Below are 54,278 nucleotides of genomic sequence, written 5' to 3' on the forward strand. Positions count from 1 at the left end.
AAGCTCATGCGGGCTTATTGTGGCTTCATTTTATCCCATATTCCCAAATTCTGCTTCATGATGATCACGCAAGACACAAACAGATTGATTAAATAAAACCCGCTTTTCCCGCATCGATGGCGATTTCACCCCTCACATCCGCTGTACCATAAGACGACGCCCCAAAGGCCACCCACATCCCAATGTCATCCCGGACAAGCAAAGCGCGATCCGGGATCCACTTCTCAATCGAGACTGGCCTCGCGACTTCATACAAAACGTTTTGACCTGACCACTTTACATACACGTCAACGCCAGACGAGCAGCACAGTGGATCCCAAATCAAGTTTGGGATGACAGATAATTTTAGGTTGCATTTTAAAGAGGAACCGCGAAAGTGGTTCCTTGTTATTGAGGGGATTTTTCGAGATGCAAAGAAAACAACTTCTTGTTATTACTGGGTTTATCATCGGACTTGTAGCTTCTTTTGCTTTAGGCAATCAAACCGCTAACGCTCGCGATACACAAAAACCTTTGATTTGGGGAACATCAGGTGCCAGTCACTACGTCGTAATCGACACAGAAACAGGATGCCACTACATGGCAAACCCTCAAAAAGGCGGCATTACACCTCGCTTAAAATCAGATGGATCGATTTATTGTGAGAGCGCTTCCAAAGAGCCGTCATAGTTCCCTTAAATAGCCGATCTTTGATCGATATATTTTGTCGGTGAGAAGCAAAAACACCCTATGATATACTGAGCACCAGCGAATACCTTCCACCAACGTCATCCCCGACGGCTTTGCCGTCTGGGGATCCATCACCCGAAATTGAAACGCGCAAACACGTCGAAATAATCGAGCTGGATACCCAGATGAGCAAACTCATCGGGCATGACAGTGTTTTGCTCCAAGCCGAACGCCTCATCATAAGACGAAGCCCCAAAGGCCACCCACTCAAAATGTCATCCCGGACAAGCATAGCGCGATCCGGGATCCACGTCTCAATCAAGACTGGCCTCGCGACTTCACACAAAAACGTTTTGGCGTGACCACTTTGCATGCACGTCAACGCCAGTCGAGCAGCACAGTGGATCCCAAATCCAGTTTGGGATGACAGATAACTTTAGGCTGTATTTCAAGTAGGAACCGTGAAAATGGTTCCTGTTTTTTATTTAATCAGGTTGCATTTTGAGCCTTGCCGGCGAGTAAACACTATTAAAAGTTCGTATAATAATTCAAGATCGAATTAAATAAAGTACAAACCTCCACCCACTTAATAGCTAGCTAAGGTACATAAATGACAGACTCATCTCGAAGATCATTTTTATTTGGCGGTGCAGCAATTGGTGCTGCAGCTTTTACACTGGGAGGAGTTGCAACCAGACAAGCATGGCATGATGCTCAAGCAGCATTTCAAGCGATAAATTTAAAATGCGGCAACTTTGACGCTTCAAACGTATCAGATATGTTTGTCAACTTCGGTAAAGCTAGCTCTATCGCTATGAGTGAGCACTACAATAGTTTTTACCCGGCTTTGCGGAGGTTCACTGACTCTCGTCACACCAAGTCAATGAACTCAGTAGTCAAATATATAAAGTCGTTCAATCAAACTCAACGAGGTATGAGATTTAGCCAAAAACCTCCAATAATTGAAGGCGACACGATATTCATCTCAAACGATGACATAAGAGAACTGCAAGCGAATATTCACCGTGTAGAAGCCATACCCTTCATTCTGTCTTGCAATAGACAAAATGAAATAAATATAGATGACCCCGAAGATACGCACGATAATATCATGAAAGGGCTTTCACACAATGATGCGGTGGTGCGCGAAATAGTTCTACAGAATCTGATCGCTAATACAGATGTTTCACCAACATCTAGACCAAATTCATTTTACCAAAACCCGGAAAACATAAAATTTGTCGAGAAATTACTTATTGCATGTGCCGACAATATCAACGCATCTCAAATATTTTTTCATGGAACTACCTACTTAAAGAATGTCCAGCTAATTTGCCACATCCACAAATATGAAAAAGTTGAAAAACAAATACAATCTTCACTAGAAAAAGTTGAAAAAATAGACTGCGGCAACCTTACGATAGCATCCAGAGGTCTCTCTAAAATTGATCTATCAAATTCGTTTAATACCTTGCCACAATCATTTGATGCCCTTTTAAAATGGGAGACTCTCAAAACTAAAGTGAATGACGATTATTTGGCTTGGGCTGCTCTGCAGCATATAAAAATATTGCAATTAGCTTTTGATGCATCTAACGAAAATTTACTCAAAGCATCGCAAAATCAGAAAGGAACAGAAGAACTGAAATGTTGGAAACTCCTTGGTTTTCTTAGATCTTTCAAAACCTATGAGGAGTTGATCGTTCCTAAATTTGATAGAGGTAAACTAGACCAAGTAAAGGAGGACAAAAGGTTCTATACATTCGCCAAGGATGAGCTTCCAGAGATATTGGAAAATCAAAGTGCATTCAATTCAGAACCGCATAGTCAAAGTCAAATTCAGGCCATAAAGCACCTTGGAAACTTTCACTACTCAACATATCAAGATATGATACCTCAAAATGCGAGAGTTGAGTTACATAATAGTTGCGAAGATTTTTTTCGTGGTGAATCTCGTTGGAATACTTTGGAAAAAAAAATATTGGGGACCGCTGTGAACGCTGGATACGCTTCTGGAATGATCGCTTCGGGTGATCGAGCAATGAAAGAAGTCTCAGGCTACAATAATTTAATGAACCCAGTCAAAGAACGTTTGTTACATCATTACACCAATTTAAAAAAATCTATACAAGATCAACCTTAAATTTGTCATCTCTCCTGCCTGTTGCGATGAAGAGCATCTTACGCCCGTTTAGCATGTGTTGGATAAATTTGCGCCAATCCCTCTTCTCCATTGCCCCGCGCCTTATCCAGCGCTAAACCCTCCCCATGACAGATATCTCAGATGCCCTTAGCCGCCTTGACGCGCTTGAAATGCGGATCGCCTATCAGGACGAGACGATTGAAGAGCTGAACACGACAGTGACCCAGCAATGGAAGCTGATTGAAAAGCTCAAGCGCGAGATAGAGCGCGTTGAAGAGAGCGTCGCCTCCAGCGCAGACACACCAGCAGCCCACAAGCCACCGCCCCATTATTAGCGCGCATTCATCCCTTTAGGGCCGCACCCAAAAGGCAAACACAGTCCCCACCGACGGATTTACCTCCCCTTGTGCGTATAACCTCCATAGAACAACAAAACGGAGGTTCTCATGTCTACCAAGCTAATTAAAACTATGGCCATCACGGGCGCGTTGAGCATGGCAATGGCAGTTCCCGCTCTGGCTGCTCCGGCGCATGTTCAAAAAACACCGACAAAAGTGGTGGTGCACCAAACACCTGCAAAACAAAAAGTCGTCAGGCATGTGCAAGTGACACACAACTCCCACGCAAAAAATACGCGCGTCAAGACAACTCACGCGCACAACGCACGCGGCAAGACTGTGTACGTCTCACAAGCGCACAATGCGCCCCGCTATGACTCCCGCCATGCGCCACAGCGTGTTGTCGTCACAAGAACAGTGGTGAGACATGATCCGCTTATCAATCACATTGTCAAAACGGCCACACGTGAAATCGTGCACGAAATCATTCGCCACTAATCATCTATCAGATTGCGTCTAGGGCGGGCTCATCCCCGCCCTTTTTGCTGCGCTGTTGAACATTTTTCTCATTGGGTTTAAATCTGAAGCCAGCTTAAAAAAATTGTCGGCGGATCGGAAAACCTCAATGGAGATAACAGACTTTAATTCATTGCTGGATGCTGGTCATTTCGAAGATGATAACGCTCCCACTTTCCCAAGCGGCAATGAACTCTCACAATTGCTAAGCCCGATGACGGGGCAAGAGTTTGCCAATTCCTATTTTGCCAAAAAATCCTTTAACACCAAGGGAAATGCTAATAAATTTGAGCATATTTTCAGCTGGGAAAAACTAAGTCACGCCCTCGCTAGAGGTGAGAATATCCAAGACCCGCGCTTTAATCTTATGGCCTCTTTTGCAGGCGGCGAAAAAGACGGCAGCCGCAAGCCCATGTTTCAGGTCTATATCAAGCAAGTGGGTGAGCTTTTAAATGCAGGTGCCACAATCTGCATCACCAATATCCATATGGCAGACCCAGCTTTGGCGCGGTGGGCACAGGCCATTCGCAGCCAGCTTAATTTCACAGGCACAGTCGGCGTCAATTGCTATATCTCCCCCGATGGTGCCGGCTTGCCCATGCATTATGACAAACGCATCGCCACCACTTTGCAAATCGCAGGAAAAAAGCGCTGGATATATTCCACCACACCCGCCCAAGCATGGCCCGATAATAATGCCGTCTTGAAAGATGGCCGCGTTGAACCCGCCAATATAGATACAGGCACCCCGCCCGATGGTTTGGAATTTGAAGAAGTCGAACTCAATCCAGGCGATTTGCTCTGTTTGCCAGCAGGTGCTTGGCATGCCGCCAAAGGCATTGGATTTTCATTGGCGCTGAATTTATATTTCGCGCCGCGTAATTTTTCCGATCAGCTCGCACCTCTATTTTTAGAGCATTTATCCCACGACGAAAACTGGCGCGGCGGCCCACCTGTCACGCTCGATAATATCACCGGCGAGACACCCGAAAATATCAAATCCTATCTGCGTGACCGCTTAGATGAATTCCATAAAAAAGCGCAAAACTTTATCGACCAAACCGACACCATCAACACAGCTTGGTTGGAGTCTCTAACCCAAAACCCATATACGGGATGGCAGCCAGATCCCGACATGCCATTGCGCCCACTCAGCCCTGAAAACAGATTTCGCGTTGTCGGCAAATCGCTCCGCTTTATCCAAACAGCTGACCAACTGGCCGTGCCTTGCGATAATGGAATTTTGAATTTCCCCCAAAACGCCGCGCCTATCCTAGAAAGAATGGCGTCCCATTCGGGAAGTTTTTCTGTTCCAGATGTGATATCATGGAATACAGCGCCCAATGCCCCCACGATTCCAGAGATTGGCGCACACCTCCAAACACTCTATAAAAACAGGGTGTTAGAAATCATATAGGCTGCTATCGCAACGCATAATTCGATACAATGCTTGGTGCAGCCCCTCTTTCATCAAGGCGCACTTATGCTCGCTCGACCAAATTTTAGACAACACGAAAATACAGTATATACGCAGCCCATATTTGAGAGTATATGGCGTTTTAATGCCTGTTTTTCCTTGCATGGAAATACCCCATTTACCCCTCCATTCACTCATCTCAAAGCACCCTCTCATGAGCAGCAATAGCATCCAAAAAGCCAATATCTCGCTTCGCAATTTTACAAGAGCCGACATTGCACAAGTCTATGCGCTCAACACAAAAATTTATGACGAACAATATTGTTTTTCCAAAGAGAACTTAGCTGCTCAGCTCAAAAACTTCCCCGAAGGACAATTTGTCGTCCTCGATGGCGATAAGATTATCGGCCATTGCGCAACATGTATCGTCAGCGAAGACTTAGCGCTCAAAGATCACACTTATGACGAAATAACTGGCGGCGGGTTTGGCTCGCGTCACAATCCAGAAGGTGAATTCCTTTATGGAATGGAGGTCACGGTCGACCCTGATTTTCGTGGTATGCGAATTGGACAGCGCCTCTATGATGCCCGCAAACAATTATGCACCCAACTTGGCCTAAAAGGTATCTGCTTTGGCGGCCGCATGCCCAATTATGCCAAGCGACGCAAACAAGCCAAAACCCCTGAAAAATACGTCGAAATGGTGCTTGATAAGCAGATTAAAGACAATGTCATTGGCTTTCAGATCAGAAACAATTTCAAATTCATCAAAGTCTTACGAAACTACTCCCCGCTAGATCTAGAATCAGGTGGAAATGCCTGTCTCATGCTCTGGGAAAACCCGCTTTATGATGAAACCCAACCCCGCACATCCCTATCGCCCAATTTGAACATTTCAAATGTGCGTGTGTGTTCCGTCCAATTCCAAATGCGCAAAGTCAATTCCTTTGAGGAATTCATGGGACAAGTGGAATATTTCGTCGATGTCGCCTCTGACTATCGCTCCGATTTCGTCTGCTTTCCAGAATTTCTGACCATGCCGCTGATTTCATTGAGCAAAGACCAGACATCCAGCAGCGAAAACATAGAATACCTCACCACACTCACCGACGCTTTTGTCGAAGCCATGAGCGAAATGGCGGTCTCCTATAATATCAATATAATCGGCGGCACCCATCCCACACGCGTGGAATCGGGCGAAATATATAATATGGCTTTTGTCTTCCTGCGTGATGGCTCAATCCACACACAGCCTAAAATCCATATCACCCCGTCCGAACAATATTGGTGCAATATTCATGGCGGCAACTCACTCGCCGCGATAGAAACAGACTGCGGCACAATCGGCGTCAACGTATGTTACGATTCTGAATTTCCAGAACTTGCCCGAAACCTCACAGATCAAGGCATCAATATTTTATTCGTGCCCTTCAGCACAGATGACCGCCAAGGCTATAATCGTGTGCGCTATTGTTCAGCAGCGCGCGCGATTGAAAACCAGATTTATGTCGTCATGGCCGGCACTGTCGGCAATATGCCCAATGTCAAAAATATGGACATCAACTATGCTGAGTCCTGTATTTTAACCCCGTGTGATTTCCCCTTTGCCCGTGATGGTATCGCCGCCACATCGGCCCCAAATACAGAAATGGTCGTGATGTCAGATCTCAACATCGAAACCCTGATCGCATCGCGCAAATCCGGCACAGTGCAAAACCTAAAAGACCGCCGCCTCGACCTCTACCAAATCAAATGGAAAAGATAACCGTAAAGTTTATTGCGCTCAACACAGCTGCGCAATACCAAAACGGGAGGCAATCACACAACTAAAAACGCATCCAACACGTTAAAATTGTGCAAAACTCCCCCAAAAAAATATTGCACCCCCCCCCTTTTGCAATCTAGTTAAAAGAGAACTTTATTATAGTTGGGGACTATAAGTATGGCTAAACAGACCAATAAATCCGCTAAATTAAAAAACTCTCTGAAGCTGTCGATTAAAGATATTTATATCGGTGAAATAGACTCCACCATCGAAATAGATACTGGAGGCAATGCTGCAATTAAGGACTTTCTAGGATCCTATTTCGTACGGAACGAAGAAGAAATAACTCAATTTCTAGATGGCAGAAAGAGCTTTGTTTACGGTCAAAAAGGTGTAGGAAAGACTGCATTTCTAAGATATATCGGTGAAAATTACTCGAGGTCTAAAGAGGAAAATAGACATTTCGACCTTTATAGGTTTTCTAAAGATTTTCCTGAAGCAATTTATGAAGATATAACGGAGTACGTCACAATAAAGAGGCAAAACAAAGAGGCTTTGCCCGACATCAACATCTTTCGAGACTTAAACTACGAGCCTTTGTGGACATACCTAATATTCAGAAAATTTTTAGAAAATGCTCTAAAAACCCCGGACATTGTTGAAAAAAATGATGCCTTTGAAAAATTCCAGTCTAAACTAAAAAAAATATCTGAGAATTCAATATTCTCTCGGTTCGCAAGGTTGGTTCCAAAAGTAACCAATATAAAAACTAAAATTTCAACGACCCCAAGTGCAGAAATGGAATTACACTTCACGGGTGGAACCGAAGACTTTTCAAAGTTTAATGAATTCGTTGAAGATATAAGCAACTCTTATAAGAAATTAACATTTTCAACAAAGAAATATTATCTCATGTTTGATGAAATAGATCCGCGTGTTGGTTCTGGAAAATCATTTGATTTGGATTGTATTCTTATCCGTGACCTCATCGTCGCGATTTACAACGTAAATCGTTTAGTGCCAGCTGAAACTCGAAATGTATTTTATTCCGCAGCTATCCGTTCAGAAGTTCTTAGGTCAGTGAACCGGTTGGGCAAGGAAATACATCACTTGTTAGAACAACTGGGAATTCACATGACTTGGGGTGAGTACGGAGCAAAAAACCTAGATCATCCTCTGATTAAAATGATTTGCAAAAAAATTGCATATTCTGAGACGAAACGTGGAATGACTAGTGATGACTACGATAGAGACTACCGATTAATTTGGAATAAATACTTCAAACAAACCAAATCAAAAGAACTTGCTCCAAAGGATTTATTACGGCTTACTTGGCTCAAGCCGAGAGACATCGTTAGACTTTTAAAATCTTGCCAAACGATCAATGGTGATAGTCGTGAATTTTCAATGAGCCTTATCGACCAATCCAAAACCGTATATGCCAACAAAAGTTGGAGTGAAATACAAGCCCAACTTGCTGCATCTGCCAGTCCAAGTATCATATCAGGCGTAGAGTCATTACTATCGGGCTTCTGGAGAGAATTCACATTTATAGAGCTTCATTCAAGACTGAAAGAGCAATCACAAACACATACCTCCGCTGAAACTATTTTAAAAAGTATGAAGATGGGAGACCTATTGGAGTTGTTATACTTCCATGGCGTGATTGGGTGTGTTCCAAAACCCAAAAACCATTTGTATTACTTTGAAGGTCATACATCCCTACCCAACCTAGCAAACATTTGTATTCATCCTGCACTATTTGATAAATTCAGTACAAAATCCCGTATTCCGAAGCAAAACACCGACAATACAAATCATGAATTGTTTTAGACAGCCTTTATATTTCTCTTCACTACACTCCTAAGAGTATCAGTGGAGTGCAAAGCGCCAGCGAATGCACTCCACAGCTATTCACACACCCCGCCTCTAAAACTCACAATGTCAAACATCTTCATCGCCCCAGCATGTCCATTTCATGCCTGTTGCGATGAAGAGCATCATATGTCTTGTCTTGTGCGTGTGGGATAAGTTTGCTGTGCGGCGCATCCAACAGCGAGAAGACACGCCCGATAAGCAGTTAAGCTGCGCCTGCCGCGACCTCTTCAACCTTATCAAATGTCTCAACCAGCTTATCATACCCACCAATATAGCGACCATCGAGCCAGATTTGCGGTGTCGTGATCGGGGTTTTGCCGCCAACATTTTGTTTGGCGCGCGTGATCATTTCATAAAGCGCTGCGGGATTTTCCACCACGTCATGATAGGTGTATTGAATGCCTTGGGCGTCCAAAAATTCCTTTGCCTTCGTGCAGTAGCCGCAGTTTTTCTTGCCGAAAACATGATTGCCTTCAATCGGATAGCGGTCCACATGATCCACCATCACAGCCGCTGCTAATGTACCGCGATTAATCGCAACGCCTTGGGAAATCACCTTGCCATTGAGCAAAACAGCTGGCGCATGCCGCGCCCCCTTTAAAATGGCTTCCGGCAAATGTGTCAGCCAATCTTTATATTCCACCTCAACATGCGTGCCGCTCAGCTCATCTTCTAGCGTTGTCTCGATGATATCCTTGGTCAATGTGCATTCACCACATGGAATATTGACCTTAAACGGCCCAAACGCACCGCCCCAGCGATAGACGAGCAGCTTTGAGGGCTGTTTGCTATATGTGGTTGGCATTTTAGCAAACTTGCTCATTTCAGTGCTCCATTTCGCATATTTTGCTTATCGTAAAATTCAATAAGCCTTACATAATAGGCACGCTCACAAGCATCAAATCAAGCACAATCACACCTTTGCGAGCATGCCCTTGCGGCAAGTCCGCAACGGATAAACCAAATCTGCTACATCCCTTTCAGGGTCTCAGAATGCAATTCTTCTTTTTCGGCTGCTGCTTTGCGTTCTGAATACCGACTGACAAGATAATCTTTATTATCACGGGTTAGCAATGTGAATTTCACCAACTCTTCAAGCACATCAACAATGCGCTCATAGAAAGAGGAATCCTTCATACGCCCTTCTTCGTCAAATTCAGTATAGGCCCGCGCCACAGAGGATTGATTAGGGATAACCAGCATCCGCATCCACCGTCCCAGCACACGCAATTGATTGACCGTGTTAAACGATTGAGACCCGCCTTCAACCTGCATCACAGCTAGTGTTTTGCCTTGTGTGGGCCGCACAGCGCCCATAGAAAGCGGTATCCAATCTATCTGTGTTTTCATCACGCCAGACATTGCACCATGACGTTCAGGCGAGCACCAAACCTGCCCTTCAGACCATTGGACAAGGTCGAGCAATTCTTTCACCTTGGGATGATTGGCGTCCGCGCCCTCATCATCCACAAGTGGCAGACCTTTAGGATTAAAAATCTTCGTTTCCGCACCAAAGCGCTCAAGCAATTGCGCACTTTCTTCCACCACGCGGCGACTGTAAGATTCTTTTCTCAATGCGCCATAAAGCAATAATATGCGTGGTTTATGTGTGGAAGGCTGTGCCACTTTCAGTTTTTCCAAACTCGGCACATCCACAACTTTTTCAACTAGGTTTTTCATTTTAATCCATCAAAGCATTATCCATATTGGTAACACATAATGCTTGGCGTTTAATGAAACCAGACCTTAGCCGCGATGATCCACATCAAAACACCAACGCCAAAATCAAGATAGCGCCAAGAAATTGGTTTGACGAAAAGCGGCGTCAATAAACGTGCGCCATATCCAAAAGAGAAAAAGAAGAAAAACGACGACATAATCGCACCAATCGTGAAAGATAATTTATCTTCAGATTGCGATGCCAATGATCCCATCAACATAACAGTTTCCAGATACACATGCGGGTTCAGCCATGTCAGAGCAATCGCCGTCAAAACAGTCGGCAAAAGCAAAGTCGGTGTCTTCTCTGACAAATCCATTCCATCAGAGCCCTGCCAGGCTGAGTGAAATTTCAAGCCGCCATACACAATTAAGAACCCAACTCCGACATATCGAAATATTTCCACAATATTTGGAGACTGTTTCACCAATAACCCGAAACCAACAGCACCGGCGATCAACAAAATAGCGTCAGAGATGGCACAGACAAGCACCACTGGAAGCACATGTTCACGGCGCATACCTTGACGCAGAATGAACGCATTTTGCGCGCCCAATCCAATAATCAAACTCAAACTTAAAGAAAACCCAGTCAGCATTGCACTCATAATCGGCACCTCCGAGGGTTTGACTAAGCGCGTTTTTCAAATTAATAAAACTCATAAATTTAATCTTAGATGAAAATAATTCAGGCATGATTTCCACCAAAGCCGCCCGCGCTGTTGCCGCTGTTATCCAGACTGGTAGCTTTGAAATTGCCGCGACCCAATTGGGCCTCACACCGTCCGCAGTCTCCCATCGCGTCAAGCTGTTAGAGGACCAACTTGGCACCATTCTCATCCGCCGAGCATCCCCCTGCACAGCCACACCTGCAGGCGAAAAAGTACATGTATATCTGCAGACTATCGCCCTTTTAGAGCGCGAACTCACCCGCGATCTTGGCATTCATTCCACCGATCGTGTCACCGTCCGCATCGCTGTAAATGCTGATAGTTTAGGCACATGGTTCATGTCTGCTTTGGCTCAAAATAGCGACGAATTTCTCTTTGATGTTATCATCGAAGATCAAGAAGTGACCAGCGAACTCCTCAAAAGCGGCGAAGTTGTCGGCGCGCTTGGTATGAAGGAACACACGATTGCCGGATGCGATGAGCTATACCTTGGGAATATGCCTTATGTGCCCTGCGCCAGCCCTGCATTCATTGCCAAGCATTTCTCTCAAGGCGTATCCAAATCCAGCCTGTTATCCGCGCCCAGTTTGCGGTTTTCTCCTCATGATCATTTGCAAGATAAATGGGTTGCGCAATATATCGAAAAGAATATCCGCCTCCCCATTCACAAACTTCCAAGCTTTAGCGTCTTCATTGATGGATGCCTAACCGGACTTGGCTGGGGCATGCTCCCCAAAGAAACAGTCGCCCCTTATCTTGCCGATAAACGTCTTGCCCTCCTGCGCGAGAACGCAGAATTGGATACACAGCTTGTATGGCGTTGGTTACGCTCGGCAAGCAAAGCCTTAGCACCGCTAAACCAGGCCATTCGTTCCAGCGCAAAACAAACTCTCAAACCAATTATTTAAGTAAAATCAAAGACTTCTAAAAAAGTTTATTTTCTGCGACGGATTCTCAGCGCCTCTCCCGTTTGACTTATATCAGGCACCCCAAGGAGGCTTTCATGTCTTTGAAGTCTATAAAATCACTCATTGTCGCAAGCGCGATCAGCATGGCATTCACGGCGCCCGCTATAGCAGACACTGCGATCAACATCGTGGTGAACACACCGACAGCTATGACTTCATCGCCAGTGAAAATAAAGAATTCACACCGCCACGTCGTCTCCCAAGGTCAACACACCCACGTGAAAAAAATGGTCATCATTCCGGCCCAAGCCATTATCGTAACCAAAGTTGTGCCGCAAAAACCGAGCATCAAAAAAGAGGTTATCCGCGATAACAAACCGGTCACTTACAGCCCCAAAGACTACACGCACTTAGCTGTTCATCGCCATTAGTGCATTCTAATTTCTAGCGGTTTTGTCCCCCATGGTTCCGCTAGAGACCCCCGCACCCAGATATTGCTTCCTCCCTATAAACCAATATCTGGGTTGCAAACTTTCCACGCAGTTTCAATTGCCCCATGTGAACTGTATGGATTTAAAAAAGCGGCATGCACTTAATAACCCCCGTTCAAGTGCATGCCGCTTATTTTTTCTTTAAAAACAATCTATTCCGGCAAGCGGACAGTCATTTCTATTTCAATCTGAAGCCCCACGCCCGCCAATGCCGACACACCCACACCCGTCAAGCTAGGCGCAGCCCCATCAAACCATCCCACCACTATTGGGAACGCTGCATCCAAACGCTCCGGCGTTAAATCCGTCATATATACGCGCACCATCGCCAAATCTTGCGTGCTTGCCCCAATAGCTTCCAGCGCCGTTTTCGCATTTGCACACACCAGCCGCGTCTGCTCCTCAAGGCTATCTGGCGGGGTGGCACCATCCGCGCGCCACGCCACTTGCCCAGAAATAAAAGCCAATCTTCCCGGCTCCACAGTTGTGATTTGAGAATACCCCATCTGCCCAGCATCAGGCATAGACGCAGGGTTCAAACGCTGAAGTGTTTGTGTCATCTTTTAAATTACCATATAGAGTTAAAGATCATCCGTAGTAATTTTCACTACATTTGTAGAGGTTTTATGTCAAGATCAAAGCCAGACCGCCGCCTGCTCATACTACAAACAGCAGTTAAACTATTGTCAGATAAAGGAATTATCGGCCTAACCCATCGCGCAATCGATACAGAAGCGAGCATCCCTCAAGGCTCGACAACCTATTATTACCCCAAGAAAAACGACCTCTTACGCGCCGCCGCAGAACACCTCGCACAAGAACTAGAGAAAGACTGCGACGCTCTACAAATCAGCTTTGCCGACCTTGCTGCACGCAATGGTATAGACGCCGCCATAGATCATGTCGCCAAACAATTAATCACTACAGTCGATGAAGCGCGGGACCTATTTTTAGCCCGCATAGAACTCACCCTAATCGCCTCCCGCGACCAAGAGCTGACAGACATCGCAACCCGCCTTTCAAAAGCAGGGCGTCGTCCCATAGAGTTTTTCGTTGGTTTAATCACCAATTCAACCGATACAGCCGCGATCAACACATGCGTCGGCCTACTAGATGGCATCACCCTCGCCTACACCACCGGCCACACAGGCACCACACCCACCACAGACCAAATCGTCAGCGTGATAAAGACGATTGTGACGTGATGAGTTGGGGTATTTTCTGTCTGACCTTAATTGCCAAATTTTCTGAACTTGAATGATTTTTAGCTATGCCAAAACACGAAGAAAAATCGTCAAAAACTTTAAATGAAGCAAAAAATTTGGTCATCGAACTTGAAAATGAACTGAAGCACACCAGAGCAAGCTGGAGCGTGTTCACGACAGGAAATGGACGGCATCGAAAATCACTTCACGAACTCATAAACTTAAACTACGAAGCATTCACCTTTAGTCACATTATTCGCTCTTCTGCCAGTATGACGGTGTTATCGCTTTGTCGTCTGACTGATAGAGAGGAAAACGAAAAGTCTGATTGCATATCGCTGTACGGCTTAAAGCGACTGATAAATCCAAAAGATAACACATCGATCTTTGTTGAAGCAGCACTTTCTAAAAGTTCAGGTAACTTAGAGCACGAACTCGAAACAACGAATAAAATTACAAACCAAATTAAAAACCTTCATTCCAGAACTACAAAAATGCTTAAATCAGCTCCTCTTGAAAGAATGAGAAAGCTGAGAAATCAAGCACTTGCTCATAGGTTGCATACCGACCATTCGCACCCCGTACGCCCTACTTTTGATGATATAGGTCTAGTTTTTAAAGAAGCTCACGACATTATAAAAGATGCGAGCCTACTCATAAATGATAAAGTATGGGACCCCAAAGATTTTATAGAAATTAACGAATTAAATGCCAACGATTTTTGGGACCGTTTCGAAGATGGCATGAAACTTAAGTACGCTAGTGAGAATCCAAAATCCCCTCAATAGCCTCCACAATGGCGCGCATTTTTGTGTCGTCTAGGCCGTCTGCTTGTGGGGGTGCAAAGCGGTGATTGTCATTGTCGTAATACCTGCCGGACATATTGCTAAATTCTTCGCTTAAGGCTGCGCGCACCAATATATCAGCCCCAATGCTAAGGTCATTCCCGGCAACGCCAAAGCCCTCTTTGACCATTTTACTTGCTAATAAAGACCCCGGATTTACCGCACTAAACACAACGCCGCTTGCCCCATAACGGGAAGCAAATTCACGCGTCCACATCGTAATCGCCAGCTTGCTCTGCGCATAGGCTGCCATATCATCCAGCTGCTCTTTGCCCTGCAATGCCGCAATACTTACAGGAGCTTGCGCTGCAGATGATAAATTCACCACGCGCCCATCTAAAGGTATTATTAGCAATAATCTTTGTGTCAGCAAATATGGCGCAATCGTATTGACCATAAAGCGCACATCAAACCCATCCTCTGTTCGCGTGTGAGCCGTTTTCAACACACCGGCATTATTGATCAGCACATCCAATTGCGCAAAGTCTGCTGCGATTTCATCGGCCATCCGGCGTACATCTGCCAGCCTAGAAAGATCCGCCACATAGCGCGAAATCTCACCGCCGCCATTCATGGCACGCAGCGTCTTTTCAACGGCATCCAGCTTATCAGGGCTGCGCCCATGCAGCACCACATTATGGCCCTGCTCCACGAGCAATTTTGCCGTTTCCAGACCAATCCCGTCAGTCGCACCAGTGATCAAAATTGTTTTGCTCATAATCATTATCTATCTCGCTGAAGGAACGAGTTTATCTTGTACTTCCATGACCAACTCCATAGAACGCAGCCTTGCCGCAGGATCATAAAAGGCGGAGGTAATAATAATCTCATCTGGATTTAACCTGTCCATAAATGGCTGCAATTCCTCGATGATTTGTTCTTTCGTGCCAACGGCTGTTGCAGCCAGCATGGTATCAATATGGTTTTGAACATGAGCTGGTAATTCAAGGTTTTCCACCGGCTTTGGAAACAGACCACGTTGGCCCGTCACCATGCGCGCAAATGCCTGCTGCAAGGATGAGAAATGGTAATTTGCCTCTTCCTGCGTATCAGCAGCAAACACATTGCAAGCAAACATGAAATGCGGTTTGTCCAAATATTTTGATGGGGTAAAAGCTTGCCTGTAAAAATCAGCCGCCTGCACCAATTGTTGAGGCGCAAAATGCGAAGCAAATGCATATGGCAAGCCCATCTCTGCCGCCATCTGCGCACCAAACATACTTGATCCTAAAATCCATATAGGCACATTTGTCCCCTCACCCGGAACAGCAACAATTTTAGCGCTTTCATCTCGCTGCCCTAAATATCCAATTAGCTCACTCACATCACCGGGAAAGTTATCACCTGCATGTTTATTGCGGCGCATAGCCCGCATCGTGTCTTGATCCCCACCCGGCGCTCTTCCTAGGCCAAGATCAATGCGATTGGGGTGCAGTGTCGCCAGCGTTCCAAATTGCTCAGCTACAGCTAAAGGCGAATGATTAGGTAGCATGATACCGCCAGCGCCAAGACGTATATTCTTGGTTTTGCTTGCAATATGAGAGATTAAAACAGCTGTCGCAGAGCTCGCAATACCTCGCATATTGTGATGCTCTGCATACCATATACGTTCATATCCCAATGCTTCAGCTTTTTGCGCCAGATCGACAGAATCGTTGAAAGTCTGGGCTGCATCTCCGCCCTCGACAATATGTGCAAGGTCCAGAATTGAAATCGGAATCATGAAGAAGCTCCAGGGTATTAATTAGCTATCGGCTTCATCTCTATGTCGTGCGTTTTTGTCCAAATCCAACCCTCACCCTTCAAATTAATGATTTGTGACTGTGCATGATGGAACATCTGCCCTCGCTTTTGCGTTCACTCTTGAGACCAACTAAACCAACAGGAAACACCCATGCTAGCACAATCCAAAGCACAGCAACGCGCCGCCGGAGCCGCACTATCCGCCAAACGGGGCAACACTAAAGTTGCCGACTTAGAAGGCGCTTCTAAAGACATGTATGAAAGTATGAGCGAAGACGAGTTAGAAGAAATCGCCAGCACATCACATGATGATTTGCCAGAAAAAGTCGACGACTAAACGCCCTTATTGTGTTTGGCCCAGCCCTGTTTCTGCATATAAATCTCTGCAAGCAGTTACGATGGTATCAACGTCATCATCGGTAGCAGATTCATTGAGATTCAACAGGCGGGTATACATCCCTCGACAACGTCTGTGGCACAATATCGTTGCTTTAGAATAAGGCGCAGCATTTTTACAGGCATTTGATTTTTCCTGCATCTCTTCCTTTAAGACATTAATCTTAGCCATATCCTCTAACGCAGACGGGCTGAAATCGACCAAGTCATAAAGATCATCACATGCATCTTGATAGCCTTGAATTTCTTGCTCGCTCCATTTTTCAGGGTGGCTCTTCAGCTGCATTGCACCTATTCTGCAATTTTGCGCACACACGCCAGAATAGCCCCGCCCCTGAACGGCATTTGTGCACTCCAAAGACTTCTGCTCTAAGTCTACAACAATCTGGCTCAAATCCCGCGTTTGTGCGAACGATGCATGCGACGCAAAACATGCGCCTAATACCAACAATAAAAACGCACTCATTTTTCCAAATTGATGTTTCATTTTCCGCCCCAACTTGCTCATGTGTATGATCATTTATCAGAAAATGCAGGCTACCACATTGCACGTCATTCTCTAGGCAAAATCCCACATAAAAATAATTGAGAAAAAACGCCTCACCCGCGACGGATTCCAAAATGCAGAACGTTAAACTCTCAGAAGCTGAGAAAACCCGGCTCATATTTGCAGGCATTTGTCCCCACCCACTTAAATGCCTGCATTGCCTCTTCTGGACAAAATAGTCCGGAAGAGGCCTCTAATTAGCTGGACACTCAGCTTTCATCTAGACACTGGTGAATTGCGGGGATACGATTTTTTAACCCTCCCACAAAGAATCATATCCCCGTAATGCCTCATTCCTATAAAGCCATTTCTAAACATATGGCGCGCTTCTTTCCCAATTGTCCAAGCTCTGACCGTGATGCAATAATTGCTCTTGTTCAGTCCGATCAGTATCGGGACATTGATCTAAAAACAGCAACTGCGATGTCTGCTCGCGTGCATGTTCGCAACACGCAGACAGATTTTGACAATCTAAAGCAGGTCGATGCAATGACCCGCAATGAAGCAATCCTGATTGTAAAAGAAGAAGTTGCCGACATCATTCAAAGCTGGAAAAAATAAAACATCTCTAGCGATAAATTGTCTCTAAAACACAATTACAGCTTCCCAAATATGCAAAAGAACTTACGCTTCCAAAATCCAATACTGTCTGACCAGAGGCATGAGTGGAATGTGGAAGCATAAAGATGAATAATAAAACCCCTGATGATCCTCTACCAGAACCCAGCTCACCTTTGTGGGTCGCTATCCGCCTAGCTATTATTTTAGCGCTGGCTCTAACAGTGAGTTTAATATTATTTCTTATATCTGAAGCGATTAGCAAGGACGGTGGCGGCGGTGCCATCAGCCTAAGTATACTCGTCGTTTTGCCATACGCCTTAGGCTCTGTCTTCTACCTGCTATCTGATTTACATGGTCAAAAGCCCAAACGCGCCACCATCATCCCTGTTGTTCTAGTGTTACTCATCCTCATCATGGGCGCGATAATTCTTCGTGAAGGAGTGATCTGTGTCGCCATGTTAGCACCGCTCTGGTGGCTATTTGCATGGTTTGGAGCGACGACCGTAAAAATATTGCACAACCGATATCGTAAACGCACCACACTGCACTCTAGCATTCTACTGGCGCTACCTTTTTTAATGCTGATCGTTGATGCTAATACAGTCTCACCAATCACCACAAGCAATGTCGAACGCTCGGTGTTGATCAATGCCACACCAAATGAAATCTGGCCTCACCTTCTTAAAATGGACGACATCCAGCAAAGTGAAGGTCGATGGAATGTCACTCAAAATATCCTGCAGGTTCACCGCCCACGTTCTGCCATCGTGATTGGAGAAGAAACCAATGCTATCAGATATGCCGCTTGGGGTGACGATATCACATTTGAAGAACACATACGCCAATGGCATGAAAACGAAGACCTGAGATGGGAATTTGTCTTCGCAAATGACTCTGTTCAAAAATACACAGACAGACACATATCGCCCGATGGTGCCCATCTCAAAATCCAAAATGGGGGCTATCGTTTAGAGCCAATTAACGCGCAACAAACACGGCTCTTTCTTGATACAAATTATCTTGTATCAACGCCCGTAAACACCTATGGAACGCTGTGGGGAGAGCTGATTCTTGGCGACATCCAGTCCAACATTCTCCACATCGTAAAAACGAGAGCAGAACACCATAAAGGCCGATAAGAATGTCACTTTCAAACATCGTTATAACCTCCAAAGATACACCGTTTAACGAAACAGAAAATGCATCAGAAAAACTAGAGGCAGCGCGCACATCAAGCCTCGTTCGCAATGTTCCTCAGTTAATTTTATTTGGTGGAAATTGGTGTCCTGATGCTCGGCTAATGTCAGCCACGCTAGAGCATGAAGACGTGCTAAACGTGATAGGAAACAAATTTGAAATCGTCCAAATTGACGTTGGAAAATACGAACGTAATCAAAGCCTGTATGCAGCACTTGGATTTGAAGAACTGGAAGGCCTACCAGCGATAATGGTTCTTTCTCCAAATGGTGAATTACTCAACAAAGCAGACGTGTTTGCTTGGCGCGATGCTCGCAATATTCCAACCGAACAATTTGTGTCTGCTATGTGCTCACTCGTAGATTAAAGTATCGACGTTTCCACCACCTGCAAGGCTGGTGCACCAAGGCGGTCATTCACCCTGAACCAGCCAGCAATAGAATATCTATCAGCATAAGCTGGAAGCACTTCATGCGGCACATCTTCAGAAAGAAACAAGACTAATGTTCCAGCTTCAGGCGGGATAACTGCCAAGGCAGCGGTATCTTCATTTTCACTATAGATAGCCAACTCACCGCCATGCGCCTCGACCCAATCGGAATTTAGGTAAAACACAGTCGATAGGACACGATTTTTAGCGCCTTTAAAAGCATCATAGTGGCGCGCATAAAATCCACCCTCTTCATAAACAGCATAATGCGCTTCATACGAAAAAAGCCCCAAAAATAAAGAGCTATTCAAGGCTTGTCGTACATTTTCCATGACTGAAAGATAGTCAGCCTGCACATCATCCTGCGAATTAAGCCAGTGAATTTTGTCTCTGCGAATGTCTGTATCAATTGTCAGGTCGGCAGCGCGACCAATTCCTGCTCGTTTCAATTTATCGGCAGCATGCAAACGGCAAGCTTGAACATAAAGCGCACGCGTCAATTCTGGAGGCACGACATCATAGGCTATCGCCCAGTTTTCATCGGCCAGTTGTGCTAGCCAATTCCAAGTCGGTAATACGAATTCTTGGGGAACTTCATTGTTTGGAGAGTATGGGTGCACAATTTTATGTCCAAATTGACGAGGCATTCCCCCTAGCACCAAAACCAAACAATAGCGAACATTCTCTTTGCAACTGTCACAAGATTTTCAAAAGTTTGTACATTGTCATTCAGCACTAAAGGCACCATGTTCAGCTTTGCTTTTAAGGAGGATTTACGATGCGAAATTTACTTATAACAATAACATCTACACTCACTTTTTTGACACCTTCGGCACTCGCAGAAGAAACCAAAGCGCCTGAAACCATCGTCCACACATCTGATCTTGGACATGGTATTTATGAATTGCGCACGGATAAAGCCGGAAACGTCGGTGTATCCATCGGTGAAGACGGTGTCTTCATGATCGACACCCAACTAGGCGAGCTTACCCCCCTCATTGATGCAGCCCAGCGCAAATTGTCAGGCAAAGATGTAGAACTCATCCTCAACACACATGTCCATTATGATCATATCGGTGGCAATGCCTATTTCGCCGACAAAGGAGCGCTCATTATGGCGCATCCCAATGTGCGCCCGGGAGCTGCAAACCCCGTCACATCTAAAATGACTGGAGGCACACCAGAAGCTTTACCCGATAGCGCACTGCCAACTATAAATGTGAACGCTGGTGACAGTGTGACAATGAATGGTGAAACAGCAAAATTTTATCACGCACCTAATGCACACACGAGCGGCGATATTTTTGTCTATTTTGAAGAAGCAAATATCCTTCACGCTGGCGACCTCCTCTTTGCCAACCGCTTTCCGTATATCGACCTAGATAATGGCGGCAGCGTTGATGGCTATATCGAAGGCATGCAAGCCATATTGGATGTTGCAAATGAGGATACAGTTATCATTGCAGGACATGGGCCCACATCCACTGTCAAAGAAGTCAAAGCAAGCATTCGCATGTTGGCTGACACGAAAAAATTGATTGCTGGATATGTCTCTCAAGACAAAGACCTAGCAACCATACAAGCTGCCAACCCACTCTCTGATTATCACGACGATTGGAATTGGGGATTCATCACCACTGAGCGCATGGTGTGGACACTTTATCGAGACCTAACTGGAAAAATTGAATAATCATCATCAAAAAGCAAAGTGCAGCCAATACATTATAGGCTGCACTTTATTGCTCTAAGCTCTCGCGGTGATCTTCCAGCAGGCAGCAGTAAATTGCGCCCGATCAGCTGAAATAAATTTCTCAAATGCCGCATTCACGACCGAAATGATCTTGTTGCGGACATTCTCATCAAGTTCTGGAAGCAAAGTCCCCAACACGCCCAACCGCGTGTTATATTGTTCAATTTGTTCAGCTGGAAATGAGCAAAGGAAATCGACTTTTTCTAGCTTTGCATCTTTCCATCCAGCCTCTTCTAAAACCGACATGACATAATCAGGGTCAGCAAACCCAAACTGCCCTGCTGTGTTTGGCTCTGGTTTTGGCATTGGCGGTAAGAATGGTGCTGCTGCACGCATGGCAGTTGTCATAAAATCATTCACTCCCGGGTGTCTCCACGCATACATATGCAATCTTGCTTCTTCATTTGCCGCTTTGTGTAAATTGGTAAAAGCAACCACCGGATCAGAGAAAAACATCACGCCAAAACGTGAAATAATTAGATCAAAAGCATTCGACGCAAATGTATATTCTTGAGCATCTGCACATACAAATTGAGCCAATGATTTCGTCTTTTTAGCTTGTAAATTCGCCGCCTCAATGAGTGGAGCCGAAATATCAAGTCCGGTTAGTTTCCCTTTTTCACCGAGTGCTCTTGAACATGTCAGAGTTGTTGTTCCAGCTCCACACCCAATATCCAAAACATTTGACGCACCGCTATCAATAGCAGCTTTGACCAAAGCTTGCTCAATGGGTTTAAACATCTCATCAAGTAAACTTTGAGATTCAACCCACGCATTTCCGGCTGCGCCATTCCAAAGCGTCTTCATATCTGACTGAATATTATGAGTCTTGTTCATAAGGTGTCGTCCTTGCCTTGTTTTAGTTTTACCATTCAACCAGCCTACAAGCTCATGTTAACTTGAGGTCAAGAGTATAAAAAATCTAATTATTTGACGATTGGCTTAGCAGACTGTTTTCAATTTTAATAATTTAACGACTTGCCGCGACCAAAAGACTTGATAAGCTCTATTTTTGAACAAACGTACAAAGAGACGTATGTCAAATGGGGAGTGAAATTTATGAGCACAACAGACACAAGCATTGTGACAAATACAGGAAACAATTTCGGTAGCTTTGGCTATCGCTCATTTGTCCTGTGGACACTGACTATCGTTTACACATTTAATTTTATCGACCGTATTCTCATCAGTGTGATGGGTGGTCCGATCATCGCAGAATTTGGACTGAGCAATTTTGAATTCGGTATTTTATCCGGCATCGGTTTTGCCCTTTTCTACACCATGCTCGGCATTCCGATTGCGAACTTTTCAGAGCGCCACAATCGCGTTCGTATTATCGGCATCTGTGTCATATTATGGTCTCTAGCGACAGTTTTGTGCGGCTTTGCAACTGGCTTTGTAACCTTACTCCTTGCTCGACTCCTTGTTGGTATCGGCGAAGCAGGCTGCACACCACCTGCAAACTCCCTCATCAGTGACTATTACAAACCTGTCGCTCGCCCCACAGCTTTGGGGATATATGCAATGGGCGTCACTGCCGGTGGTGTTCTGGCTCAACTCGGCGGTGGCTGGGTTATTCAAAATTTCACATGGCGCGAAGCATTCATCTATGTCGGTGCTCCCGGTATAATTATCGGAATACTAGTCTTACTGACAATAAAAGAACCGCCGCGTGGCTATTCAGATCCGCCGACTACCAAGTCGGCAAGTCAAACAAATTTTAAAGATGCTATCGTCGAAATCTTCAGCAAACCCACTTTCTGGATCATGGCTGTTGGCGCAACTTTAGCTGCTTTTGCAGGGTATGGACTTGTCGGTTTTACACCATTATTTATCCAATATGTTCACGGATATTCAGCTGGTGAAACTGCAATTATGTTTATGGCCCCCGTTGGATTAGCCGCCACTCTTGGTGCATTTCTGGGTGGTTATCTCACCCAAACCGCATCCAAAAAATCAGAAACCGCACCAACTTGGGTTTCCGGCATTGCGTTTCTTATTGCCGTACCATTCTACGCATTTTCCTTCTTCGCATCCGACCATAGATTAATGCTTGCTATGCTGATGCTGGGTAGTGTTTTACAGTATTTCTACATTGGTGCGCAGTATAATATAGCTCAAGCAGTTGTGAGTGTACGATCTCGTGCCACGGCCGTTGCTGTATTGTTATTTGTCGTCAACCTGATCGGCTATGGATTTGGTCCCCCGATTATAGGCCTGATGGCAGATATTTTCGCGTCCAATCAGCTCGCTTCGGGTGAGTTTGCAGGCACACTTTCATCATCCTGTAATTTTGCGGATGCTAGCTTAAGTGAAGCTGCCCAATCGGCATGTCGTGCTGCAAAAGGGTATGGCATTCAAATGGCCTGTGTTGCTGCCACGGCTCTGTTTGCATTGGCGGGTCTCTTCTTCCTCATATCTGGGCGAACATTTGTGCGCGACAGATATGTATCGGAGCCAGCAACATAGATCCAACCAGACAAAGGATGCGTATAAGCATTATACTTCCCCGGCCGCAAAGGATTTCTCAATGAAAAACCCCTCCCTCACATTGAGTCTTCCTTTGCTAATGGGGCTTGTAGCTTGTTCATCTCAAACCGATTATCGTAAAATTGATACTCCGCCGGCTACAGTCAGTGAAGTTGACCTCAACCGATATGCAGGCAGATGGTATGAAATAGCTCGCTATCCCAATAGTTTTCAGAAAAATTGCGAAGCTGTCACCGCTGAATACAGCTTACGTGCAGATGGCAATATCAATGTCACAAACACTTGCCACGCAGGTGAAGTGCGCTCTGCGACAGCCATAGCTCGCATTGTAGAAGATACGGGAAATGCCCAGTTAAAGGTAAAATTTGCGCCTAAATGGGTGCCTTTCGCTTGGGGCGATTACTGGATTTTGCACCTAGAAGAAGATTACTCAGCCGCACTTGTGGGTAGCCCCGATGGAAAATATCTCTGGATATTGTCTCGCACCCCTAAACTTGATGACAAAATCTACCAAAGCATCACAAAGCGCGCCAAAGAATTAGGTTATGCAACAACCCCGTTAAAAATGACTGAGCATCCTAACTAACATCCTTTTGGTTGAACAAAAATCTACGCAATCAAGTGTATTTAAAAGTTAAAAATGACACTGGCGCTCTTTCTAATATACAAATATAGAAAGCTGCATGTCAGCTTTTTTCACATTACTCTCCCTTAGCCTGAGTCTTTCGACCGACGCTTTTGCGGCATCTATCGCTGTTGGTGCCAAAGCACCGCGTCGCGGTATCACCCAAGCATTGAAATCCGGCCTGACTTTCGGCCTTGCAGAAGGATTGATGTGTCTTGTCGGGTTTGGATTAGGAACATATTTTTCAGGTATTATTGAGGCCTTTGACCACTGGGTTGCGTTGATACTGTTGTCCATCATCGGCGCGCGCATGATTCGAGAAGGCCTCAGTCATGATGATGATGAAGACGCAGCGCCCCGTGAACATTCTCTCTTAAGTGCAATCCTCACAGCCATCGGCACAAGCATAGATGCAGCAGCAGTCGGTATTGCGCTCGCTATGGCTGGCACAAGCATTTGGGTTTGTCTGCTTATAGGCTCAACAAGTTTTATCATTAGCTCATTTGGTTTTTTAATCGCGCCTCGGGTGGGCGAACGCTTAGGCCATCATACTGAAATTTTGGGCGGTCTTGTTCTTATTGCGATTGGTATTTCTATTTTTTACCAACACACAGCCTAAAGCCCAAAAAAAACGCCGCTCTATCACTCAAGCGGCGCTTTTATTCTGATCAATTTAGCTAAAATCTACAATGCGGCAATAATCGCATCACCCATTTGAGCCGTAGACATTGAACCGCCGAGGTCAGCTGTACGCGCACCATCTTCTAGTGCTTTACCCACAGCATTCCAAATACGATCAGCCGCATCAGCGCGATCAAGTGACCAACGCAGCGCCATTTCAGCAGACAGGATCGCTGCACAAGGGTTTGCAAGCCCTTTGCCTGCAATATCAGGTGCAGATCCGTGAACAGGTTCATACAAACCCGGAGTGCCCGGCTCACCCAATGCAGCAGACGGCAACATACCAATAGAACCAGTCAACTGGCTTGCTTCGTCCGACAGAATGTCACCAAAGAGATTATCCGCAAGAATCACATTTACATCTTTCGGCTTCTTTACAAGCTGCATAGCCATCGCATCCGCAAGAATGTGATCTAGTGGCTCATTTGCAAATTCTTCTTGGTGAAGCTTCGTAACTTCCTCGCGCCACAACACACCCGATTCCATCACATTGGATTTGTCCGTAGACGTCACACCTGGATAGGCACCGCCCTTGCCTTTACGGCCCTTGGCAATTTCAAATGCGACACGCGCCACACGACGAATTTCAGAACTCGTATAGCAAGCATTGTCATAGCCTTTGCGCTCGCCATTGCCTAAATCATCAATACCGCGAGGTTCTCCAAAATACACGCCCGATGTCAGCTCACGTACAATCATAATGTCGAGCCCTTCGACAAATTCACGTTTCAAGCTAGAAGCATCTGCAAGTGCTGGAAAACAAAATGCCGGACGCAAATTCGCATATACATCAAGTTCTTTACGTAGCTTCAAAAGCCCCATTTCAGGACGAAGATTACGTGCAACTTTTGCCCATTTGGGACCACCTACAGCCCCCATCAAAATAGCATCAGATTGGCGCGCTTGGTTTAATACTTCATCTGTAAGAGGCACGCCGTGCACATCATAGGATGCACCACCAAATAACCCTTCTGAGAATTTTAAATCTGGTGCCACAACATCAAGAACACGACGTGCCTGCTCTGTAACTTCGGGTCCAATTCCGTCACCTGGGAGAAGTAAAAATGTCTGTGTCATGGGGTCATGCTTTCGTAGTTTAAATCAGGGCTATTATGTCAATTATGGTCGCTTACTAGGCCGCGCAGCTTTACGCAATATTTCCGGGCAAAATCGTGGAGAGATATTAAAAACTCTCTTCGACTGCTTCATAAAGATTGGCGTTTCTATCTGCCACTCCTAAATCTGGCCAAGTGCTGCGCCATTCTGCCATATGCTTTATTGCAAAATGAGCCTGCAATGCCTCTCGGCTGTCCCATTTCTCTATAAAATGAACGAGGTTTTCATCCAACAAATCGAATGCGTAACTGTATAATATACAACCTGCTTCGGCTCGACTCTTCTCCACCATTGTTTGCATAGCGTTGCGGGCGGCTTCGCGATTTTCGATGGGCAAGCGAAACGTGCCGATAACAATGATTACCTTCTGACTCATGCTATCTCTGCCCACCTTATCTCTTTATGGGCGTTACATTTTCATAATAACGCACATCTCGTGCTTCCACGCCCAAAGCGTAAAGGTATTTTTTGAAAGCTATAGTATGTTCTGCTTGCTGGTGCTGCTGAAAGGCTGCCTCATCTACAAACCGTTCTCGAAGGTTGAGCACATCCCCATCGCAGACATCCTGAGAGAGGGAAAACTCAAGGCACCCCGCCTCTTCATTGCATGCTTTTACGAAATCTACGAAAATGGCTCGGGATGCTTCAAACATTCCAGCTTTTATGCGTAAACTTCCTTCAAGCAAAAGCATTGTTTAAGCTTTTTCCAACCAAGGCGTCAAAATCTTGCGCTTGTTTTCAAATGCTTCAATATCGCCGCCATGCGTCAAGGTTTCACCAATCTCATCCAACCCTTTTACAAGGTTTGTTTTACGGCCCTGATCAATATCAAAATCGATCTCAGTTCCATCTGGTGCAGTAATCTTCTGGTTGGGCAAATCAATCGTAAAAATATGATTTCCGCCGCCTGCTTGTGAAGCCAACTTATCGCAAATGTCCTGCGGCAAGGCGATAGGCAGAATACCATTCTTAAAACAGTTGTTGAAGAAAATGTCGGCGAAAGACGGTGCGATGACACACCGAATCCCCTGATCCAAAATCGCCCAAGGTGCGTGTTCACGTGAAGATCCACATCCGAAATTATCACCTGCAATCAAAACAGATGCAGTCTGATAGGCTGGCTTGTTCAACACAAAATCAGGATTAGCCGTTCCATCTTCATTTGTCTTCATTTCGTGAAACAAACCAACTTTCAGCCCTTCACGAGTCACAGTTTTCAAAAACTGTTTGGGAATGATCATATCTGTATCAACATTCGCCAGAAGCGCGTCACCCGTTTTAAGAGGAGCAGCAACACCGCGTAGAGTCGTAAATGGGGTCATAAATTGCCTCAGTCCGTCAAAATCAAATCTAATCGAGCAATCTGTTTCTATGATCTCTCGATAAACAAAGTGGGTGTATTGCACGTTCTATCAAGAACAGTGAAGACTTGAGTGCCTTTTTTTCGTCCCGGACGAATATCCGTAACATTAAAACCCGCTTTTTTTACACGTTTATGCGCCATATCTAGATTTTTGACATACCAGCTAAGGCCCCACAGCGAGTCATTCATTTGAGTTGAAGCACTCACTCCTAAGCGGCTAACGATTTCAATCGTGGAAGTTCCAACACGAAAAAATAAAAAACGAGACGCTAAATCTACACGCTCCGTATCCAATCTCAAATCACACCCTAACCTCGCTCCATACAAAGCTGCAGCTCTTTCAGGGTGAAGCGAGTTGATAACCACATGATCTAGTGACTGCACGCTATCATCCCCATAATGTTTTGACTTTATAGGCGTACTTTTTTCATTCTGGATCACAAACTGACGTACACCACCAGTTTGACTTGTATCCAATCGCAATCGTTTCCAAGATCGTGTCTTACCGGTCGCACTGTCTGTACTTTGGCCATGAGAAATGTCCGACGGGACTAATCCACGCTTGGAAAAACGTGTGTGCATCTCATCAATCTGCGCGCAGGAAAATGCTAAACTCACCAATCCACCACCACCAGCAGCGATCATTTTTTTAAGTTTGTCTCCAACTGGTCCGTCACCTTCCGGCCCCAGTAATTCAAGTCCAGTTTCACCAATCTGAAACCACACACTCGCAGTGCCATCATCAGGCGTCACAGCGGTCCAATCAGGCTCACGCCCAAGCAACATTTTGTAATTTGAAGTTGCAACGTCTAAATCGTTACAAATCAAAACGATATGATCTAATCCAGTAAGCATACGACCAGATATAGCATAAAACAAATACAGGTCAGCCTATCCTAACGGCTAATTGTAGCAATTTTGAAGAATATAAAATGCAATCGGGAAAGAGAGAAATCAGCCCCTTAAAACAGTAACGCCGCCCCTCGTAAACGAGGAACGGCGCACCGCGAAGTCCGAAACTGCCAGCTGGGTTGGGGGGACGCAAGCAAATCCGAACTAACCCTGATTCATCTAACGAAGCTCATCAGATATGTCTTGTTAGACTATGATATAAGTTGTAAAAATTTTTTTACAACATCTAGTAAAATTATAACAAATTTTATTAGATTTCAAAACTATACTGGCTCTAATATTCTCTCGATTTAGAACCAGCAAAAAACCGAGAAACCGTAAATATAGATTATTCTCAGGAAATCAACTAAAAATCTCAGATTATTTTTTACAAAATGAAAAATTGCAGTTGCATCCCCCCGAAAACCCCAATTTAAATCAACTCTACAAAACACCCTTCAAAGTGAAAAAATCGGCAGAATTCAGCATTGTAAATTCATACATAGACTAGCATTAACCATAAAAATCATCGACCATAATTGTAAATTTTATTCGCAAAAATAATTTCTGATTTTTTTAAAACCACCCAATAGAACCACTCTTTTAGTTTCTTGGGACAATTGTAATATCAGGCAATGCACAATCTCTTGTATCAAGTACGCAATTCTCTCTGTGCGATTTGAAATACTTCGAACTCCAACTATTTGCAGATACAAATTGAGATCTTTGCAAGGCTACCTCCCTCTCTTCACAATGCACCTACCCAGCCCCCAATATTCCACCAAATCAAGCTGACATTCACCTCCACTATAAACTAGATTTACTCTAGCCTAACGTGTGGCGACATTTTGGAGCTGCAATAATAAAAAGTCGCCGCGTTATTGTCGCGCTGGCTTGATGCCTACAAAATTCTCTGCACAAAATGCCCGAATTGCCTGATTATCTGTTTCCAAATCACCCGTTAAATCCCAGAGCTTCGTCAATAAAATTTCTTTGGTGCCACCATTTATGCCAATGACGAAGACCGGCACTTTAGCAGCATATGCAATTTTTAAATATCCTGGCTTGAACCCATCCACCTTAGAACGTGTTCCTTCAGGTGTAATCCCAAGCCAGACATTTTCATTCGCATCGAACCACTCCGACATTTGTTCGGATATATTGCGAGCATTCTTACGATCAATTGGAACGCCCCCCATCCATTTGAATAAATTCACAAAGGGAAAGAAAAAAGCTTCTTGTTTCATCATGAAAGACATTTTCAGCCCGATGGACTGCATTGATGCCATCGCCACGATAAAATCAAGATTTGACGTATGAGGCACGCCAATGACAACCACTTTTTTTTCATCAGGAAGCTGGCCGGTTATTTTCCACCCCAGAATCATTAGTACCAGACTCCCCAACCATCTTGTCACGCCATTCCCCATGCGAGGTGTGGATGGACTGACCGTTGGATTATTATAAGCAGCCATTTTTTGTACCATTTTTTGAGTGACTTATACGAATCTTATCAAAATTCCGCTGCGTCAAGATTGAGCCTTTAGAACAAACGCTCTAAAAGCATGCTGGTATTGTGTTTTTAAATTCTAATTGTACCCATTTCTACAGTTATACATCTAAGAAAACACCTCAAAAAAGCAGAGAGCCTTGGAATTATACATGCAAAACACGCCCTGAAATCATATCTTCAATGGCATTCAAATTTCAGATTTTATGATGTCGCATCATCCAATACTCAAATCATTTGAATCATACCCATCATATATGTAAGCGGCACGTAGATCGGACTAACAACAAATATAATAAAGGTCTAAAAATCGACACTATAGACCCTATATCTTGCTAGAGAAATGTTTAGAAGATTAAGTAGATTATAATATCGCGGAAGTATAAAATAATGCCCAACAGTAAAATCTCCCCAATACCCTTTCCGATGGATACATCCAATCTAACCAATTCACGAATTGGAGAAGCTGTTGACGTTATGAAAGCGCTATCCAATGAAACGCGACTAAAAATACTCTGCGCACTTTTAGATGGTGAAAAATCTGTCAATCAGCTTGCCGAATATACAAACCAACTTCTACCTTCAGTATCTCAGCATTTATCCAAAATGCGCGCAGCTGACCTTGTGGCGTCACGCCGCGAAGCACAAACAATATATTATCGTGCAACAGAAGGTATCGGTCATTCTGTTGTTGAAGCATTGTGTAAATTCTACAAAACTTAAAATCTGGACGTCTAACTAAAGATATACACTGAGTAATTGTTGACGTTGTTCGCAGCTCAATTCTACTTGTTTAGGTGTGAGCATCAACAATAGGCTTCCCAATTGCATAGACGAAAGTGCATCCAGTCCAACTCCTACACTTGGAGTTCCACCTGGAAACATAAGATCTACCGAAGGCAGAACACGTCGGCTCATATGAACTCGAATAACACTCAATCCAGTCTGCTCTGCTTTTTCACCCTGCATCCAAATGCCATCTTTTGCAGAACAGCACCGCAATACGCCTTCGAGTAAATGTTGAACGCCTAATTGGACCAATGCATTTGAACCAATATGCCGAAATCCAGCTTCTTCCCAGTCAACTTTCAAATTGACCTTACGCATCTCAGCCAATTGCTGAATACGTTCAAAGGATTGTTGAATTAGCAAATGCAAAGATCCACCCGATTGAGCAGACAAATCATCTTCAGTATATTTTTTTATTGCCTGAATAGTTTCTCTTAAATGATCCACAAACTCGCTAGATCCTGATTTCCCAGTCTCGCGCATCACCTCGCCCAATGTACTCAAACCTGATTCAAGATAAGCAAGTGGTGCTTGCAACGCTGCAAAATTTCTTTCAACTGCGGCTTTTTCCCAAAGCCTTTCACGTGAACCATTACGTCCACGCGCTTTGGAATTAAGCACTAATTGCCGAATAAGACCTTCAGAAAGATCCGCTTTATCAATCACGGCTTCCGCCCCAATTTCCAAAGCTTCTACACGAATCTCTTTTGTGCTGCTTTGTGAAATAAACACGATTGGCGCGGATGTAATTTGCTGAAGCAATTGAAAATCTTCATCCAACGAAATTGAATCTGGACGCCGCACATCAACAAGAAGAAGATCAACTGTATTTATTAAATTCGATGAGAGAAAATCATCCAGTCGCGCACTAACATGCAGAGTCACATCGGACACATCTGCAAACATCTTCTGGACGATTTGAGTGTAAATCGTATCGTCTTCAATCAGTTGAATTATCAACTAGAATCCCCCCGGCAATACGATCATACAAAACTCGTGACTTTACTCATGCTCTTCATCAGTTGAAATAAATACAACCTTTAAGAAAAACTATTCTACACTTAACTTAGAAGTAAGTATGATTCCCTAGAACAACCAGTGAAAAGTTGAAATTTGCCACATTTTGCACAAGATTTATTGCGCGTGTTGCGTAATTCTGACGGTTGAGGCACTACTTAAGCCAGACTTGTCGACAACTTCCAATAAGTAAAACCCCTCTTCTGTGGGCGTCCAAATTGAATCTCCGAACTGATTCGCCAAAATTTTCTGGCCCTGAGCATACCAAGTCAGCTCACCATCGCCGCGCGCAGATAGCGTAAAACCTCTATCTTTTTTGTCCTGCCATATCTCACTATTATCAGGTGGAAACAGGATTTCTGGAGGCTGTTTGTCTCTTTCAAAATTAGCCAATGTAAATGGATCTACGCCTGTCATTTCTTCACCGACATTCAATCCCCCATTGGTGCGTCGTAAAGTCAGAGTCGCGATATCAAATGCATCAAAAAGTATAGGTAAAGCGACTTTACGTCCTGTCGCTCCAGACCGTGGAGCCCCGTCAGCGCGTCCCACCCAGACCACAATTGCTAGTCCATTTGAAACACCCGCCGCCCACGCATCTCGAAATCCATAAGACGTGCCTGTCTTAAATGCTATTTGAGGCGCATCTCTTGTTAAAACCGTTGGCATACGACCATCCGGCATTGGTGCTGACTTTAAAATTTCTAAAACTTTTCGAGAGGCTTGTGAGGTTAAAAAACGCGTTTGACCTTCGCTTACAGCAGAAGCGCTTTCTCCTTCAATCCAATTTAAAGAGTGAGCAATCCCATCCCCGCCCAAAGCGGCATACAAAACTGCCAAATCCCGAGCTGTCAGCCCAACACCTCCAAGCGCCAAAGCCAAACCAGCATCACTATCGGCTCTATTAGGCAAACGCGGCGCAGCTCCTGCAAATGCAAGGCTTGCTGCAAACCGAGATGGACCTATCGCTTCTAGGGCATGCACAGCTGGGACATTTAGAGAATGCTGCAAAGCCTGCGCAATCGTCACATCGCCGCGAAACGTGCGATCGAAATTTTCTGGCTGATATGATTTAAATCGCTTGGGTAAATCAGAAATATGCGTTGATGGCGCGGCAAGCCCCTCATCAAAAGCCATTGCATAAATAAATGGCTTCAAAGTCGATCCAGGCGAGCGATATCTATTTGTAAGATCCAACCATCCACCCGCCCTATCTCTTCTAGCAGACCCGACAGATGCCAAAACATTGCGTGTGCGAATATCAACCACAATCGCAGACATTTGCGCGCGATCGTCCAGTTCTTCAACGACATCTCTTGCCATTGTTTCAAGGCGAGTTTGCAGTTGAAAATCCAAAAATGTGTATATATCCGCCTGCAAAGGCGGCGCGCGTCGACGCGCTTCTTCTGTGGCTTGCCATGCAAAGGCTGGAAAATCACGGCGTTTAGGCGCTGCCGTTTGCATAGCTTCTAGTGCACGATCTTCTGCAATAACATCCTTTTCCACCAATCGCTGCAAAACACGTGCACGCGCTTTAATTGCGGACTCCGGCCTTAAATCAGGTCGCCGCGCTTCAGGCGATTGCGGCAATGCAATCAAGAGCGCGATTTCATCAGGTGTCAGGCTATTGGGTTCGCGCCCCAGATATGCCCAGCTTGCAGAACGCAGCCCTTCAATATTGCCGCCATAGGGTGCCAGAGTAAGGTATAATTCCAGAATTTCACGTTTGGATAAACGCGATTCCAATTGCAGTGCCCTTATAGCTTGCTGAATCTTTGCGCCAAATGTGCGTTGTTTTGGTTCAAGCAAACGCGCCGTTTGCATAGTGATCGTCGATCCACCCGATACAATTTCACCAGCTTTCACAAGGTTCAAACTCGCGCGCAAAATCGCTCGAAAATCAACACCTATATGCTGATAGAAACGCTCATCTTCATAGGCAAGCAAAGCCTCAATAAAAGCAGGGTCGACTATATCTAGATCAGCCTTTAAACGCCAGCGACCATCTTCAAGTGGAAACGCCCGCAGAGGCTGTCCTCTATGATCGAGCACAACTTGAGAAATCTGGTTAGCCTTTGCCAATGGTGGTGGAAACGCTAAATCCAGAAACCCGATAAGAGAGATAGCGGCCAATGCAAAATAAAATGCCTTTGGCCACAATCTCACTTTTTTTATCCGCTGAAACCAGCTCAAGACTTACTCCGCTGAGATCTTCACACGCCCAGCTGATGTTCGTCCAAATACATCAGCACGGTACATGTCTTCAGCCACGGCGCCCGGCAATGCATAATCTCCCGGCGTGACGGCCCGAATGACATAAGCAAGCATCGCCTGCTCTCCATCCCGCACTGTTAAAGAGGCAAGAAAACGATCATCACGTGCTTCAGCCACATCGGGATAACTCAAATCACCCACAAAGCTATATGGTCCAGATGTATTGGGGGTAAGCACAGCTTGAATTTCCCATCCTGCCGGCAATAGGTCAGCAATGATAAGTGGATGTGAGTTCTTATCCTGCGGGCGAACACTTAATGCGATGATAGCTTGATCACCGCGTTTCATGTCCCCCAATTGGGCATTGCGTCCATTCATCTGGAAGATAGATTTTGAAACACTCAATCCACCACGCACAGCCGGAGGCGCTTTTACAGGCGCACCACGTGCGACACTTGTCAGCCATAACGGACCCTCACCTTCATTTGTAAAGGTAGGCAGCACATCAATTTCACTATCGCTGGTATCAAAAGAAGCTTCATCTGCGTAATAGGAGCGCCTTTCAGCAATCTGCACGACTTTGCCTGCACCTGTCAGCTCAACGCTGCTAGCTCCATTAGATAGGCTATTTGCAGCCATCAACAAGAAAGCTTTTTCTTGAGTTGTTAAACGGTCTGGATCAGGCAATTTATCCACCACCTGCTCGGTCAGGTCTGCAACAAGTGGTGCATCCCCAATTTCTCCCGCCAAAGCGAGAACGCCGGCTCTATCGCGGCGCGGTGTCTGATAATAATCGCCAGTATTGTCATAACCCAAAGCCTCAGTTGCTGCGTCAAACGCAGAGACTGATCTTGCATTATCACCCATAAAGTGAAGCGCCGCTCCAATTTGAGCTTTGGCTAAAGGACTATCAATTTTGCCAAGCATTTCATCATGCAAATAACGCAGACGAGATGCCTCGATTTTACCGCCGCGCGCCAAGACATATGCCGCATAAGCTGCTGCGCGATTACTTAGACGCTCTTGCGTATCATTGTGCCAGCGCGATGTATAAACATCATAGTTATACCCTGATCCCCATTGGTTTTGTTGAGCAGCCACTTTCGCCAATGATGCATAGGCTTTTTCCAACGCCGCATCAGGCACCAAATATCCAGCCGCTTTTGCACGCGCAATAAAGTCTACAGCATATGCCCCCACCCAAGGCGATGCATTTCTGTCTCCCATGCGCCAAAGTCCAATTGAACCATCAGAGCTTTGACGGTTTAGAAGAGTCGACACTGCTTCTTGCACTTTGGAGCTGATCTGCGCATCCGCTTCTAATCCCGCAATGCCTGCCAGATTTTCAGCGTATAATAATGGCAATGCACGACTAACTGTTTGCTCTGTGCATCCATATGGATACTCACTCAGGCTTTTATAAAGTGCAGATGCATCCATAGGAATAGCTGATGCCGACACCATTAAACTTGAAGAGCCTGCCACAAAACCATTCAGTGCATTGGCCGACGCTGTCCAGCTTTCACCTGGCTGAAGCACAATTTTTTCAATTCGGCTTAATGGCAAGTATGGCGATCTAACCTCTATGCCATATTCACGTTCGATCTGAAAATTATTCGGGCCAGTCAATGTCATATTGATATTAGACACACCCTGACTTGAAGCAGAAATAGATGCTGCAATATCAGCACGCTGACCTTGTTTCAGCATAGCTGTGACATTGCCATCTCCAATTTCAACACCTTTTCCAGCAGCAAGCGCTGCATCGTAATTTCCAGGTGTCGCAGCCACATTATCCATTGTCACAGTGGCAATCGCCGTATCACCAGGCGCAAGGAAACGCGGCAAGATAACCTCAGCAGGCACATCATCACGCACAGTTAGCGGCTCATCCACAGCCCCCATACCCGTGTCAGACCACACCACCGCCATCAATCGCAATTCACCATTGAAGTCTGGAAGGTCCAGTTCAATTTCGGCTTTGCCATCGCGTCCCATTGCAACAATACCAGAAAACAGTGCCACTGATTTTGTTGGAACAACGGTCAGCCCAGCACCGCCAATCTGATCACCACCCGAACGCGGCTCTGCAGCTGCGCCTTGGTTAGGATCAAGCAAGCGCCCATAATCATCTTTCAGCATCACACCCAGACGACGTTTTGCAAAGAAATGTTCGCTCGGATTAGGTGACTCAAATTTTGTGAGTTGAAGAATACCCTCATCAACCGCAGCTAATGTCGCAAACACTTTCTCGCCGCGCGGACCACCGGTTGCTTCAAGCTCAATTGTCACTTTTTGGCGTGGTTCAACCACATCCGCAACTTTCATATCTAATTCAAAAGTGCGGTTTTTCACATCTACTGGCGCATAAGAAACCCCCACAGCGCGACGCGGTCTGGGGCGCGCAACTGGATCGCGCGGTGTAAACACACTCACCATCACATAAGCACCAGCCCCCCATTTTTCTGTGACATTGAAATCAACTTTCAAGCCTTTTTCAGGCACAGTCAGCGTGCGCGTTTCAATAATATTATCATTAGCCACTACAATTTCTGCTTCACCCGCATAAGGTGGCAAGATTGTATAACTCGCCTTTTTACCTATTTCGACAGGGTCTTTGGGCGCAGAAATACGCACGCGATCTGGCGCTTCAACACCTTCTTGCGGGCCGCCGCCCCAACCTGCCCAAAAGCCATAACTTGCAGTCGCGCCAGTCGCTTCTTCGGTAAGCACTAATTCATAATCACCCCAGTCCAAAGACCGTGTCACTAATACTGCTGCTTCTGTTGCAGATAATTCAAGGTCGCCTTCTTGGATCGGAACCACATTACGCGTGCGACGCCATTTCCAAGCGCCACCACCAGTGCGATACCAATCATAATCCCAATCAATGCGCACAAGGCTCCAATTCACATTTCCAGCGATTTGGGTTCCATCAGATTGAAGTGCCACCACTTTTAAACGCGCGGCTTCATCTTGTGCTGCACTGCCATCAAATTCAGGCAACACCCCAACATAAACTTCATTGGGTCGGTATGGCATACGGATATCATCGCGAACCGCTCTACCACCCGGCTCCATCGCGCTGACCACAGTTCTTAAACGTAATGGCTTCGAACTTTTAATGCTTTGCTGTGCAACATCTAAACGCAAAACAGCTTGCCCTGCTCCATCCGCTGTTGCGTCTTTAAGGTCAAATTCTCGCTGACGAAATTGCTCGTCATGGTTTCCAAACGCATAATTGGCAAAGTCGGCAAACGGTTTTGGATCAACTTCTACCCGCGTACGGCCTTCAACAGTTAGACCAGCACCCGGTGCACCATAGAGAAAACGCACATCCGCATTTATCGAACGCGTTTCATCTTTAGCAACAACAGTCTGGCTCTCAGAAGATACTTTCAATTCAATCCGTTGAGGCACGAAATCTTCCACAGATATGCGTGTGCTTCCCACCACACCTTGGCCATCAAGATCTAGATCAATACGCCACATGCCACGCGCAGCAGCCTTAGGCAGCACATATGAACGCGACATACCTCCAGCCTCTAGCCCGCCTTCAAAACGCCAATTGGCAGCTTCCACGCCATTAGGCGCGTAAAGACGCATAACACCATCTGCTGAAGAAACGGACTGTACCGACAAATCACGCACCAAGGCACTAATCCATACTGTCTCACCGGGACGGTAAATTCCGCGCTCGGTATAAAGATAGGCATCTGTCATATCAGGAGCGGATCGACCACCTACCGGATATTTAGAAAGATCAACAGCTGGACGCTCTAAATCAAGAACAGCAAAATCACCATTTTGATCATACGCCATCACCATACGCGGCCGTTGCGGGCCGTCGCCACGCAGCAATGGTGCCGAAAATTGAACACGTCCTAACAAATCTGTTTTAGCAGATTTTAGAATTTCATTGCTTCGCGCCACCAGATCAAGTCTTACATCGCGCGCTATTTTAGCCGTATCAATCGAACGGGCTGTCACCTGAAGTCCATTATCGCCCTGATAGGCGGTTAGTGCCAGATCAGTCACAATCAACCATCTTGCAGCTCGCGCTGGCTGATCCACTTCAAGCGATCCTGCAGGCACCTCTTCAACGCTCACATAATAAGCACCCGGCTGAAGCTTTTGCACAGCGCTCGCCAATGAAAAGACAGTCGTCGCAGCTATATTGCCTGAATTCTCGACATCTATCTCACCTGTCCACAGTTTTTCTGATACATCAGCTGGGTCTTCATCGCCCCCCTGCCAAGTGTATTCACCGCGACCGGCAGTAAAACCATTTGTAATGCTTTTAAATACAAGAGCACGGTCCGTTACCCTAGAAACGCTAACTTTTAATGTGTCTACATTGACCGTTTCAATCGCCAAACCATCCGCGTCAACGCGGGGAAGAATAACTCCATCCCCTTTAAATCCAACATAGCTAGGACGGTCGCCAAAATCGATCGTGATTTTCTGATCACGCTCTAATTTACGTGCGCGTCCCGATCCAGGCAAACCAGCTTTGAGCACAAGATCAGTGGCTGCAGCAAAACCAAGCCCACCAATACATAATTTCGATCCTTGAACATCCAGCGCAAGAGAGACATCTTCAGGCGGTTCTATATATGCAGAATAATCAGTCTTTGAACTTAGTGAATGCGAAAACTCAAGACATGCAATGGGAGCATCACCCTGCGTATTTGCGGCGTATCTAACAAATTCAAAATTCTTGGATTTTTCTTCTTCAGCTCGACGCGCTTTTTCTGCACGGACCTCGATTTCAGGTCCTTCGACGGTGTCGCGAATATCACTTAAATTCTGCAAGGGCTGCGTATTGGGGTCTCCACACGCTGCCACCAGACACATAATTGCCGATGCCAACCCAATTCGCAAACCGTTCAAAGTCTGAATACGCATAATTCTCTCCATCCACCCACTAAGTGACCTTAATGCGTGTCGAATAATTTAGCTACAAGCGCAAATAGAAAACATTGCTATAACAAAATTACTTCATTGAGATAGTCACAACCCAAGTAAACGCTTCAAACGGCGCCGTTTTCAAGGAGAAGTCAGACTGATTTGAAGGTATTATTTAGATATCGTCATTTTTTGAGGACCACCGGGCATGATCGGGCGATTTGCATATGCTCCCATACTCACCATTCGGTCATACATAACTAACGCCCCAGCAAGTGAGACATTAATACAGAACTTCGTGGGAATTTTCACAATGTGATGACATTTCGCCATCATTTCTGGGCTTAGATTACCCAATTCACGTCCCAATACATAAGCTGCAGCTCTTGGGTGCTTGAATTCGGGCAATTCAACAGCATCATCAGTTAATTCAATACCGACAAGCTGACAGCCGCGCGGCAAGGCCATATCTTCAATGCTGTCCCAGTTATAATAGGGCATATTCTCATACGCTTTAGACGTATCAGATGCATACATGTCAGTTACTTTTACATCTGCATCGACTGAATAGAAAAAACTGGCCCCAAATGCATGGGCGGTTCGCATAAGCGCGCCCATATTCATAGGCTTGGAAATACCCTCAGCGCCAATCCCGAAAAAACCCTTCATTAAACCGTCGCCACAGTCATTGTGCCATTTGCATGAATAGAGCCGCGTGCCATTGAAGCAGAAGAAAATGGCATCGCAATCCGCCCCAATCGATCAATGCTGATCAGGCCACCATGCCCACCAAGGAAGACAACACTGTCAATAACTGCGCTGGCTGCAACGTCTAAACTCGTGCGTTTGTAATGAATACGTGCAGACACATCAGCAGCGGCATTTGCCCGCATAAAGTATTCGCCCATCCCCGTACAAGAAACTGCAACGCGCTCGTCTGCCCAAGTCCCAGAACCAATGATCGGACAATCACCTACACGACCTGGCAGCTTATCAGGCGCACCACCTGTTGATGTCGCTGATGCTAATTGACCTTCTGAATCTAAAGCAACAGCTCCAACCGTCCCTGTCATTTTACGGTCATCCATTTCGAAAAGATCGTATTTAACGGGCGTGTAGTATTCTTTGGGGTGTTTTACTTTTTTACATTTGTGCTCTTCAGCAAATTGGCTAGCTCCCTCACCAACCAACATAACGTGCGGAGTTTTGCGCATCACAAGAGCCGCCACATTCACAGGATGTTTAAACCCCTTTAAGCCTGCAACAGAGCCTGCCATTCGCGTTTCACCATCCATAATGGCCGCGTCGAGTTCAAATTCACCGTTTTTGTTAGGCGCAGCACCTTTACCAGCAAGATATAATCCGCATGACTCTAATTCACCAACCATAGCTTTAACGGTAGCAACAGCAGATGCCCCGTCTTTCAGCATTTTGCCGCCCTCCTTTAGAAGGTCGGCCATAAAGGCTTCTGTATGCTTGTCATGTTTGGATGCACCCGTGCCCGCGCCCCCATGAAGCGCCAAGGCCCAAATCTCTTTGGAGCTAGTATTTAACTTGTCACTCTTACTCATAAGACACCTTTAGACACCTTTTTCGGCACTAACCTACATTATCCGAATAGTTTTCTTACATAAATGTGACAAGTGCAGATTGAACACACTTTGCAAATTCATTCATTTTGTAAAATAAATTCTCTTTTTAAATCTAACCACTACCTGCTTTATGGCTAAAAATACAATTTAGAGCACGCAACTTCACATCAAGCAGACGCATATCAAAACGGAGTTAGGCTCAAATCTCTCTGAAAAACCTACATTAAGTATGTGTAATACCTAATTTTGCCACATGAATCTGTAGAATCGCGCATGAAACGAGAACAATAAAAGGTCTATGACATGAAATTACACCTCCCCCTCCTTGTCGCAACAGGTCTTCTAGCAAGTGCATGCGCATCCACCACTGCGCCGGTATCTGACACATCGAGTGTCAGTCAAACAAAAGAACTGCAGAAAAAGGAACCTTTACAGCTCACCAAATCATCCCCTGCACTTGAAGACATAAGCGCAAGTTCAAAGTGGACAGCTGTTGAGTTGTTATGGCCAGAATCTCCCTATATGGCGCTTTCTACAAGTGAAAAGCCCGACCAGCCTATTTATGGCCTCTCTTTTAATTGCAACACGGATACTGGCGCAATTTCTGGAAGCCTTCAAAATCAGCCCAAAGACAAAACTGGCTCAGCCGCATCATTTTCACTGAGAACATCTGACGGCACCGCAATGACGCTTTTGGGTATGTACGCAAAAAATTCGCTCAACAATTCCACTGATTTTGTGTTCAACACAGATTGGAAAGCAATGAGAGCAATTAGCAATGCCGAGCGCGTGGACCTCGTAAACCCAGAAGGTCAATCCATGCTTGCTCTGGTAAAAGATGAAGCCCCCCATCGCGGTGACACTCATCTCTTAGCAACGTCTGAAGGCTTTGAAGACGCTCAGACACAGCTTTATTATTACTGTAATCCAAAGTAAAATCGAACAAACGAAAAAGGCCAAGATTTCTCTTGGCCTTTTTTCATAAATACATTCAAGAAGCGCTAGTTTGGCAAAGCTGGAACTTGTCCAACCTTATTTGCAAGACTTTCTAATTCCTCAAAAACTTCTTCGCTGTTCTGCGTGTCATCAAACAAAACATAGGCTGCATCTGTTTTTCTTAGAATAAAACGCCGCCAGTTTGCACGGCTGCGGAATATCCAGATTTCATCTGGATTCTCTGGCAAAGTCGCCCATCCTGTCCACGGATGGTCCCCGCCAAGAGCGCGCCACATCTGTTCAATGTTATTAATTTCGGTTTCAGAGAACAGCTTCATATCTTATTCCAATTGTTAAGCCACTTGCCCTCAAGCCGCTTTAAGAATTTAGGATATCACACTCTGACAAATTTCGTAACAAATTGTTAGCAAGTATTACAGCTCAACAACACAAGCGTAACAATATTGAATTTATTCACTATTTTTATATTGTTTTTTCTCAATACCTAAAAACTCTTGCGCAGCTTGGCGGTGTGACGGCTGGATATGTCCGTTCACAACACTCATCGCCAGGGCAATAACAGCAGCATCGTCAGAAAAACCTAGAGCGAGAATAAAATCAGGAACAACATCTGTCGGCACCACAAAATATGCCAATGCTGCAAACAATACCCCTTTCACCCGCCCCGGTGTTTTCGGGTCAAATGCGCAATAATAAGCCGAAGCCAAATCTTCCGAGAATGGGATATATTTTAGATATTTGCTGAGCTTATTTAATGTCCGCTTGGCTTTTCGTTCATCTGCCAAACGTTGATTGATCTCTTCTTCCGTTTCTGGATCTAGAATTTCCATATCACCTCACAATTTTTCAAGTTCAATAAGAACATTGAAAAATGGCATACTGATGACTTTTGAAATCAGAGCCAATATCCACCTTTAAAAAGAAAAAAGCCCGGACCTTAAAAAGACCCGGGCTTAAGTAGCACGATTAGGGAAGACCAGACCTCTAACCGTGGAAGTTGTTGAACCGTTCTAGGCTCGAATTAGTTTTGGAACAGTGAAAGAACTGCTTGTGGAGATTCATTGGCTATAGACAGAGCCTGAACACCCAATTGCTGTTTCACTTGTAGAGATTGCAATAATGCGCTCTCCTTACCCAGATCAGCGTCGACCAATCCACCGACGCCTTCAGTGATCACATCCTGAAGACGTGATACGAAATTGGCGTGATTATCAATTTTTTGAGACGATGCTCCCAAACGGGACAAAGCACCATTTACATTTGTGATGCTGGCTTTAACCGCATCCAGCGCGAGTTGCGCATTCGCTGGATCACTAAGGTCATGCGTTGCAGGATCCAAAGTAACGTTAACACCACCAAAAGAGAAATCTTCTGCATCTATCCGTAATGTTGATGCACCGGACGCATCAGCCACAAACTCTAGGCCAGCAGGCTGAGAATTATTAAGTAGGTTCACGCCATCAAATTCCGCAGCACCAACAATTTTTTCAAATTGCGTCATTAGCGAAGTGAAATCTTCTTGAAACGCTGCACGCGATTCAGCATCAATCTCTTTGGTAGCAGAAAGCGCTTTTTCTCTTAATTGAATAAGAATGTCGGAAGCTGTTTCACCAGCTGTAATGGCCACATCACCAACTGATTTTGAGCGATCTAGGCCAATTTGAATAATATCATACGCGGAGTTCTCTCCACGTAAGCTTTGTGCAACAGAAAAAACAGCAGCATTGTCTTTAGCACTCGCTATTTTGAGGCCAGAACTAATGCGGTCAGTTGTTCCTTCTAAATGTTTGTTCGTCGCATTCAGGTTTTGCAACGCTATAAGCGACTGAGCGTTATTGTTTACGCCGTTTACCATAATCCGTCTCCAAACGTGGTCTTCCGGGTGGTCCCGAATTTTTCGTTAGGAGTAGAATTGAACCATTTTCGTTAATACTTCCTTCGCATTCGAAGAAACAATGCAATTTTTTTTAAATTTTATACAAATTATACAGTTTGATCGAGCCAAAGACCTTTAGTTGCATTCGTCGAATTGTTGGAGGCACGTGCAAATTCCAGCCAATCAGCATCCGGCCATTGGCGTATAACTTCACCACTTTCTGGATCAATAAGGCTGTGAATAAATTTACCGGACTCACTGTCCTTCTCAATGACAAGCTTACCTTTCTCAAGGCCGTGCTGACGAGAAATCTCTTCCACAAATTGCTTACGACGCGCCTCGATTGCTAGCGCATTCGCTTTTTTATCGTCTTGTTGCGTATCTAGTGCTACGCGATCCGAACGCACAACATCCAATTTAGATGAGGTGGCCGGGACAGGTGTAATCTCCGTTCCCATAATCCTAACTCCCGCCGAAAATGCTTTTTGCAGTCGGCTTTTGAAAAATCCGAAAAGCCTTCTCGGCCCTTTCGAGCCGAGAAGAAAATTCGAAAAACTCTATCTAAAGAAAGATAGCGCCAATCCAGAAGAAGAATTCGCAATAGACAGAGCCTGCACACCAAGCTGTTGCTTAGTTTGTAGCGACTGTAGTTTTGCAGATTCTTTTGCTAGGTCAGCATCAACCAAGTTACCAATACCATTTTCCATAGCGTCAGATAGCTTTGTGACGAATGTTGAGTGTGTTTCTATTGCTTTAGAACCAGTACCCAAACGTGCCAAAGAGGCGTTCACATTGTCAATTGATGTTTCAAGCGCAGTAATCGCAGCACCCGCTTTTGTCACTGTGTCGATGTCTGAACCAGCTGTTAGTGTAATTGTTGAACCAGCTAGAGAGAGATCTTCCGCACCAACAGTAAGCGTGCTTGTACCATCTGCGTTTGCCAAAGCAACAATGTCAGACGCACCAGATTTCAACAAGTTTGCACCGTTAAATTCTGCGTTGTCTACGATTGTTGTGATTTGGTCACGAAGCGCTTTAAAGTCTTCATTATATGCTGCACGTTGCTCAGTTGTAAGTGTGTCGTCTTTTGCACCAAGCGCTTTTTCTTTCATCTCAACAAGAAGATCAGAAACAGCTTCACCCGCTGCAACAGCTGTATCAACAGTTGAACCAGTACGGTCCAAAGATTGTTGAACAACATCATAAGAAGCAACATCTGCGCGCATGCCTTGGGCAATAGCGAAGATCGCACCATTGTCTTTGGCGCTAGCGACTTTCAAACCCGTGTTAATACGAGATTGAGTTGTTTCAAGTTCGCTGTTTGTTTTGTTAAGTTGCTGAAGGGCAACCATTGCGCCATAGTTTGTGTTTACACTCGTCATTTTGACGTACCTTTTTTCGCTTCTGCCTTTAAGACAGATGTTAATGAAAACCAGATCATTTTAATCCGGAGGCTTCTTGCCTAAGTATGACGTCGCAATATTGGTGCCTGTTTTTAGGTAAACATAACCAGCCCAAAGGTTAACTTTTCAAGGGTTTCAGGCCCGTTTGTTAAAAATGTGTAAACTGCTAATATTGAGTTAATTGACACTTATTGCCCATAGGCAAAATTTACCCGGCAACCCAAGCGGCAAATTTTGCCGTGTGCGCATGCTCAATTATTAAAATAAAAATGAAAACCGCCATCGCGTATGGTTAATACAAAGATAACAGCATTGTAAAATATAGCTATTTTTTACAAAAATCCGATATTATTCGTCTATTCATGCCTCAGTTAAGCAGCAAGATTGAGAGGCGGCAATTTATGCACACACAAGAAGGCCTCAAGTGCATTTCGCATTTGCTCAAAATCTGATTGCGTCAAATCAGTATGACACGGCAACCCTAAAGTTGATGCTGCTAACCGATCGGTATTTGCTAAATCTCCATGTTCGCAATAGCTAAAGGCCGGCATCTGCAAACACCCTCTCGACCACCATCTTCGTGTATACACACCTTGCGCAAGAAGATGCTCTTTGCATTGCGCTCCCAATGGCAAAGACATGCGAAGGACCGCGACAGAATTAAACCATTTATCGCCAAAGCCAGTTTCAAACTCAACGCCGCTTAAATCGCTCACCGCGTCTTTCCACTGGCTACACAATTCATGGAATCTGCGTCTTTTTACAGGCCACGCATCTAGCGATGCCAATCCGATAGCAGCATGATATTCACTCATCTTCGCATTGCCGCCAATCTGTTTGGCTTCACGCGTACCATCAAACCCAAAATTTGTGCGTGCACGAATATCTTTGGCGATATTGGTATCGGGCGCGATCACAAATCCGCCCTCGCCCGCAGGCAAAATCTTCGTCGTATGCAAACTCACACATGTCGTAATTTTTGAAGGCTTCACTGTTGCAAAAGCAGCAGCAGCGTCAAGCACAACAGGAATTGACGTGCGATCTTGCAAATCTTCCCACGGCTTCAAATCTATCGGAGCCCCAAAAGGCGTGACCAAGCATATCGCCCCAACATTATCGACACCAAGCGTTTTGATCGCTTCTTCAACATGCTGAAGGGATAATTGCTGGTTTGAAAATTCAACATCCACAAAATACGGCTCAAGCCCAGCCGATTTTGCAGCATGCGCAGTCGCAACGAACGTCCAGGACGGCAAAATACAATAACGCCCCGTTTTCTTGACTGATAACATGGATATCTGCAATGCCGCAGTTCCATTAGACATCGAAACAATTCGATCAGCATCAACAGACACATGTTGGGCCAAACGTTCTTCCAACTTAAGAACAAGCGGTCCAATATTGGTATAAATACCATTAGCATCGATCTGAGATATGTATTTTTTCAACGCCGCATGATCAGGCAATTGAGGGCGCATGACATATATTTCAGAAGGACTTGAAGAAGACATTCGCGTGCCTGTGTAGATACATAAAAATCTAACAATGACGCAACATTGTTAAAAATTCACTTCATTGCCTTCACACACCATCAACCTTCTTCCAAAGCTCATCCGATGTGTTGCTTAAAATTGCCTATCGTAAATTCCAAATTGTCCTTGAGATTATCACCCGATTGTTTGTCATCTTTCAGAGACGCCAGCCTCGCTTTGGATTTATCCTGATAGGTTTTTAAGAGGTCAGCATCCTGCATAATCCCGATAGCAAGCTTCTCCAATGCATCAAGATCCTGCACGGCTGCACCCTGTTTGATCGTCATTTGAACGTCGCAATTATCAAGCGTCAGGATAGGCAGCCCTTCAAACATGGACCAATATGCTGCATTTCCGCCTCCCTGCCGAGGCGGATTTAAGAAAGCATCACTGACGGATAAAACAGACCGCAAATCAGTGGTAAACTTCAACAATCGGATCTGACTTGCATGGTCTTTAAGTTCAGTTAATCGGCTAAAATCATCTGTCCCCACGATCAAAACACACGCTTTGGGGTTTGCATCCAACACCTTCACAAGCAATTTTTGAAACGCCACAGTCAGTTCTTGCTCTATTCGCGAACCAACAACCACAAATAAAAACGTATCTTTCTCAACTCTCAAAACATCTCTGTTTATCGTGTGCCTATTCTCATCAATCGTCATAAGATCAAATTCTTGTTTGATCATAACAGGTGGCTTTTTCTTAAGACGCTTCCAGTCAATCTGAGTGTCAGGAACTTCTTCTGATCGATAATATTGTACACCTGCCAATGATAGCGCAATGCTCTGTGTGGTTGGCCAACACAAAGAAGGAATGAAACCCGCACACATATCCGCAATGCAATTCATATCCCCAACACTAAGGATAAGGTCAGGTTTGAAGCTCTCCACATGTTCAAGGCAGTCCTTGATTTTCTGACTGCTCATGCCCTGCTCTGGTGCTGCATAAATATCTAACTCAGCGCCCATATAGCTCACATTATGCGCGCCAACAGTAATAGCAGGCGTTCCAATAAAGCCCTCATGATAAGATGATAATGCCGCGCCGGGTAATTCATTCACATTGAAGATCTCAACATGCTCCACACCGCTCAGCTTTGCCAGACGCGCAAATTCCATCATACACATGGTTGGAGAATGAGGTGGTTTTAAAAATTGCCCCCCCATAATCATCAGCCGGTTGGGCGTATCATCAATGACGTCCAAAGACGGCAATTCTGTTTTTTTGACTATCTGATCAACAAATTTCAAATATTTAGGTGCCAGCTTTTTATAAATAGCCTTCTCCAGCTGTTTTTCCGGCATCTGGGCACCCAGAGTGAATAAATCCCGCCTGATCGACCACAAAGCAGCGTGAAAAACAGGAATATCTTCACTAAAAAGATGAAGCATTTCAATGCAGGCAATTAGATAATCAATATTGCCATTCACATGAAAACTCTTGGATAAAAAGGCCAACGCTTGATCTGCAGACCATTTTTTCAGAGCCTGTTCCATTAAGGCGGTAGATGATTGCGTCGCCATTTTCGAAAGCCTTTATCAGATTTGATCAATTCCGTTTACCAATTATTGTTAGACATAGTTGAGTCCCGTAAGTCATTCGTTAAGAGACATTCAACTTGCAAAACAGCGCCAATATATCGCTCGCCATAATAACTGCGACTTTTAACCGAGGCGGTCGGTCACATGCGCAGATTTTTAAAAACTGGACAGATATCCAAAACGCAGCCCAATCCAACGACATAACTGCCACACTCTGCATTGTTGATGATGGCTCAACGGATGACACATATGCCCAACTCATCGCCCAATTTGGTGATCAGGCTAATATTGAAATTCTTCAGCATAAAACCAATCAAGGTCCGGGCCTTGCGCGTCAAACCGGCTTAAAGCAAACCTCCTCAAAATGGGTCTGGTTTCTCGATGATGATGATGATTTAGATGAAACAGCGCTCACTTCATTATTTGAGGCAATGCTTCATTGCGACGACGAAACAGACCTCATCGCGCATTCCCTGCAAAAAGACTATTCGCGGTTAAAACCATCACGACTTGGCAAACACCTTGCGCGCAATATCTATTGGTGCCGCGAGAAACAGGAAGTGTTCAACTTCATTTATGCGCGCGACCTTCTTGCCCAAAATGAAATCACATTCTCCAGCGGTGTTCATGAAGATATTCGCTATGTCGCTGAAGCTTGCAGCGTCGCCCAATCTGTAAAATGGGTCGATGCGAAAATCGTCCTCAAAAACACATCCGAAGATTCTATCACGCTTGGCCTCAGCAATCGGCGCATCGCTGGCTATTTACAAGCCTATGAAGAAATTGATGCCTCTCCCCTGATCAACAATCCAGATAATCTGCTCATCCAATATATCGGGTTGGTCCTGTATCTCATCTCTAAAGAAACCGCATCAGATAAAGCAATCGGCTATCTTCAATATTTACAGGCGCAATTACAAGCCACAGACAGGTTAGAGCAAGCCTCCCAAATTGCTGCCACGTATTCAGAGAAAAACACCAATTTTGAATATGCGACCCATATTTTCTTTGCCCACATCGCGAATTTGGAAAGTGATACACTAGCAGCCATCAAAGCTGTATTTGACACCCACATCACATGTCAGGATCTACAATCATCATTATTCCTTGGCCCAGATGAAATCAGAGCGTGCTGCAAACGTTTCTTTGTCGATGGCAAACAAAAAGGCGATGTTGTTCTCCTCAAAGCTGCACCAGACATCACATATAATGATATTCAAAACGCCAAAAGCGATCTGGTCACCCGCATGAATAACGCCACAGCTCCCGAGTGTAGCGGATGTCCCTATATTGATCGCCGCGCGCCCAAGCCAGACACAATCAGCTATATTTCCCTAGAGAATTTTTCATACTGCAATATGCGCTGTACATATTGCTCGCCCACCTATTATGGCGGACAGGAAGCCAGCTATTCCACGCCAAACATTTTGGCGAACCTGCTAGAGCAATCAGACAATTTATCAAGCAATTGTCATGTCGTTTGGGGCGGTGGTGAACCAACTCTCAGTCCAAATTTCAAACCCGTAAATGCGCTTTTATCTGCCAATGAAAATGTCGGGAAAATTCGCGTCCTATCCAACAGTTTGAAGTATTCAAAATCTCTGGTCGAATATCTCGAACATGATAAATTTCATCTCGTCACCAGCATAGATGCCGGCACGCAAGACATGTTCGCGCAAATACGTGGGCGCGGAAAAATGCAATCCGTTTTGGAAAATCTGCAAAAATACAAAACCGCCCTATCCAATAAAAATCGGCTGACAATCAAATATATCCTCACACCCGAAAATTTGGGAACAGAAGAACTACAAGCCTATGTCGATCAACTCAAACAATCTGAGCTCACCGATTGCCTTTTCCAGATCAGTTGTGATTTTCGATTAACTGCCGGTGATGAGCGTCTGCTTAACGCAATGTATGAACTATCCACGCGCTTATTTATAGCTGGCGCTAAATATGTATTTTTTGACGATCATATCCGCGACCGTTGCACAATGGATACCCAAAAGCTCGACACTGTCTTGCAACATATTGCACATTTAAATGCAAAAACATCCCACCTCATCACACACAAACACGATAGCAAGATCGTGCTTTGGGGCTTGGGCCGACAGTCAGAATGGATGCTAGAAAACTCGACCGCAGGCCAACAAGGCATTATCGCCGGCGTCGCCCGAAATGCGGATGATTGGGACGCCATATGCCAGCAGCATGGCAAACAATTGCCTATTCTCCCTGCTGGTGTTCAGTCCATGTATGAGATTGTTGAAAACATAAAATCAGCAAAGCTGGACCAACACATAATACGCGCCGTACTCGCTTAATAAATCTGCTTTATGCGCGTGCAACGGCCTGTTGCAATGTCTCGATCAAGCCGCCAATTGTGCGAAATTTATCCTGCATAAAATCCTCTTCTTCAAGCTCGATATCAAGCGCCGTTTCAAGCTCGGTGACGAGATTCATCAATCCTAATGAATCAACCAATCCTGCTTCAATATAGTCCAGATTAGCGCGCTCTTCTGCGGATTTAGGCAATGGCCCTCGCTCTCTAAGGATTGCCAACACTGTCTCTTCAACATTGATATTCATTGTTTTTTTACCTTCACCCAGCGGCCATGCTTGGCTGATTGCGTCATCGCATCCAGCAATTTCAAGCCTTCAAGAGACAAATCAACACCAAAAACTTCATTCGTCATACAAGATGCCCCCGTCTCTTTATAGGATAAAATGTCGTGATGAATATCCGCATATAGGTTTGCAAATGCTTCAACATATCCCGCAGGATGTCCCGGTTTAAACCGCGAATAACGAATAGAATTACACGCATGAGATTCAATGGCCCGATCATGAATTTCTCTGCGGCCATCTGCATATGAAATTTGCAAATGTTCAGGGTCAGCTTGCAGCCATTCCATACTGGCTTGATCGCCATACACCCTGATTTTCAAACCATTGCGATGACCCAAAGCAGATTTAGAATACCAGATATTTGCAGTCAGCTCATCCTCATATTTCACAATCGCATTGAGATCATCAATGATGTTTTCAAAACTACCAAGATTGCTCACATTTGCGACCACTTCCTCTGGTTTTAAGCGCGTCAGATAATGAATCAACTGATGCACATGCACACCAAGATCAAGATGAAGTGTTGGTATCTCACCATCTTTCAAACGCCATTCTTGCGGCACCATTGGTTGACCAGATTTATTGGTACGCAGGAACCCTTCTTGTGGCATTTCTATTTGAATTTGTTGAACTTTTCCCAGCTTTCCTTCGCCTATAATTTCCCGCATTTCACGCACAATCGGATAGCCAGAATAATTATAAGTCACCGCCAAAAAGCCACTTGTCTGGCGCACAATGTCGGCAATTTTTTGCGCTTTCGCCACACTATCCGTCAGCGCTTTTTCACAAATCACACGATAGCCTTGTTCTAAGGCAGATATCACAATTTCATCATGGTTTGGCGTTGGTGTCAGAACAAGAATTGCATCCAGTTTAGTCTGCTCCTGCGCCAACAGGCTTTGCCAATCAGGATAAGTTCGGTCCGTTTCAACACCATAAATTTGAGCAGACTTCTGATTTGTTTCCGCATTTCGGCTAAAACAGCCCGCAACTAAATCATAAAGCCCATCTGAACGAATAGCCGAGAAATGTGCATACCCAACTGCTGAATTTATGGAGCCGCCAATAAATCCAATTTTAAGCGGAGGCATTTTAGAGCTTTCAATCATGCTTTCGGCGTCCAATCCTTGCTACCATATTTTGCTTCAAGCTCTCGGCGCATCAATTTTCCCATATTATTTGTTGGCAAAGCATCAATAAAAACAATCCGTTGTGGACATTGAAAATCTGCCAAATGTTGAGAACTCACGCGCCGCACGGCTCTCGCCGTCACGTCAACTTCGGGTAATTGTGCATCTTTCACAATCGCAATTGCGGGCACTTCACCCAAGCTGTCATTTTCCATACTGAAAGCTGCACATGCAAACACGCCCGGTATTTGGGAAATAACGTTTTCAATATCACTGGGATAAACATTCATCCCGCCAACAATGATCACATCTTTTGCACGGCCGCAAAAATACAAAGCCCCGCGCTCATCCATCCGGCCAAGATCACCCGTTTTGAAAAAACCATCTTGCATAGATTGCGCGGTCTTTTCCGGTAATTTGTAATATCCTCCAAATAGCATGGGTGTGCGGCAAGCTATTTCCCCCACCTCTCCAATTTGGCAGATGTCTCCATCTTCTGATAAAATCTCTATGTCTACACCTGGTGCAGCAAACCCGACCGATCCTAAATCCTCTTGTTCAAGACTTAATTTTAAGGACGTCGCAATCGCAATTTCCGACGCGCCATAACATTCATGAAACTCACAAGAAAACACATTCAGAGCACGCTGCTTATCTTCCAGTTTTAGCGCAGCAGAAGACGACACCATCATGCGCAAGCTAGATGTATCTGACCTATCTTCCAGCGTTAATTTTTCCAAAAATTGCGTAATCGCCACAATTTGAGAGGACACAATGATTGTAAAACTCACACCATGCTGATCAATCATATCAAGCCAGTTTTGCACGCTGTATTTTGGCATGATCACGGAAGTGCCGCTATTTAACAAAGGCGTTAAAACCAGCCTCTGAGCGAGTGAATGATACATAGGCGTTGCCGCTAAAATGATATCATTGCCATCCACATCATAAAGATCAGTTAGCGCCTTTGCCCGCGCAATTTTTGAACCTTGCGTCAAAATGATAGGTTTGGGATCACCAGTCGATCCAGATGTCATGGTCAGAATATATGCTAAACTCTCCTCCCCATCGGATATGGGGGAGAAATCACTTTCCTGAAAATCAATATCGCACCCTAGATAATGTGAACCAGCATCATCTATTTCCGGCTTATCCAGCCTGATCCAATTATCGATATTTTCATCAACACCGTCATGCTTTCGAAGCGCATCAATTATCTGGGTGTTTGCAATTACATGTCGTGCTTCAATGGAATTAATCGCCTTGCTCATCGCTTCAACCGACAAGCTTGGGCTGATCGGCGCTAGAATTGCCCCCAAATCCGCGATTGCAACCAATATCGCGACAAACTCGATAGAGTTTGAGGACACAAGCAACACTTTCTCGCCACGCACGACACCTCGAATACGCAGGAAATGCGCAAAACCTCGACACAAAACTAACAATTCTTTGTAAGTAAGTGTGTCATCCCCGCATATCACAGCGAGTTTTTCAGGCTGGCTTTCTGCTGCTGAATAGATATTTGCCGCGATGCCACCAGCCACAATATTCATTCCTCAAGCTTTGCAAATTTAAGAAATGATCGTGATTTCAGACGATGCAATTCTCCGCTTGCAGACAACACAACACCATCATCAGCAATGGATCTTTGCACCAGTGTATTAGCTCCCACAAACACTCGCTCCCCCATTTCCACGCCATGCGCGATACAGGAATTCATGCTCAAAACACTCAAACGACCAATGCTCGCCCCGCCGCCAATTGATACTCCACCATTAATCCAAACAGCTTCCCTAATCTGGCAATCATGGCCGATATTGACTTGGCTGGTGATGAATGCGTGCGGCCCAATCTGCGAGCCTGGATGAATGGATACCTGATCCAAAATAATCGCTGTTTCATCAATAAAAACATCATCATGACGCACAAGACTTTGGTCACAATATCCAGTAATTTCAAAGCCTTGATCTTGCAATTGTTTGATACGCTCAAGCTTTAAAGCGTTCATATTCCGATAGCCTACAGTCATGATAACTTTGCAGGCATTTGGCGCGACAAAATCTCTAATTTGGCTAAATGGATAAAGCGGTAGATTGTTAAATTGCGTTTGTCCGTTTTGAATGACCACATCATCAACCGTATAGCCAATAATGTTGTGCGTTCGCCGAACATATGACGCAATCACCCTCGCCATAGCGCCGATGCCATATATCAATATGGATGTGGTCACTACTCTCTCCTGAACAACCAAATATCTAGCAAGTATAGGTGATTCTTCAGAAGTTGGTTGTTCTTATGAAATCAAGGCAGTTTCATGCCCTAGAAGAAACCTATCCCATTGTTTTAATTAAAGAATGATAATGCCAACCCAGAAGACTGGTTTGCTATTGATAGAGCCTGCACACCTAATTGTTGCTTTGTTTGCAAGGATTGCAGTTTCGCAGATTCTTTTGCAAGGTCAGCGTCAACCAGATTTCCGATCCCATCAGTTAAAGAATCAGTCAACTTATTTACAAAAACGGAATGTAAATCCAACGCCTTAGCTGCGGTTCCGATCTTAGCAGCAATTCGGTTCGTACCATTAATCGCCCTTCCCAACTGACCTATTGCATCAGCCGCTTTTGTGACCGTTTCTATGTCGGGAATGAGACTAAGATCCCATTGATCAGCTGTAGCAACAACAACTTCGGCATTCACACTGATTGTATTGGAGCCATCAGCATTGGCTAAAACAGAAAACCCCGCAGAGGAAGTCAAAAGGTTTACATCATTGAATGAAGCCTCCTCTCCGATTGCAAACAACTGTTTTCTAAGTGCTAAATA

54 protein-coding genes are annotated in these 54,278 nt (G+C 45.0%); 22 read left to right on the plus strand and 32 right to left on the minus strand.

The genetic code is table 11. From position 1 onward, the window contains the following. The first annotated feature begins 408 nt into the window (after positions 1-408). The 7 genes from AC5EF3_RS02530 (at position 409) to AC5EF3_RS02560 (ending at position 8,681) form a co-directional block, all read left to right on the plus strand. Complete coding sequence (locus AC5EF3_RS02530; protein ID WP_493546901.1) at positions 409-669, plus strand: DUF6440 family protein; 261 nt, start codon at positions 409-411, stop codon at positions 667-669. Between the two features lie 610 nt (positions 670-1,279). Continuing rightward, entirely contained in the window at positions 1,280-2,812 is a 1,533-nt protein-coding gene (locus AC5EF3_RS02535; protein WP_493546902.1) for a hypothetical protein, read from the plus strand. A gap of 125 nt (positions 2,813-2,937) precedes the next feature. After that, positions 2,938-3,147, plus strand: coding sequence for a SlyX family protein (locus AC5EF3_RS02540; protein WP_493546903.1), 210 nt, complete (start codon positions 2,938-2,940; stop codon positions 3,145-3,147). Positions 3,148-3,258: 111 nt separating this feature from the next. Continuing rightward, on the plus strand, positions 3,259-3,648 hold the full coding sequence (locus tag AC5EF3_RS02545; RefSeq protein WP_493546904.1) for a hypothetical protein: 390 nt from the start codon (positions 3,259-3,261) through the stop codon (positions 3,646-3,648). Positions 3,649-3,775: 127 nt separating this feature from the next. After that, positions 3,776-5,083, plus strand: coding sequence for a JmjC domain-containing protein (locus tag AC5EF3_RS02550; RefSeq protein WP_493546905.1), 1,308 nt, complete (start codon positions 3,776-3,778; stop codon positions 5,081-5,083). 214 nt (positions 5,084-5,297) lie between these two features. Next, on the plus strand, positions 5,298-6,848 hold the full coding sequence (locus AC5EF3_RS02555) for a GNAT family N-acetyltransferase (RefSeq protein ID WP_493546906.1): 1,551 nt from the start codon (positions 5,298-5,300) through the stop codon (positions 6,846-6,848). 177 nt (positions 6,849-7,025) lie between these two features. After that, positions 7,026-8,681 carry a P-loop ATPase, Sll1717 family gene (locus AC5EF3_RS02560; protein ID WP_493546907.1) on the plus strand — a complete coding sequence of 552 codons (1,656 nt, stop codon included), beginning with the start codon at positions 7,026-7,028 and terminating at the stop codon, positions 8,679-8,681. A 247-nt stretch (positions 8,682-8,928) separates the two neighbouring features. Here AC5EF3_RS02560 and AC5EF3_RS02565 read toward each other — a convergent pair whose 3' ends face one another. The 3 genes from AC5EF3_RS02565 to AC5EF3_RS02575 all read right to left on the minus strand — a co-directional run bounded on the left by AC5EF3_RS02565 (position 8,929) and on the right by AC5EF3_RS02575 (position 11,053). Then, on the minus strand, positions 8,929-9,549 hold the full coding sequence (locus tag AC5EF3_RS02565; RefSeq protein ID WP_493546908.1) for a glutaredoxin domain-containing protein: 621 nt from the start codon (positions 9,547-9,549) through the stop codon (positions 8,929-8,931). Between the two features lie 146 nt (positions 9,550-9,695). Then, a complete protein-coding gene (gene arsH, locus AC5EF3_RS02570; protein WP_493546909.1) occupies positions 9,696-10,406 on the minus strand; it encodes an arsenical resistance protein ArsH in 711 nt (236 codons plus the stop codon). A gap of 50 nt (positions 10,407-10,456) precedes the next feature. Beyond that, a complete protein-coding gene (locus AC5EF3_RS02575) occupies positions 10,457-11,053 on the minus strand; it encodes a LysE/ArgO family amino acid transporter (protein WP_493546910.1) in 597 nt (198 codons plus the stop codon). An 86-nt stretch (positions 11,054-11,139) separates the two neighbouring features. Here AC5EF3_RS02575 and AC5EF3_RS02580 point away from each other — a divergent pair, with 86 nt between their 5' ends. Both AC5EF3_RS02580 and AC5EF3_RS02585 read left to right on the plus strand, forming a co-directional pair. Then, positions 11,140-12,024 carry an ArgP/LysG family DNA-binding transcriptional regulator gene (locus AC5EF3_RS02580; RefSeq protein ID WP_493546911.1) on the plus strand — a complete coding sequence of 295 codons (885 nt, stop codon included), beginning with the start codon at positions 11,140-11,142 and terminating at the stop codon, positions 12,022-12,024. Between the two features lie 95 nt (positions 12,025-12,119). Continuing rightward, a complete protein-coding gene (locus AC5EF3_RS02585) occupies positions 12,120-12,455 on the plus strand; it encodes a hypothetical protein (RefSeq protein ID WP_493546912.1) in 336 nt (111 codons plus the stop codon). A 212-nt stretch (positions 12,456-12,667) separates the two neighbouring features. On the opposite strand, the gene AC5EF3_RS02590 is transcribed toward AC5EF3_RS02585, so the two are convergent. Continuing rightward, positions 12,668-13,075: a RidA family protein gene (locus tag AC5EF3_RS02590; RefSeq protein WP_493546913.1), complete on the minus strand. Its 408-nt coding sequence runs from the start codon at positions 13,073-13,075 to the stop codon at positions 12,668-12,670. A 66-nt stretch (positions 13,076-13,141) separates the two neighbouring features. On the opposite strand from AC5EF3_RS02590, the gene AC5EF3_RS02595 reads away from it, so the two are divergent. Next, a complete protein-coding gene (locus AC5EF3_RS02595) occupies positions 13,142-13,720 on the plus strand; it encodes a TetR/AcrR family transcriptional regulator (RefSeq protein WP_493546914.1) in 579 nt (192 codons plus the stop codon). A gap of 65 nt (positions 13,721-13,785) precedes the next feature. Next, entirely contained in the window at positions 13,786-14,508 is a 723-nt protein-coding gene (locus AC5EF3_RS02600; protein ID WP_493546915.1) for an AbiU2 domain-containing protein, read from the plus strand. Here the strand turns inward: AC5EF3_RS02600 and AC5EF3_RS02605 are convergent. Both AC5EF3_RS02605 and AC5EF3_RS02610 read right to left on the minus strand, forming a co-directional pair. After that, positions 14,480-15,283, minus strand: a complete 804-nt coding sequence (locus AC5EF3_RS02605) for an SDR family NAD(P)-dependent oxidoreductase (protein WP_493546916.1) — start codon at positions 15,281-15,283, stop codon at positions 14,480-14,482. The genes AC5EF3_RS02600 and AC5EF3_RS02605 overlap by 29 nt on opposite strands. A 9-nt stretch (positions 15,284-15,292) precedes the next feature. Further along, a complete protein-coding gene (locus AC5EF3_RS02610; RefSeq protein ID WP_493546917.1) occupies positions 15,293-16,288 on the minus strand; it encodes an LLM class flavin-dependent oxidoreductase in 996 nt (331 codons plus the stop codon). Between the two features lie 171 nt (positions 16,289-16,459). Here AC5EF3_RS02610 and AC5EF3_RS02615 point away from each other — a divergent pair, with 171 nt between their 5' ends. Next, positions 16,460-16,645, plus strand: coding sequence for a DUF3008 family protein (locus AC5EF3_RS02615; protein WP_493546918.1), 186 nt, complete (start codon positions 16,460-16,462; stop codon positions 16,643-16,645). A 6-nt stretch (positions 16,646-16,651) separates the two neighbouring features. Here AC5EF3_RS02615 and AC5EF3_RS02620 read toward each other — a convergent pair whose 3' ends face one another. Beyond that, complete coding sequence (locus tag AC5EF3_RS02620) at positions 16,652-17,191, minus strand: hypothetical protein (protein WP_493546919.1); 540 nt, start codon at positions 17,189-17,191, stop codon at positions 16,652-16,654. A 345-nt stretch (positions 17,192-17,536) separates the two neighbouring features. Between AC5EF3_RS02620 and AC5EF3_RS02625 the strand changes: the two genes are divergently transcribed. From AC5EF3_RS02625 to AC5EF3_RS02635, 3 genes are all read left to right on the plus strand, one after another. Beyond that, the gene (locus tag AC5EF3_RS02625) at positions 17,537-17,812 is read left to right on the plus strand and encodes a DUF2293 domain-containing protein (RefSeq protein ID WP_041301566.1); all 276 of its coding nucleotides are present in this window, start codon (positions 17,537-17,539) and stop codon (positions 17,810-17,812) included. A 125-nt stretch (positions 17,813-17,937) separates the two neighbouring features. After that, positions 17,938-18,951, plus strand: coding sequence for a hypothetical protein (locus tag AC5EF3_RS02630; protein ID WP_493546920.1), 1,014 nt, complete (start codon positions 17,938-17,940; stop codon positions 18,949-18,951). Between the two features lie 2 nt (positions 18,952-18,953). Next, positions 18,954-19,376: a thioredoxin family protein gene (locus tag AC5EF3_RS02635; RefSeq protein WP_493546921.1), complete on the plus strand. Its 423-nt coding sequence runs from the start codon at positions 18,954-18,956 to the stop codon at positions 19,374-19,376. Here the strand turns inward: AC5EF3_RS02635 and AC5EF3_RS02640 are convergent. After that, positions 19,373-20,086 (minus strand): 2OG-Fe(II) oxygenase, encoded by a 714-nt coding sequence (locus AC5EF3_RS02640; RefSeq protein WP_493546922.1) that lies wholly within the window; start codon positions 20,084-20,086, stop codon positions 19,373-19,375. The genes AC5EF3_RS02635 and AC5EF3_RS02640 overlap by 4 nt on opposite strands. Before the next feature lie 131 nt (positions 20,087-20,217). Between AC5EF3_RS02640 and AC5EF3_RS02645 the strand changes: the two genes are divergently transcribed. After that, on the plus strand, positions 20,218-21,129 hold the full coding sequence (locus AC5EF3_RS02645) for an MBL fold metallo-hydrolase (protein WP_493546923.1): 912 nt from the start codon (positions 20,218-20,220) through the stop codon (positions 21,127-21,129). A 54-nt stretch (positions 21,130-21,183) separates the two neighbouring features. On the opposite strand, the gene AC5EF3_RS02650 is transcribed toward AC5EF3_RS02645, so the two are convergent. Then, complete coding sequence (locus AC5EF3_RS02650) at positions 21,184-22,026, minus strand: class I SAM-dependent methyltransferase (protein ID WP_493546924.1); 843 nt, start codon at positions 22,024-22,026, stop codon at positions 21,184-21,186. A 222-nt stretch (positions 22,027-22,248) separates the two neighbouring features. Here AC5EF3_RS02650 and AC5EF3_RS02655 point away from each other — a divergent pair, with 222 nt between their 5' ends. The 3 genes from AC5EF3_RS02655 to AC5EF3_RS02665 all read left to right on the plus strand — a co-directional run bounded on the left by AC5EF3_RS02655 (position 22,249) and on the right by AC5EF3_RS02665 (position 24,923). Then, positions 22,249-23,658, plus strand: coding sequence for a spinster family MFS transporter (locus AC5EF3_RS02655; protein ID WP_493546925.1), 1,410 nt, complete (start codon positions 22,249-22,251; stop codon positions 23,656-23,658). Positions 23,659-23,719: 61 nt separating this feature from the next. Next, positions 23,720-24,265, plus strand: coding sequence for a lipocalin family protein (locus tag AC5EF3_RS02660; RefSeq protein WP_493546926.1), 546 nt, complete (start codon positions 23,720-23,722; stop codon positions 24,263-24,265). A gap of 97 nt (positions 24,266-24,362) precedes the next feature. Next, positions 24,363-24,923, plus strand: coding sequence for a manganese efflux pump MntP (locus AC5EF3_RS02665; RefSeq protein WP_493546927.1), 561 nt, complete (start codon positions 24,363-24,365; stop codon positions 24,921-24,923). Between the two features lie 65 nt (positions 24,924-24,988). Here the strand turns inward: AC5EF3_RS02665 and leuB are convergent, their stop codons facing one another. The 6 genes from leuB to AC5EF3_RS02695 form a co-directional block, all read right to left on the minus strand. Next, positions 24,989-26,062, minus strand: a complete 1,074-nt coding sequence (leuB, locus tag AC5EF3_RS02670; protein WP_015828132.1) for a 3-isopropylmalate dehydrogenase — start codon at positions 26,060-26,062, stop codon at positions 24,989-24,991. A 106-nt stretch (positions 26,063-26,168) separates the two neighbouring features. After that, positions 26,169-26,477 carry a putative quinol monooxygenase gene (locus tag AC5EF3_RS02675; protein ID WP_493546928.1) on the minus strand — a complete coding sequence of 103 codons (309 nt, stop codon included), beginning with the start codon at positions 26,475-26,477 and terminating at the stop codon, positions 26,169-26,171. A 16-nt stretch (positions 26,478-26,493) separates the two neighbouring features. Then, positions 26,494-26,793, minus strand: coding sequence for a putative quinol monooxygenase (locus tag AC5EF3_RS02680; RefSeq protein WP_493546929.1), 300 nt, complete (start codon positions 26,791-26,793; stop codon positions 26,494-26,496). 3 nt (positions 26,794-26,796) lie between these two features. Beyond that, positions 26,797-27,423, minus strand: coding sequence for a 3-isopropylmalate dehydratase small subunit (gene leuD / locus AC5EF3_RS02685; RefSeq protein ID WP_493546930.1), 627 nt, complete (start codon positions 27,421-27,423; stop codon positions 26,797-26,799). Between the two features lie 47 nt (positions 27,424-27,470). After that, positions 27,471-28,343: a VOC family protein gene (locus tag AC5EF3_RS02690; RefSeq protein ID WP_493546931.1), complete on the minus strand. Its 873-nt coding sequence runs from the start codon at positions 28,341-28,343 to the stop codon at positions 27,471-27,473. Positions 28,344-29,233: 890 nt separating this feature from the next. Further along, entirely contained in the window at positions 29,234-29,830 is a 597-nt protein-coding gene (locus tag AC5EF3_RS02695) for a 1-acyl-sn-glycerol-3-phosphate acyltransferase (protein ID WP_493546932.1), read from the minus strand. Between the two features lie 425 nt (positions 29,831-30,255). Between AC5EF3_RS02695 and AC5EF3_RS02700 the strand changes: the two genes are divergently transcribed. Beyond that, entirely contained in the window at positions 30,256-30,588 is a 333-nt protein-coding gene (locus tag AC5EF3_RS02700) for an ArsR/SmtB family transcription factor (RefSeq protein WP_493546933.1), read from the plus strand. Between the two features lie 15 nt (positions 30,589-30,603). Here AC5EF3_RS02700 and AC5EF3_RS02705 read toward each other — a convergent pair whose 3' ends face one another. From AC5EF3_RS02705 to AC5EF3_RS02725, 5 genes are all read right to left on the minus strand, one after another. Next, a complete protein-coding gene (locus tag AC5EF3_RS02705) occupies positions 30,604-31,614 on the minus strand; it encodes a response regulator (protein WP_493546934.1) in 1,011 nt (336 codons plus the stop codon). 174 nt (positions 31,615-31,788) lie between these two features. Continuing rightward, positions 31,789-33,837: a penicillin-binding protein 1C gene (pbpC, locus tag AC5EF3_RS02710; protein ID WP_493546935.1), complete on the minus strand. Its 2,049-nt coding sequence runs from the start codon at positions 33,835-33,837 to the stop codon at positions 31,789-31,791. A 30-nt stretch (positions 33,838-33,867) separates the two neighbouring features. After that, entirely contained in the window at positions 33,868-38,793 is a 4,926-nt protein-coding gene (locus tag AC5EF3_RS02715; protein WP_493546936.1) for an alpha-2-macroglobulin family protein, read from the minus strand. Between the two features lie 171 nt (positions 38,794-38,964). Next, positions 38,965-39,462 carry an RNA methyltransferase gene (locus tag AC5EF3_RS02720; protein ID WP_493546937.1) on the minus strand — a complete coding sequence of 166 codons (498 nt, stop codon included), beginning with the start codon at positions 39,460-39,462 and terminating at the stop codon, positions 38,965-38,967. Next, a complete protein-coding gene (locus tag AC5EF3_RS02725; protein ID WP_493546938.1) occupies positions 39,462-40,364 on the minus strand; it encodes an isoaspartyl peptidase/L-asparaginase family protein in 903 nt (300 codons plus the stop codon). The genes AC5EF3_RS02720 and AC5EF3_RS02725 overlap by 1 nt, the downstream gene beginning before the upstream one ends. A 324-nt stretch (positions 40,365-40,688) precedes the next feature. On the opposite strand from AC5EF3_RS02725, the gene AC5EF3_RS02730 reads away from it, so the two are divergent. Beyond that, positions 40,689-41,321 (plus strand): hypothetical protein, encoded by a 633-nt coding sequence (locus AC5EF3_RS02730; protein WP_015828144.1) that lies wholly within the window; start codon positions 40,689-40,691, stop codon positions 41,319-41,321. A 65-nt stretch (positions 41,322-41,386) separates the two neighbouring features. Here AC5EF3_RS02730 and AC5EF3_RS02735 read toward each other — a convergent pair whose 3' ends face one another. From AC5EF3_RS02735 to AC5EF3_RS02765, 7 genes are all read right to left on the minus strand, one after another. Beyond that, the gene (locus AC5EF3_RS02735; protein ID WP_015828145.1) at positions 41,387-41,659 is read right to left on the minus strand and encodes an RNA-binding protein; all 273 of its coding nucleotides are present in this window, start codon (positions 41,657-41,659) and stop codon (positions 41,387-41,389) included. A gap of 132 nt (positions 41,660-41,791) precedes the next feature. Beyond that, positions 41,792-42,172 carry a YkvA family protein gene (locus AC5EF3_RS02740; protein WP_015828146.1) on the minus strand — a complete coding sequence of 127 codons (381 nt, stop codon included), beginning with the start codon at positions 42,170-42,172 and terminating at the stop codon, positions 41,792-41,794. Between the two features lie 191 nt (positions 42,173-42,363). Beyond that, positions 42,364-43,197, minus strand: coding sequence for a flagellin (locus tag AC5EF3_RS02745; protein WP_015828147.1), 834 nt, complete (start codon positions 43,195-43,197; stop codon positions 42,364-42,366). Between the two features lie 128 nt (positions 43,198-43,325). Further along, entirely contained in the window at positions 43,326-43,676 is a 351-nt protein-coding gene (locus AC5EF3_RS02750; RefSeq protein WP_015828148.1) for a flagellar protein FlaG, read from the minus strand. Positions 43,677-43,775: 99 nt separating this feature from the next. After that, positions 43,776-44,600, minus strand: a complete 825-nt coding sequence (locus AC5EF3_RS02755) for a flagellin (protein WP_015828149.1) — start codon at positions 44,598-44,600, stop codon at positions 43,776-43,778. Positions 44,601-44,992: 392 nt separating this feature from the next. Continuing rightward, positions 44,993-46,132, minus strand: coding sequence for a DegT/DnrJ/EryC1/StrS family aminotransferase (locus AC5EF3_RS02760; protein ID WP_493546939.1), 1,140 nt, complete (start codon positions 46,130-46,132; stop codon positions 44,993-44,995). 98 nt (positions 46,133-46,230) lie between these two features. Continuing rightward, on the minus strand, positions 46,231-47,679 hold the full coding sequence (locus AC5EF3_RS02765; protein WP_493546940.1) for a glycosyltransferase family protein: 1,449 nt from the start codon (positions 47,677-47,679) through the stop codon (positions 46,231-46,233). Positions 47,680-47,774: 95 nt separating this feature from the next. On the opposite strand from AC5EF3_RS02765, the gene AC5EF3_RS02770 reads away from it, so the two are divergent. Further along, positions 47,775-50,021, plus strand: a complete 2,247-nt coding sequence (locus AC5EF3_RS02770; RefSeq protein ID WP_493546941.1) for a glycosyltransferase — start codon at positions 47,775-47,777, stop codon at positions 50,019-50,021. Positions 50,022-50,031: 10 nt separating this feature from the next. Here AC5EF3_RS02770 and AC5EF3_RS02775 read toward each other — a convergent pair whose 3' ends face one another. From AC5EF3_RS02775 to AC5EF3_RS02795, 5 genes are all read right to left on the minus strand, one after another. Beyond that, complete coding sequence (locus AC5EF3_RS02775) at positions 50,032-50,286, minus strand: acyl carrier protein (RefSeq protein WP_493546942.1); 255 nt, start codon at positions 50,284-50,286, stop codon at positions 50,032-50,034. Next, a complete protein-coding gene (locus tag AC5EF3_RS02780; RefSeq protein WP_493546943.1) occupies positions 50,283-51,434 on the minus strand; it encodes a Gfo/Idh/MocA family protein in 1,152 nt (383 codons plus the stop codon). Before AC5EF3_RS02780 ends, AC5EF3_RS02775 begins: the two co-directional genes overlap by 4 nt. Continuing rightward, positions 51,431-52,999, minus strand: coding sequence for a class I adenylate-forming enzyme family protein (locus tag AC5EF3_RS02785; RefSeq protein ID WP_493546944.1), 1,569 nt, complete (start codon positions 52,997-52,999; stop codon positions 51,431-51,433). Before AC5EF3_RS02785 ends, AC5EF3_RS02780 begins: the two co-directional genes overlap by 4 nt. Before the next feature lie 5 nt (positions 53,000-53,004). Further along, on the minus strand, positions 53,005-53,685 hold the full coding sequence (locus tag AC5EF3_RS02790; protein ID WP_493546945.1) for an LbetaH domain-containing protein: 681 nt from the start codon (positions 53,683-53,685) through the stop codon (positions 53,005-53,007). Positions 53,686-53,798: 113 nt separating this feature from the next. After that, positions 53,799-54,278, minus strand: a 480-nt coding sequence (locus AC5EF3_RS02795; RefSeq protein WP_493546946.1) for a flagellin, incomplete at its 5' end; no start/stop codon positions are given.

Source organism: Hirschia sp., assembly GCF_058892565.1.

Bases quoted from the DNA above. Each gene is read 5' to 3' on its own strand.
- AC5EF3_RS02530 (WP_493546901.1), top strand. From the start codon at position 409: ATGCAAAGAAAACAACTTCTTGTTATTACTGGGTTTATCATCGGACTT.
- AC5EF3_RS02535 (WP_493546902.1), top strand. From the start codon at position 1,280: ATGACAGACTCATCTCGAAGATCATTTTTATTTGGCGGTGCAGCAATT.
- AC5EF3_RS02540 (WP_493546903.1), top strand. From the start codon at position 2,938: ATGACAGATATCTCAGATGCCCTTAGCCGCCTTGACGCGCTTGAAATG.
- AC5EF3_RS02545 (WP_493546904.1), top strand. From the start codon at position 3,259: ATGTCTACCAAGCTAATTAAAACTATGGCCATCACGGGCGCGTTGAGC.
- AC5EF3_RS02550 (WP_493546905.1), top strand. From the start codon at position 3,776: ATGGAGATAACAGACTTTAATTCATTGCTGGATGCTGGTCATTTCGAA.
- AC5EF3_RS02555 (WP_493546906.1), top strand. From the start codon at position 5,298: ATGAGCAGCAATAGCATCCAAAAAGCCAATATCTCGCTTCGCAATTTT.
- AC5EF3_RS02560 (WP_493546907.1), top strand. From the start codon at position 7,026: ATGGCTAAACAGACCAATAAATCCGCTAAATTAAAAAACTCTCTGAAG.
- AC5EF3_RS02565 (WP_493546908.1), bottom strand. From the start codon at position 9,549: ATGAGCAAGTTTGCTAAAATGCCAACCACATATAGCAAACAGCCCTCA.
- arsH (WP_493546909.1), bottom strand. From the start codon at position 10,406: ATGAAAAACCTAGTTGAAAAAGTTGTGGATGTGCCGAGTTTGGAAAAA.
- AC5EF3_RS02575 (WP_493546910.1), bottom strand. From the start codon at position 11,053: ATGAGTGCAATGCTGACTGGGTTTTCTTTAAGTTTGAGTTTGATTATT.
- AC5EF3_RS02580 (WP_493546911.1), top strand. From the start codon at position 11,140: ATGATTTCCACCAAAGCCGCCCGCGCTGTTGCCGCTGTTATCCAGACT.
- AC5EF3_RS02585 (WP_493546912.1), top strand. From the start codon at position 12,120: ATGTCTTTGAAGTCTATAAAATCACTCATTGTCGCAAGCGCGATCAGC.
- AC5EF3_RS02590 (WP_493546913.1), bottom strand. From the start codon at position 13,075: ATGACACAAACACTTCAGCGTTTGAACCCTGCGTCTATGCCTGATGCT.
- AC5EF3_RS02595 (WP_493546914.1), top strand. From the start codon at position 13,142: ATGTCAAGATCAAAGCCAGACCGCCGCCTGCTCATACTACAAACAGCA.
- AC5EF3_RS02600 (WP_493546915.1), top strand. From the start codon at position 13,786: ATGCCAAAACACGAAGAAAAATCGTCAAAAACTTTAAATGAAGCAAAA.
- AC5EF3_RS02605 (WP_493546916.1), bottom strand. From the start codon at position 15,283: ATGAGCAAAACAATTTTGATCACTGGTGCGACTGACGGGATTGGTCTG.
- AC5EF3_RS02610 (WP_493546917.1), bottom strand. From the start codon at position 16,288: ATGATTCCGATTTCAATTCTGGACCTTGCACATATTGTCGAGGGCGGA.
- AC5EF3_RS02615 (WP_493546918.1), top strand. From the start codon at position 16,460: ATGCTAGCACAATCCAAAGCACAGCAACGCGCCGCCGGAGCCGCACTA.
- AC5EF3_RS02620 (WP_493546919.1), bottom strand. From the start codon at position 17,191: ATGAAACATCAATTTGGAAAAATGAGTGCGTTTTTATTGTTGGTATTA.
- AC5EF3_RS02625 (WP_041301566.1), top strand. From the start codon at position 17,537: ATGCCTCATTCCTATAAAGCCATTTCTAAACATATGGCGCGCTTCTTT.
- AC5EF3_RS02630 (WP_493546920.1), top strand. From the start codon at position 17,938: ATGAATAATAAAACCCCTGATGATCCTCTACCAGAACCCAGCTCACCT.
- AC5EF3_RS02635 (WP_493546921.1), top strand. From the start codon at position 18,954: ATGTCACTTTCAAACATCGTTATAACCTCCAAAGATACACCGTTTAAC.
- AC5EF3_RS02640 (WP_493546922.1), bottom strand. From the start codon at position 20,086: ATGCCTCGTCAATTTGGACATAAAATTGTGCACCCATACTCTCCAAAC.
- AC5EF3_RS02645 (WP_493546923.1), top strand. From the start codon at position 20,218: ATGCGAAATTTACTTATAACAATAACATCTACACTCACTTTTTTGACA.
- AC5EF3_RS02650 (WP_493546924.1), bottom strand. From the start codon at position 22,026: ATGAACAAGACTCATAATATTCAGTCAGATATGAAGACGCTTTGGAAT.
- AC5EF3_RS02655 (WP_493546925.1), top strand. From the start codon at position 22,249: ATGAGCACAACAGACACAAGCATTGTGACAAATACAGGAAACAATTTC.
- AC5EF3_RS02660 (WP_493546926.1), top strand. From the start codon at position 23,720: ATGAAAAACCCCTCCCTCACATTGAGTCTTCCTTTGCTAATGGGGCTT.
- AC5EF3_RS02665 (WP_493546927.1), top strand. From the start codon at position 24,363: ATGTCAGCTTTTTTCACATTACTCTCCCTTAGCCTGAGTCTTTCGACC.
- leuB (WP_015828132.1), bottom strand. From the start codon at position 26,062: ATGACACAGACATTTTTACTTCTCCCAGGTGACGGAATTGGACCCGAA.
- AC5EF3_RS02675 (WP_493546928.1), bottom strand. From the start codon at position 26,477: ATGAGTCAGAAGGTAATCATTGTTATCGGCACGTTTCGCTTGCCCATC.
- AC5EF3_RS02680 (WP_493546929.1), bottom strand. From the start codon at position 26,793: ATGCTTTTGCTTGAAGGAAGTTTACGCATAAAAGCTGGAATGTTTGAA.
- leuD (WP_493546930.1), bottom strand. From the start codon at position 27,423: ATGACCCCATTTACGACTCTACGCGGTGTTGCTGCTCCTCTTAAAACG.
- AC5EF3_RS02695 (WP_493546932.1), bottom strand. From the start codon at position 29,830: ATGGCTGCTTATAATAATCCAACGGTCAGTCCATCCACACCTCGCATG.
- AC5EF3_RS02700 (WP_493546933.1), top strand. From the start codon at position 30,256: ATGCCCAACAGTAAAATCTCCCCAATACCCTTTCCGATGGATACATCC.
- AC5EF3_RS02715 (WP_493546936.1), bottom strand. From the start codon at position 38,793: ATGCGTATTCAGACTTTGAACGGTTTGCGAATTGGGTTGGCATCGGCA.
- AC5EF3_RS02720 (WP_493546937.1), bottom strand. From the start codon at position 39,462: ATGAAGGGTTTTTTCGGGATTGGCGCTGAGGGTATTTCCAAGCCTATG.
- AC5EF3_RS02725 (WP_493546938.1), bottom strand. From the start codon at position 40,364: ATGAGTAAGAGTGACAAGTTAAATACTAGCTCCAAAGAGATTTGGGCC.
- AC5EF3_RS02730 (WP_015828144.1), top strand. From the start codon at position 40,689: ATGAAATTACACCTCCCCCTCCTTGTCGCAACAGGTCTTCTAGCAAGT.
- AC5EF3_RS02735 (WP_015828145.1), bottom strand. From the start codon at position 41,659: ATGAAGCTGTTCTCTGAAACCGAAATTAATAACATTGAACAGATGTGG.
- AC5EF3_RS02740 (WP_015828146.1), bottom strand. From the start codon at position 42,172: ATGGAAATTCTAGATCCAGAAACGGAAGAAGAGATCAATCAACGTTTG.
- AC5EF3_RS02745 (WP_015828147.1), bottom strand. From the start codon at position 43,197: ATGGTAAACGGCGTAAACAATAACGCTCAGTCGCTTATAGCGTTGCAA.
- AC5EF3_RS02750 (WP_015828148.1), bottom strand. From the start codon at position 43,676: ATGGGAACGGAGATTACACCTGTCCCGGCCACCTCATCTAAATTGGAT.
- AC5EF3_RS02755 (WP_015828149.1), bottom strand. From the start codon at position 44,600: ATGACGAGTGTAAACACAAACTATGGCGCAATGGTTGCCCTTCAGCAA.
- AC5EF3_RS02760 (WP_493546939.1), bottom strand. From the start codon at position 46,132: ATGTCTTCTTCAAGTCCTTCTGAAATATATGTCATGCGCCCTCAATTG.
- AC5EF3_RS02765 (WP_493546940.1), bottom strand. From the start codon at position 47,679: ATGGCGACGCAATCATCTACCGCCTTAATGGAACAGGCTCTGAAAAAA.
- AC5EF3_RS02775 (WP_493546942.1), bottom strand. From the start codon at position 50,286: ATGAATATCAATGTTGAAGAGACAGTGTTGGCAATCCTTAGAGAGCGA.
- AC5EF3_RS02780 (WP_493546943.1), bottom strand. From the start codon at position 51,434: ATGATTGAAAGCTCTAAAATGCCTCCGCTTAAAATTGGATTTATTGGC.